The organism is Dissulfurirhabdus thermomarina (genome assembly GCF_012979235.1).
Taxonomy (GTDB): domain Bacteria; phylum Desulfobacterota; class Dissulfuribacteria; order Dissulfuribacterales; family Dissulfurirhabdaceae; genus Dissulfurirhabdus; species Dissulfurirhabdus thermomarina.
The window spans coordinates 1-56,899 of sequence record NZ_JAATWC010000008.1; the positions used below are offsets into that span (position 1 = coordinate 1).

The window sequence follows — 56,899 nt, forward strand, 5'->3', positions numbered from 1 at the left end:
ACAATGGCATTAATATGAAAGTATCGATTTTTACGTTAATAATTGCCTCGATCGCTCTTTTTGTGACTAATTATCGAGTATGTGCTACCCCACAAAGTGGGTTGCCAATTGGTTTTGTTGGAGGTTGCGAAATTGATCTTAACGCAGACGGCAACCTTGATTTAGCCCTCTTGCTTAATACGGCGGAAGGTTATGAGCTTGTTGTTATGATGAGAATGGGAGAAAATATTAAAAGCTATGTAGTGACTAGTGCCAACTCAAAAACATTTCTTACGTGTCACTATGGAAAGGAATTAAAAGCAACAATCGCTGGTAAAGGAAAAAGAGAGCATGGCGAAACTTATCAAGTTAACGGCGCATATCTGATGCTTACCCAGCCGGAATCATCTGCTGCAGCTTATTTTTGGTCAAAAGATAAGTTTAAAGAAGTGTGGATCAGCGATTAGGCGGCAAACAGTACCACACTTTGGCATAATCCGTCGATCCTGAAAATCCTTTATCCAATAGAAATCATTGGCAAAAATACTATTCTTGCAAATTTCAGCCATGAAACCAAGAAAATCACCTCGTTATTGGTAAGAATGAAATATTAATTCCAAAACAAGCAATTGAAGATCTTGCAGATGTTAATTTACCTTGCGGAGTTTTTTTATGCAAAAAGATAATACCGTTATACTCTACTTGAAAGGTGGCGACGCTGCAGGCGCTTATACCGCAGCACTAAAAGTAAATGAAGACAAAGTAAGTTCTAGGACTATTACTTTTAATGACTTATGACTTGTCGATATCGAAGTTTATAATGTTTTTTTCAAAAGGAACCCTCCCATACTTCATTAAGCTGTAACGGCGATCCGGTCGACCTTGAAGTCGCGCCGCAGCATTGCCGCCGCCTGCCGGGCCAAGGCTCGCCCGCGTTGCAGGCGCTGGCGCTGCCGGGCCGCCGCCGCGGCCTGCCGCCGGTCGGCGGTACGGCGATAGGCGGCCAGGGCCTGGGGAGGAGAGGTGATCCGTTCGTTGGGCGCCGGTGATGGGCGGCATGGCGGGCTTTTCTGCTCGCGGCTGTTTTGTCTTTGAGGTGGGCAGAGGTGGTCGGGGAAATCAAGGGGAAAGCAGGGGGCCCCATTCCGCCGGCGCCATGGTCCAGGGAGCGGCGTTGCCCGGCGTGGGCTCGGTGGGAAGGTGAGGTCCATGCCCGGGGTGCGGTCGCGGCCGGCGTGGCGGAACTGCACGAAGAGACGGTGATCGCCGTAGACGCCGGCCGGGGGCCCGCATGGCGCGTCGCCCGGTGGCCCCGGCCCGCGTGGGACGCCGCCGGCGGATTCGTGCTATAAGGGACACAGGGATTATGCCGGGACGAGGAGGCGGCCCATGGAGACGCGGGATGCCATTCGCGCACGCCGGGCGGTGAAGCACTTCGACCCCCGCCACCGCATGACCGACGCGGAGGTCCGGGAGCTGCTGGAGCTGGCGGTGCTTTCGCCCACCGCCTTCAACATCCAGAACTGGCGCTTCGTGGTGGTGAAGGACCCCGAACTCCGGCGGCGGATCCGGGCGGCGGCCTGGGACCAGGCCCAGGTCACGGACGCCTCCCTCTTCATCGTGCTCTGCGCCGACCTCCGGGCCTTCGAGCGGAACCCGGCCCGCTATTGGCGAAACGCACCGCGGGAGGTACAGGACTTCATCCTGCCCGCCCTCGACGCCTACTACCGAGACAAGCCCCAGGTGCAGCGGGACGAGGCCATGCGTTCCTGCGGGATCGCGGCCCAAACCCTCATGCTGGCGGCCAAGGACATGGGCTACGACTCGTGCCCCATGGACGGCTTCGACTTCGAGGCCGTGGGCCGGTTGATTCGCCTGCCGCCGGACCACGTGGTGGCCATGTTCGTCGCCATCGGCAAGGGGATCCGGGAGCCCTGGCCCCGCGGGGGGCAGCTTCCCTTGGAAGAGGTGGTGATCGAGGACCGTTTCTGATGGTGGCGTGGCAAAAGATCGCCAACTGCTGCGTTCTTCGGATGCCCTCGCCATTGCGGCGCACCGTAGGGTACGCCTCATTCCTCGACATCCTGGCGCCTTGCGTTTGGCGGTTTTCGCTTGGCCATCCACCCAGAGGACTTTTTACGGGGCCATCTTGGAGGGCGCCGAGAGAATCGCCGGGCGGCGGCGTGGCCGTACCCGTGCGGTCCGAGGGAGGCATCCTGCCATGACCGTGTTTCCCCCCTTCTTCGCCGGTCTCCCGGAGGCCGACATCCCCCTGGAGGGCGTCCGGGCACGGCTCGTCCGGGGCGAGGGGCGGCAGGTGGTCTTCATGGAGTTCGACCGGGACGTGACCGTGCCGGAGCATGTCCACGGGGCCCAGTGGGGCGTGGTGCTCCGGGGGCGGATGGAGCTCGTCGTCTCGGGGGTGGCGAGGGGCTGCACCCGGGGCGAGACCTACTTCGTTCCGGCCGGAACGCCCCATGCCGCCCGGATCGAGGCCGGGTACGCGGACGTTTCCGTCTTCGACGAGCCCGGCCGCTACGCGCCGCGCCCGCGCCCGGGGGCGCCCGTGGAGGTGTGCGGGATCGACCACGTCGTCCTCACCGTGCGCGACGTGGCGGCCACGTGCGACTTCTACCGCCGCGCCCTGGGCATGCGGGTGGTGGAATTCGACGGGAGGAGGGCGCTCGCCTTCGGCGGCCAGAAGATCAACCTCCACGAGGCCGGCGGCGGGCCCGAGCCCAAGGCCGCCGCTCCCACGCCCGGGAGCGCCGACCTGTGCCTGGTGACATCGACGCCCGTTCCGGAGATCCTCGGGCACCTCGAGCGCGAAGGGATCCCGGTGGTGGAGGGGCCGGTCCGGCGGTCCGGGGCCCTGGGGCCCATGACCTCCGTCTACCTCCGTGACCCCGACGGCAACCTGGTCGAGGTCTCGCGGTACGAGGCGTGACGGCGGGGGGCGGCCGCGGCTGCGGGGCCGCCCGCAAATGCCCGGGAACGGGCGGGGAGGGCGGATGAAATTCCACAAGGACGACATGGAATGGGCCGTATCGGAGGGCCTGATCTCCGGGGAGCAGGCCGAACGGCTGTGGCACGCCCTCGAGGCCCGGGCCGGGGACCGGCCCCGCTTCGACCTCGCCACCGTGGCCGCCTACCTCGGGGCACTCATCGTGATCTCGGCCATGGTGTGGTTTCTCACCGACGCGTGGGAGCGGCTCGGCGGCTGGGGGATCTTCGCCGTGGCGGCGGTCTACGGCGCGGCCTTCGCGGCCGCCGGCCATCATCTCTTCTTCGCCCGGGGGCTCCGGGTGCCGGGCGGGCTCCTCTTCACGGTGGCGGTCTCCATGACGCCGCTGGCGGTCTACGGCCTGGAGCGGGGGCTGGGGGTCTGGCCCCAGGGGGACCCCGGCCCCTACCACGGCTTCCACGTCTGGGCGAAGGGGAGCTGGATCCTCATGGAGGCCGCCACGGCGGGGGTGGCCCTGGCGGTGCTCCGCCGCGTCCGGTTCCCCTTCCTCACGGCCCCGCTGGCCTTCGCCCTCTGGTACATGTCCATGGACCTGGCCCCCCTGCTCCTGGGGCGGGCGGAGCTGACCTGGAACGGGCGCCTGTGGGTCTCACTGTGGTTCGGCCTGGGGATGCTGGCGGCGGCCTTCGTGGTGGACCGGCGCACCCGGGAGGACTACGCCTTCTGGCTGTATCTCTTCGGGCTCCTGGCCTTCTGGGGCGGGCTCTCCCTCATGCGGAGCCACAGCGAACTCGCCAAGCTCTTCTACTGCCTGATCAACCTCGGGCTCCTGGTGCTGTCGGTGGTGCTCGACCGCCGGGCCTTCGCCGTCTTCGGGGCCCTGGGCGTCTTCGGCTACATCGGGCACCTGGCCCACGAGGTCTTCGAGGATTCCCTGCTGTTTCCCTTCGCCCTCAGCCTGGCGGGGATCGCGGTGATCGGGTTCGGCGTCTGGTACCAGCGGCGCCGGGCCGAGATCGAGGCGGCCATCCTACGCCTGGTGCCGGAGGGGATCCGGCGGCGGCTCCCCACGGCGAGGCCGGCCCCCGGGAACCGGCGGCGGCCGGAATGAGGCGGTGCCCCCCGCCGCGTTTTTCTGCTAGAATGGCCTTGTCGCGACCCCGGGCGGGCCTGCCGGGCCGGCCCGGGCAGAGAGGAGGGCATCATGCGCTTTCTCATTTCACCACTTGCAGCCTCGGCCCCCGCCGTCCTGCTGGCCGCCGTCCTGGCCGGCGCGGCGCCCGCGGCCGCCGCCGACATGAACCCCGGGCTCTGGGAGATCACCGCCAGAATGGAGATGGAGGGCATGCCCGTCCCCATGCCGGCCCACACGTATACCCAGTGCATCCGGGAGGAGCGGCCGGTGCCCGGGGGCGGGGACGGGCGCGACGACGCCTGTACCATGAAGGAGATGAAGGTCCGCGGCGACACGGTCACCTGGACCATGGTGTGCCCGGACCAGGGCGATGGCCCTACCCGCACCACGGGCCGGATCACCTACAAGGGCGACCGGTTCGAGGGGAACGTGGAGATGTCGGAGGGGGGCCGGGTCATGATGCGCCAGCGGCTGTCGGGGCGGCGGATCGGCCCCTGCCCCTGAGCCCGCACGCGCGAAAGTCCTTGACGCCCCCGGAAATTCCATATAATGTCGAGCCAGTCGCGGGGTTCGCCCCACGGCCGCGGAAAAGGATGGACGCGAAGTTGCACGGCGGGTTTTTCCCTATCCGGCAGGCTTTACGAACCATCGTCTCCAGCAGTCAAGGCCCACGGGCCTAGTATCATCTATGCACGGATAAGGAGGACTTGCCGTGGCAAAGGGAACAGTGAAGTGGTTCAACGATCGTAAGGGGTACGGGTTCATTTCCCAGGAGAACGGGCCGGACGTGTTCGTTCACTTCAGCGCCATCCTCGGGGAGGGCTTCAAGAGCCTCAGCGAGGGCCAGGCCGTGGAGTTCGAGGTGACCGACGGGCCGAAGGGCCCCCAGGCCTCGAAGGTGCAGCCCCTGTCCTAGGCAAGCCCTGCAGGCGGCAGATCCAAGGCGGGTACCGGAAGGTGCCCGCCTTTTTCGATGGCGCCGTGCGGGCCGGCCGCCTTCAGCGGGCGCGGGGGCGCCGCCTGCCGCGGCCGTCCTTTCGGGCCCGGGGGGCGCCGCCTCGACCCTGCCCGCGTCCCCGCCCGCCTTCCGCGCGACGCGCCCGGGTGGTGCGCTCGGGCCGTTTCGGGGTGACGAGGAGGTCCGCCTCCACCGGGGCCACGGGGATCTTCTCCCCGATGTACTCCTCGATGTCGGGCAGGGAGAAGACGTACTGCTCGCAGGCGAGGCTGATGGCCTCGCCGCTGGCCCCGATGCGGCCGGTTCGCCCGATCCGGTGGACGTAGTCCTCGGCGTCCTGGGGGAGGTCGAAGTTGAAGACGTGGCTCACCTCGGGGATGTGGAGGCCCCGGGCCGCGACGTCGGTGGCCACCATGAGGGGGATCTCGCCGGCACTGAAGCGCTCGAGCAACCGCTGGCGCTTGTTCTGGGGGATGTCCCCGGAGAGGACGGCGGCCTCGTGCCCGTTGGCCCGGAGGTAGGCCCGCACCCGCTCCGCGGCCCGCTTGGTGTTGACGAAGATGAGGGCCCGAGTGGGCCGCGCCCGCCGGAGCAGCCCCAGGAGCAGCGGGATCTTCTCCTCCATGGCCACGTGGTAGAGGACCTGGCGGACCTGGTCCGCCGTCACGTGCTCCGCCTCCACCTTGACCACCTCGGGGCTGGCCAGGTGCTCGTAGGCCAGCTCCGTGACCCGGAGGGAGAGGGTGGCCGAGAACATCATGTTGAGGCGTTGCTCCGGGGGCGGGGTGCGGCGCAGGAGATAGCGGATGTCGGCGATGAAACCGAGGTCGAACATCCGGTCGGCCTCGTCGATCACCACCACCTGGACGTAGTCCAGCCGGTAGACCTTCTGTTTCAGGTAGTCGATGAGACGGCCCGGGGTCCCGATGACGACGTCGGTGCCATTCCTGAGCGTCTCCCGCTGCTGGTCGTAGCCCGTCCCCCCGTAGACCAGGGCCATCCGGAAGTCGGTGTACCGGCCCAGGGCCTCGGCGTCGCGGTGGATCTGGATGGCGAGCTCCCGGGTGGGGGCCAGGATGAGGGCCCGGGGGTGGCGCCCCTTCTCCGGGGGCAGGGGATGGCGGATGAGGTGCTGGAAGGTGGCGAGGAGGAAGGCGGCGGTCTTGCCGGTTCCGGTCTGGGCCTGGCCCGCCACCCCCCGCCCCGCCAGGGCGATGGGCAGGGCCTTGGCCTGGATGGGGGTGCAGTGGGTGAAGCCCGCGTCGTCCAGTGCCCGCAGGAGGATCGGCTCGAGGTCGAGGTCGGTGAAGGGGATGTCGGTGAGGTGCTGGTCCATGGATCTCTGCCGCCGGGGCCGCCGGCCGGGCCACTATACCACACCGGGCCGCCGGGGCGCACCCGGGGGGGCGCGGCGGGTCCTAGAAGTACCACGCCGCGCGCAGCCAGGCGGCCTGGCCCGGGGCGGCGAGGGGCGCCCCGGGCCGCGGCCGCCAGCCCCCGAACTCCGTGCCGCCCGGGCCCACGGCCAGCGTGAGGCCGCCCGTCAAGACGAGGTCTTCCCGCCAGTCGTAGCGGAACCAGCCAAGGAGCAGGCCGCTGCCGTCGCCGAGGTTCCAGATGGCCGAGGGGAGGAGGTGGAAGAGCGGGGTCGCCTCCACGTCGAGCCCGGCGGCGAGGTAGTCGCGGCCCAGGGTGAAGGTCTCGCCCCGCTCCAGGCGCCCCGCCAGGGCGGGGTCTTGGGTGGCGGGCCGGACGTGGACCTGGCCGAGGCCGTCACGGTAGTACTCGGCGAAGCCGTGGACGTTCCGGCCCAGCCAGGTCCAGGAGCGGTCGAGGTTGGTCACCAGGGCGCCGGCGGTGGTGCCGCGGCGGAGCCGGGTCAGGGTGAAGGCCCCGCGCCAGACGGCCCCCCCGAGGGCCACGGCCCAGCCGGCCCCCGCCACGTCTTCCCCGTGGCGGCGGGCGTAGAGGAGGTCGACCCCGGCTCCTGCCAGGAACCCGTGGAACTTCAGGGCCAGGGTGCTCTCCCCTGCCTCGAGGTCGGCGCCGTCCGGGTCGCGGCGCGGGACGATCACGGCCTGGAGGTCGGCGCCGCCGGGAAGGAGCCACTGGGCGTAGGCCATGTCGTCGCCCGCCTTGTACTCCGTGTCCACCGCCGCCGGGGGAAAGGGGTTCACCAGGTCCATGGGGTGGAAGACGAGGCCCTCGCCCCAGGTCACGGCCTGGCGGCCGAGGCGGAGGACGAGGCGCTCGGCGGCGTAGCCCACGTAGAGCCGGTCCAGGCGATGGACCGCCGCCACGTGGTCGTCGCCCGTGAGGCGGCGGGTCAGGTCCACCGCCCGGCGCTCGTCCTCGGGCAGGAGCGCCCCGCCGGGCGGGGCGGACCCGGCCCGCGCCGCGGCCCGGGCGGCGGCGGGGGTGTCGCCCGCCAGCGCCAGCACCTCGTAGTGGACGGCCCACTCCCAGGGGCCGGACCGGGCCTCGGCCAGGAGGCGGAGGTCGCCGGAGAGGTCGGTGGGGTAGCGGTCGCCGAAGGCGGCCGCCAGGTCGTCCGGCCGGTGCCGGGCCTGGGCGGGCTGGAGCTTCAGGTAGCCGCCGATCCGGCCCTCGGCCCCCCGGGCCGCGGGCCCCGGGGCGAGGAGCCAGAGGGCCAGGAGCGCGGCCAGCCGGCGCTTCATTACTCCACCCGCCGGTCCGCCACGATCCGCCCGTCGGTGAGGGTGACCAGCCGGCGCGCGTGCTCCATGACCCGCGGGTCGTGGGTGGCCACCACGAGGGTGACGCCCCGTTCCCGGTTCATCCGCTGGAGGAGGCGCATGAGGGCCTCGGCGGTGGCGGAGTCGAGGTTGGCCGTGGGCTCGTCGGCGAGGACCAGGTCCGGGTTGGTGACGATGGCCCGGGCCACGGCCACCCGCTGCTGCTGGCCGCCGGAGAGCTCGCCGGGGCGCCGGTCCTCGAGGCCGGAAAGGCCCACCTCGGCGAGGATCTCCGCCGCCCGCCGCCGGGCCTCGCGCCGGCCGACGCCCTGGAGCAGCATCACGAACTCCACGTTCTCGACGGCGGAGAGCACCGGGACCAGGTTGTAGGCCTGGAAGACGAAACCGATGTGCCGGAGGCGCATCTCCGCCAGCTCCGCCGGGCCCATGCGGTCGAGGCGGCGGCCCGCCACGGTGACCGTGCCGCCGGTGGGGCGGTCGAGGCCGCCCACGAGGTTGAGGAGCGTGGTCTTGCCGGAGCCCGACGGCCCCGAGAGGCAGAGGAACTCGCCGGGGGCCACGTCGAGGTCCAGGCCGTCGAGGGCGGTCACCTCCACGGCGCCCTGGCGGTAGCGGCGGGTGAGCCCCCGGCACGAGACGGTGGCCGTCATGCCGACGCCCTCGCGATGCTCTCCACCGGCAGCGTCCGGGCGGCCCGCCAGGCGGGGTACAGGGCGGCGGCCATCCCCAGGACGATGACCAGCAGGTTGGCCGCCAGGGCGTCCCCGGCCGTCCACTCGAGGGGGATCACGTGGCCGAGGCCGGCCAGGGCCGCGCCCCGGGCGAAGGCGGAGACGTCGATGCCCTCCCCGGAGGCGGCCACGGTGAGGACGGCGGCGAGGTTGCCGGCGGCGAGCCCCAGGGCCAGGAGGAAGAAGGCCTCCAGGAGCACCTGGGCCACCACCGCGCCGGGCCGCATCCCCAGCGCCCGGAAGAGCCCGAATTCCCGCGTCCGCTCGAAGACCGCCATGAGGAGGGTGTTCACCAGGCCGAAGGCCATGGCGAGGAAGACGATGAGGTACCAGATGACGCTGAAGCGCTGGCTGAAGGCCACCCGGAGCCCCAGGATGGGCTCGAGGACGTTCCAGGGCTGGACGTCGAGGTCCGGGGCGGCGGCCCGGAGCCGGCGGAGCACCGGGGCGATGCGTCCCCGGTCCGTCACCGCCAGGGCGATCTCGGAGATGTCGCCTCCGATGCCGAGCATCCGCTGGGCGGTCTCGATCCCCGTGAAGGCGAAGGCCTTCTCCGTGGCCTCGAGCCGTGCCCCGAAGACCCCCACCACCCGGAAGCCCCGGCTGGCGATGACGTTGGCCGCGTCCTGGCTCATGACCACCACCCGCTTGCCGACCCGGGTCTCGAGGTGCCGGGCCAGCCGCCGGCCGAGCAGGATCCCGGGGTCCCCCGGTCCCTCGAGCCCGCGTCCCCGCACCACGGCGCCGGGGATGAAGGAGAGGCCCCGCTCGGCCGCGGGGTCGATCCCCACCAGCACCACCCCGGCCGACTCGCGCTCGCTGGCCACCACCGCCGGCACCCGCACCCGGGGGGCCCAGGCCCGGACGCCGGGGGCGTCCAGGGCCCGGCGGAGCGCCGGGGAGGGGGGCGGCATGCGGTGGTCCACCACCGGGTCGTCCCGGTAGCCGGGGGCATGGACCTGGACGTGGCCCGTGAGGTTCCGGATGGTCTCCTCCACCACCTGGTCGATGGCGCCGCGCATGAAGGCCGCCGAGACCACCATGGTCCAGCTGCCGGCGGCCACGGCCGCGAGGAGGACCGCCGTCCGCCCGGGCCGGCGCCAGAGGTTGCGCCAGCCGAGGAGCGCGAGGAAGGCGAGACGCCGCGGCCGCATCTTACGCCGCCTTCAGGGCCTCCAGCGGCCGGAGGCGCCGGGCGCGGAGGGCGGGGTAGAGGGCCGAGAGCATGGCGGCGGCGAAGACCGCCGCCGGCCCGGAGCCGAGGGTGAAGGGCGTGAACCGGGGCCGGATGGCGCTGGGCATGTTGAAGTGGGCGGCCAGTTCCTCCATGCCCGGGATGGAGAAGCCGTGGACGTAGAACCAGGCGTTCACCGCCACACCCAGGCACTCGCCCAGGCAGAGGCCGAGCAGCGTGAGCACCAGGGCCTCGAGCAGCACCATGGCGCCGATCCGCCGGGGCCGCATCCCCAGGGCGAGGAGCAGGCCGAACTCCCGGGTCCGCTCCAACACGGACATGAGGAAGGTGTTCATGATGCTGAAGGTGATGACCACCACGAGGGCCGCGTAGAAGAACCAGCTCGAGGCGAAGTCGAGATCGATGAGCTCCTTCATGCCGGGCAGGAGCCGGTCCCAGGTGAGGACCACGAGGTCTTCCCCGGGCGGAAGGGCCGCGCGGACCCGGCGCTCCAGGTTCCCGAGTTCCGCCACGCCCCGTCCCCGGACCACCACGGCGTGTCCCGCCCCGTCCATGCTGAAGACCTCCTGGAAGGTCCCCAGGGGGATCTCCACGAAGCCCCGGTCCACCTCCGCGGAACCGGTCTCGAAGATCCCCGCCACCGGGACCGCCACGGCGGCCACGGACCCGTCCCGGCCGGTGCCGAGCAGCGTCAGCTCGCCGCCCACGTCGAGGTGCAGGTTGCGGGCCAGGCGCCGCCCCACCACCGCCTCCATGGCGTGGTCGCCGGAGAGATAGCGCCCCCGCCGGACGAGGCCCGGGATGTTCGAGACCCCGGGCTCGCGCCGGGGGGCCACGCCCACCACCTGGATGCCGTAGCTTCGGGTGGCGGAGGAGGCCAGGGCGAAGCCGTAGGCCCGGGGCGCGGCCGCCGCCACTCCGGGGACGCGCCCGATGCGGTCGGCCAGCTCCCGCACCCGGGCGACGGCGGTCCGCATCTTGGGGGCGTCGAGGTAGCCCGCCCGCTGGACCTGGAGGTGGCCGTAGAAGATCCGGACGGTGTTGTCGATGGTCATGGCGTAGCTGCCCATCTGGAGGCCGATGTTGAAGACCAGGAGCCCGGCGCCGAAGGCGATGGCGGCCAGGGTGAGCCAGGTGCGGCGCCGGTTGCGCCAGATGTTGCGCCAGGCGAGCCGGACGAGGATCGGCATCAGAACCTCCTCGGGTTCCGCAGGGCCGAGAGGGTGAAGGCCGCCTCGGGGATCCGGGCCCCGTAGGCCACCCGGCGCACCCGGACCTCGGTCCATTCCCCCGGGGCCTCGACCTTTTCCATGCGCTGGCGGGCCGCGGTGGGGCGCCCGCCCATCACCCGGACCTCCAGGGTCCGCATGCGCTTGACGAGCCGGCCGTCCTGGTCGTAGAAGTCGTGGCCGAGGAGGACCTCGTCGTCGCGGATCCGCACCACCTCGCGGCCCCAGACCACGGGGGCCGATTCCAGGGGCACGGATTCCACCACGTAGACCTCGCGGCCGCCGTCCCGTTCCACGCCCAGCAGCCGGTGCCGGTAGCGGTCCACGATCTCGTCGGAGCGGGCCACGTCGTTGTTGGAGAAGTCGGAGCCCATCCAGCTCTGGTGCATCATGCTGGCCGGGATCCGGATCACCCGGTTCACCTTCGGGCTGAAGCTCCACATGGTCCCCTTGACCAGGAGGGTCCCGGTGCCGGCGTCCTTCTTCGGGGCCAGGACCCGGACGAGGGTCCGGTCGCTGCCCAGGGTGAGGACCCGGAGGACCAGGGTCCGCTCCCAGTCGGGCCGGTGGATGGTCATCTCCACCACGGAGTCGGACGAGGTGCCCCGCCAGTAGTCGATGGCGGCCTTGACCAGGGCCCGGGGGTCGGGCCTCCCGGGGGCGGACGCCGCCGCGCCGCCGCGGGGGGCGGCCAGCAGCGCAAGGGCGAGGAGGATCGGGATCGCCCGGCGGCGCCGGGCCGGCTGGTGGGTGTGCACGCCGGTATTACAGCACAGGCGGGCGGTTTTGGCCAGTGGGCCGCGTCAGCGGCGGACCTGCACCCGTTCCACCACCTTGCGGTAGTAGACCTGGTCCACCTCGAGGTTGACGGGCCGGCGGCGGCGGAGGTTGATCCGGGTGACGAGCAGGTTGAGCTTCTGGACCTGCCGGTAGCGTTCCCCCTCGTCTTCCAGGTGGCGGAGGAGCTCGGCGGTGGAACGGAGCTCGCGTTCCTCTTCCAACTCGGGGGGAAGGTAGCCGGCGTTCTTGAGCATCTTGTAGGCGAGGCGGAGATCGGGGGGCACGAAGGTGTCGTCCTCGAAGCGGAGGGGCCGCCCCGCGCCGGGGAGGTCGTCGAGCTCCCCCCGCTCCTGGGCCTCCCGGATCCGCTGCTCGGCGATCATCTCGAGGAAGCGAAGGCTCACGGCGGCCTCCTGGGTCATCCCGGTTGTTCCGCGGCGGCGGATGGGGTAAAAGTGGAAAACTCCAAGGGGCTTATTGCGAAAAAATTATACCCCGCCCGGCCCGCCCGATCCACAGCCATGCTCGCCGAACTCCTCCTCGAGAACTTCGTGCTCATCGACCGGGCCGCCCTGGCCTTTCCGCCCGGGTTCACGGTGCTCACCGGCGAGACCGGCGCGGGCAAATCCCTCATGGTCCGGGCGGTGCAGCTCATCCTCGGCGACCGGGGCGGCGCCGACGTGGTCCGCACCGGCGCCGAGCAGGGAAGCATCCAGGCCGTGCTGGAGCCGGGGGAGGGGGCCCGGGCCTTCCTGGAGGAGCGGGGGATCGAGGCGGGCGAGGACGACGGCCTCATCCTGCGCCGGGTCTTCTCCCGGGGCGGCCGCGGGCGGATCTACGTCAACGGGGTCCTGGTGACGCTCCAGGACCTTCGCGCCCTCACGGGGGGGCTCGTGAGCCTCGCCGGCCAGCACGACTACCAGCACCTGCTCCGGCGCGAGAGCCACGGCCCGTGGCTGGACCGGTTCGGCGGCCTGGAGGACCGGGCGACCCGGGTCCGGGCCCTCCACCGGGAGGCGGCGGCCGTGCGCCGGGCCCTCGAAGAGGCCCGCGCCGGCCGGGCGGCCCGGGAGGAGGCGCTGGAGCGGCTCCGGGCCGAGGCCGGGGAGATCGACGCCCTGGCCCCCCAGCCCGGCGAGGACGAGGCCCTGGAGGCCGAGCGCCGGGTGCTCCGCCACGCCGCCACCCTCCGGGAGATCGGCGAACGCTGCCACGGGGCCCTCTACGCCGAAAAGGGCGCGGTCTGCGAGGTGCTCGCCCGCTGCCGGCAGGACCTCGAGCGCATGGCCGCCCTGGACGAACGGCTGGCCCGCACCCTGGAGGATCTCCAGTCCGCGGCCTTCCAGGCAGAGGAGGCGGCCTTCGCCCTGCGGGACTACCTCCAGGACCTCCCCGCCGACCTCTCCCGGCTGGAAGAGGTGGAGGAGCGGCTCCACCGCCTCGAGCGCCTCAAGCGCACCTACGGCCCGGAGCTGGCCGACGTCCTGGAATACCGGCGCGGGATCGACGCCCGCCTGGCCGACCTCGAGCGGGGGGGCGGCGACGAGGAGCGCCTGGCGGCGGAGCTGGCGCGGTTCGAGGCCGAGCTCCTCGATGCGGCCCGGGAGCTGTCCGAGGCCCGGAAGGCCGCCTCCGGCGACCTGGCCCGGGCGGTCATGGAAGAGCTTTCGGGCCTCAAGCTCGACCGGGCCTGGTTCGAGGTGGGGGTCCAGGCCCCGGCCGAGCCCACGCCCGCCGACGTGGGGCCCGAAGGGCTCGACCGGGTGGAGTTCCTCTTCTGCCCCAACGTGGGGGAGCCCATCCGGCCGCTGGCGGCCATCGCCTCGGGCGGCGAGCTCTCCCGGGTGACCCTGGCCCTTCGGGCGGCCCTGGCCCGAAGAGGCGGCATCGAGACCGTCATCTTCGACGAGATCGACGCGGGCCTCGGCGGCGAGGTGGCGGACCGGGTGGGCCAAAAGCTCAAGGCCCTCTCCGCCGCCGGCCAGGTCATCGCCATCACCCACTTCCCCCAGATCGCCGCCATGGCGGATCACCACCTGGTGGTGGAGAAGTCCGTGGAGGGCGACCGCACCGTCACCCGGGTCCGCCGGGTGGAGGGGGAGGAGCGGGTGGCGGAGATCGCCCGCATGCTCGGCGGCGAGCCGGAGGCGGCCCTGGCCTACGCCCGGGGCCTGGTGGGGAGGCCGGGCTAGGTGGCAACGGGGATCGTCCTCTTCTCCGGGGGCCTCGACAGCATCCTCGCCTGCCGCCTCCTCATGGAGCAGGGGGTGCGGGTGACGGCGCTCCGGTTCATCACCCCCTTCTTCGGCCACGGGATAAAGGGCGGAGAGGCGGCCGAGGCCGAGCGGGTCCGCCGGGCCTACGGGATCGAGCTCCGGGTGGAGGACGTCTCCGTGCCCTACCTCGAGCTGGTCAAGGCCCCGCCCCACGGCTACGGCCGGTACATGAACCCCTGCATCGACTGCAAGATCTTCATGATCCGGGAGGCCCTGGCCCGCCTCGAGCCCCTCGGCGCCGACTTCGTGGCCACCGGCGAGGTGGTGGGCCAAAGGCCCATGTCCCAGCGGCGGGACACCCTGCGCCACATCGAGAAGGCCGCGGGGGCCGAGGGGCGGCTGCTCCGCCCCCTCTGCGCCCGGCGGCTTCCGCCCACCCGCCCCGAGCTGGAGGGGTTGGTGGACCGGGAGCGCCTTCTGGGGATCGCCGGCCGGGGCCGGAAGGAGCAGATGGCCCTGGCGACGCGCTACGGCATCCGCGACTATCCCACCCCCGCCGGGGGGTGCGTGCTGGCGGACCCCATCCTCTCGCGCCGGTTCCGGCGGCTCTTCGACCTCTGGCCGGACTTCGGGGTGGCGGACGCCGTGCGGGCCCAGCTGGGGCGGCAGTTCCTGCTCCCCGGCGGGTCCTGGCTGCTGGTGGGGCGGAACCGGGACGAGAACGCCCGGATCCTCGCCCTGGCGGGGCCCGAGGATCTCACCCTCCGCCTCGCCGACCGCCCGGGGCCCCTGGGGCTGCTGGCGCGGCGGGGCGAGGCGGCCGACGAGGAGCTGGCCGCCCGGATCCTGTGCCGCTACGCCCGGGGCGGCGGCGGCCGGGTCCGTGTCCGGGGGGGCGGCGGGCCGGACCGGGTGGTCGTGGTGGCCGATCCGCTGCCGGGGGCCGAGATCGAGGCCCTCCGGGTCTGATCCGGGGTCAGGCCGCCGCGGCGGGTTGGTGCGGCGGGATGGGGACGTCCAGGGCCTCGGCCACCGCCCGGAGGAGTTCCCCCTCCCGCGGGCGGAGCGTCCCGTCGGCCATGACGCACTCGGCGCAGGCCTCGAGGACCCGGCGGCGGAGGGGCGGCGCGAGGCGGGCCAGGGCCTCGAGGTGGCGGCGCAGGCCGGCCAGCGAGCAGGCCGAGCGGGGGGTCTGGGGGATGTCCGCGCCGGTGAGGCGGGCCAGCCCCCGCCGGTAGGCGGCGGCGGAGGCCTCAGGCCCGCCCCCGGCGTGGGCCAGCAGGGAGAGGAGGGCGGCCGCCTCGCCCAGCACCGGGTCGAGGGTGCCGAGGGCCGCCGGTTCCCGCTCCCATGCCTCCGGCCGGAGGCGGCGTTCCAGCACCACCTGGAGCACGAACTCGAAGAGGGTGAGGCGTCCGTCCTCCCGGACCAGGGCGTCCACGGTCTCCAGGAAGGCCCGCCGGTCGCCCTCCGGCATGCGCCGGAGGGCCGGGAGGGCGAGGTCCAGGAGGGGCAGGCGGGCGGCGGGGCCCAGCTCCCGCACCGCGGGGGCGAGCCGGTGGGCCAGGCGGGCCACCGGGGCGTCTTCCCGGGCCGTGAGGGGCGAGGTCTCCTGTCCTCCCGCTGTTTCCCCCGAGCGCACCAAGGCGTAGACCAGGGCCCGGGCCCCCGGGAAGGTCCGGGCGGCGCGCCGGACGGCCGGGGGGAGCCCCTCACGGAACCGGACGGCGAAGGCGAGGGCCACCGGCGACAGGTCCCCGGCGCGGCCCACCACCGCCTCGGGGGAGGCCGGCCGGCCGCCGGCCTCCCGCCCGTCCTCGGCCGCCGGGCGGACCCGGATCGCCCCCCGCACCCGGCCCGAGGGGTCCAGGGCCCGTACCCGTTCCGGCACCGTGGGGTGGGTGGCCAGGAACCGGGCCCGGGCCGCCTTCAGGGTCTCCCCGAAGCACATGTGGCTCATCTCCTCGGCGTGGAGGTTCCGGAGGCGGCTGCCGGCCTCGGCGGCCTCGATCTTGAGCAGGGCCCCGACGATGCCCGCCGGGTTCCGGGTGAACTGGACGGCGGCGGCGTCGGCCAAGAGCTCCCGCTGCCGGGCGATGGCGGCCTTGATCAGGCGGCCGAAGAAGACCCCCACGGCCCCCGCCAGGTAGAGGGCCAGGGCCGCCAGGATCCAGAACCCGCCGGCGTGGATTCGGATCCGCCGCCTGGAGCGGGTGCTGGTCCCGCCCCGCAGCATGGCCCGGCCCATCTGGCCCATGGCGAGGATGCCGGCGAGCACCGAGACGAGGCGGAGGTTGATCCGCATGTCGCCGTTCAGGATATGGCTGAACTCGTGGGCCACCACGCCCTGGAGCTCGTCCCGGGTGAGGGTGTCCAGGGCGCCCCGCGTCACCACCAGGACCGAGGCCGACGGGGTGAACCCCGCCACGAAGGCGTTGATGCCCGGTTCGCCGTCGAGGACGTAGAGCTCGGGGGCGGGGAGGCCGGCCGCGATGGCCATCTCCTCCACCACGTTGGAGAGGCGGCGTTCCGCCGGGGTGGCGCCGCCGTGTTCCACGCGGCGGGCGCCGACGAGGGCGGCCAGCCCCCGCCCCCCGCTCCGGAGCTGGATGTGGCGGCGCAGGGTCCCGCCGAGGATCACCGCCAGCGTGGCGGCGGTGACGACGAGCCACCAGGGGCGCTCCAGCCAGCCCGCTCCGCCCGCCGGGGGGAGGTCGCCCGACCACCGCGCCGCCAGGAAGACGGCCAGGTTGGCCGCGGCCACGGTGAGGATCACCGCCGCCGCGAACAGGATCACCAGGACCGCCGTCCGCCGGCGGGCCCGGTCCTGGCGCTCGAAGAAGTCCATGACGGGTCCCGGGCCGATCGCCCGTGCCGCTAGTCGAAGGCGACCCGGACGGGCCGGCGCACTTCCCGCTCCTCCACCTCGAAGGGCTGCGCCGGGCGGAAGCCCGCGGAGCCGCCCACCACGTTGTGGGGAAACTGCTCGAGGTAGGTGTTGTAGGTCATGACGGCGTCGTTGAAGGCCTGGCGGGCGAAGGCCACCTTGTTCTCGGTGGAGGACAGTTCCTCCATGAGCTGCCCCATGGTCTGGTTGGCCTTGAGGTCGGGGTAGTTCTCGGCCACGGCGAAGAGTCGGCCCAGGGAGGCGGTGAGGGCCGAGTCGGCGCCCATGAGGGAACGGACGGCCGCCGCGTCCTCGGGGCGGCGCGAGGCCGCCCGGCCCGCCGCAGCCGCCCGGTCCCGGGCCTGGATGACGGCCTCGAGGGTCTCCCGCTCGTGCTTCATATAGGCCTTGGCGGTCTCCACCAGGTTGGGGATGAGGTCGTAGCGGCGCTCGAGCTGCACGTCGATCTGGGCGAAGGCGTTCCGGAACCGGTTCCGAAGGGCCACCAGCCGGTTGTAGACGGCGACGGGGTAGGCCAGTGCGAGGAGCAGGAGCCCGAGGAACACGTAGTCGATCATGGGAAGCATCCTTTCGGCCGTTTCGGCGGGGTCTCTCGTCCACCTTTCGGCACGGCGGCAACGGACCTTGAGGAGGAGGGGGACGAGGGGGCGGGGATGTGCCGGCTGCAGCACCGCCGCCGGGAGGCCGTCAAAAAAAAGCAGCCGGAATCCCGAAAGACGCCGGCTGCCCAGGGGAGGGAGGGGAGATGTCACCCGGAGGCAACCTCCGAGTTTAGAAACAAAATAATTCAATAAAGAATCTTGTCAAGAGGGGCCCCGGCGGCCGGGCGGGGCGGGGGGATGGATCACGCGGAAGAGCCGTCCTCAGAACCGGGCCTCCAGGCCGGCCCCGAACCCGTAATCCGAGTGCCACTCGCCCCTCAGGAACCACGACCGGCTCACCCGGTAGAGAAGGCCGGCCCGGCCCTCCCAGAAGTCGCGGGTGTCGTACTCGGCACCGCCGAAGAGTTCCAGCCGGGGCGTGAGGGGCAGGTGCCTGTCGAGGCTCACCCGGGCGCCCCCGTCGCTGTCCACCCAAGCCCGGGACTCGATGCCGAGGGGCAGGAGGTAGCGGAGGCCGAGGACGCCCCGCGTGTGGTCCGTCACCCGGCCGTCCCCGAGCATGTCCGCCCCGGCGAAGGCGGTGAAGAACCGGTCGAAGTAGCGGTCCCAGGTGAGGATGCCCTCCCATTCCACGGGTCCGACGTCCTGCCAGCCCACTTCCCACTCCGCGGTCACGATGTTGCGCGTGTTGGAGACGGTGACCGCCCCCTCGGTCATGTGGCTCATGACCGAGGCCCGGGCCCAGGCCAGCCAGGCGTCCCGCCGGAGCGCCCCCCGCAGTCCGGCCACCGCCGGGCCCGGCGGAAAACCCTCGTAGTGGACCACCCGCGCCATACCGCTCTTCATGTGGTAGAGCAGGTGGCAGTGGAAGAACCAGTCCCCGGTCTCGTCGGCGAGGAACTCGATGACCGTGGTGGACATGGGCGCCACGTCCACGGTGTGTTTCAGGGGGGCGCGGTCGCCCTGGCCGTTGAGCACCCGGAAGAAATGCCCGTGCAGGTGCATGGGATGGTGCATCATGGTCCGGTTGACCATGACGAAGCGGACGATCTCCCCCCGCCGGATCCGGATGGTGTCCTCCTCCGAGAGGGTCCGGCCGTTGAGGGTCCAGACGTAGCGCTCCATGTCCCCGTCCAGGGTCAAGCGGACGACACGGACGGGGTGCCCGGGCGGGGGCGCCGTCCGCCGGACGGCGCGCAGGCGGGGATAGGGAGGGCCGGGCCGCCGGGGGTCCATGCCGTCCACGGCGAGGGCCGCCGAGGCGGCCACGTCGGCGCCCAGCCACCCGAAGTCCGTGTCGTGGCGCTCGACCAGGGGCGGCACGGCCCCGACCGGCCCTTCCGAGGCCCCGCCGCGGTGCATCCCCGGTTCCTCCGGCATTTTCATGGCCCCGTGCCCGCCGTGGCGATCCATCTCCATGGCGCCCATGCGGCCCATCCCCGCCATCCCGGGCCGGTCGAACCGGCCGGCCGCGACGTCGCGGTCCGGCATGCCCATGGCACCCGCCGGGGTCAGGGCGAAGACGCGGGCCAGGTCCAGACCGCCCATCACCGCGTAGAGGTCGGGCCGGGGCACCGCGGGGGCCGGGTGTCGCGGTCCGGCCCCCAGCCACACCGAGGCCCGCCCCGAGCCGTCGTGGGCCGTGGCCCGCAGTTCGTAGGCCCCGCCGCCGGGCACCCGGACGCGCACGTCGTAGGTCTCCGCCACGGCGATGAGCAGGCGCTGCACCGGGACGGGCTCGACCTCCTGCCCGTCGGCGGCCACCACGGTGAGGGGGCCGCCGGCGAACTCGACGAGGAAGTACGTGGTGGCGGACCCGTTGATGATCCGGAGCCGGATCTCTTCCCCGGGGGCCGCCCGGAGGGTGGATTCGGGCCGGCCGTTGGCGAGGAAGCGGTCGTAGGCGACGTCGGCGATGTCCATGGGCGGCATCCGGAGCAGCTCGCGCCGGAAGAAGTCCCCCAGCCGCCCCGCCTTGGCGGCGCCGAGGAGGCTCTGCGCCGCCCCCTTCCGGAAGGCGTACCATTCGCTGCCGCGCTTGAGGGTCCGGAACACGGAGGCCGGGTCCTCGTCGGTCCAGTCGGACAGGACGATCACGTGGTCCCGCTCCGGCCTGCTCGGGCGAGCGGGCCGGATGACGATCCCCCCGTAGACGCCGCTCTGCTCCTGCAGCTCGGAGTGGGAATGGTACCAGTACGTCCCGCTCTGGCGGATGGGAAACTCGTAGGTGAAGGTGGCCCCGGGGGCGATGGGCGGGAAGCTCACGTACGGCACGCCGTCCATCCCGGGCGGCACGAGGACCCCGTGCCAGTGGATGGACGTCGGGACGTCCATAGCGTTGTGGACGCGGATCCGGGCCCGGTCACCCTCCCGGAAGGCCAGGACGGGCCCCGGGATGGTCCCGTTGACGGTCATGCCGGTGGCCGGGCGGCCGGTGACGTTCACCGGCCCGCGGGCGATGGTGAGCTCGTAGGTGACCAGCGCCGCCCGGGCGGACCCGTTCCAGGGGGCCGGGATCCAGCCGAGGAGGGCGAGGAGGAGGGCGAAGGCGGACGCGCCGCCCCGCGGGCTCATTGCGGTTCGTCCAGGAGACGCCCGCCCTGGGCGATGTTTTCCCGCTCCACCTCGTCGATGAAGACCAGGATGGTGTTGGAGGGCTTCCCGGCCACCCGGGAGATGACCTCGGTCACGCCCCGGCTGATCTCGGCCTTCTGTTCCCGTGAGAGCCTTCCGGCCACGCGGATGTTCACGTAGGGCATGGGGGGGTCCTCCTCTACCTTCAAGGCGCCTTGCCGGCGCCGCGGAGATGCGGCGGCGGGGGGCCGCCGCCGACGGACCGTACCGGTCCATCCCGCCGGGCCGTGCGCCGCCCCGGCCCGCCGGGGCGGGGGATCAGAGGGTGCCGCGCACCCGGACCTCGGCCTGCTTCCGGGCCGCCTCGAGCCAGCCCTGGAAGACGGCCCGGCGTTTCTCCTCGAGGAGCCGGGCCTCGATGTCCTTCCGGGCCGCCTCGAACCCGGAGGGGTCCGCCGCCCGGCGGGCCTTGAAGGCCAGGACATAGGAGGCGCCCCCCGCCGCCACCGGCTCGTCCGGCAACGGGTCCGCCTCGGAGCGGGAGAGGGCCGCCGCCACGACCTCGGCGGGGAGCCGCCCGCCGGCCTCCCGGTCGGAGCGGCGGAAGAACCCGCTCTCGCGCACCTCGAGCCCCTCCTTCCGCGCCGCGGCGGAGAGCCCCGCCTTCCGCGCCTCGGCCAGGAGCCGGGCGGCCTTCTCCCGGCAGACGCCCTCCGCCGCCTCGTCGGTGTAGTCTTCGAGCGCCTTCGCCCGCACCTCCTGGAGCGGCGGGACGCGGGGCGGCTCCTTGTCGAGCACCTCGAGGATCAGCACCCCGTCCGGCACCCGGAGGAGGGAGCTCATCTCGCCCTTGCCCAGGGCGAAGACGTTGCGGAGGACGTCCGGGTCGTCGCCCAACACCGGCGCCGGGGCGCTCCGGGTGAAGAACCCGGTGGTCTCCAGGGAGAGACCGTGTCGCTTGGCGTAGGCGGCGAGGCCGCCGAGCTCGAAGATCTCGTCGTAGGCGGCGTTGGCCCGGGCGGCGAGGGCCGATGCCGCCTTCCGCCGGGCGAGCTTGCGCCGGATCTCGCGGGCGACCTCCTTGAAGGGTTTCACGCGGCCCGGCTCGATCTTCTCCACCTTGACAAGGTGCCAGCCGAAGCGGGTCCGGACCGGCGCGGAGACCTTCCCGGCCTCGAGTTCGAAGGCCGCCTTGTCGAAGGCGGGCACCATGGTGCCCCGGGTGATGAAGCCCAGGTCGCCGCCCTTCTTGGCCGTGGCCGGGTCCTCGGAGTGGCGCCGGGCGAGTCGGGCGAAGTCGGCCCCCTTCTCGATGCGGCGGCGGAGGGCCTCGGCCCGGGCCCGAACCTCCTTCTCCACGGCTTCTCCGGCCCCCGGCGGCACCGTGAGCAGGATGTGGCGCACCCGGCGGCGCTCCGGCACCTCGAACTCCTTCTTGTGCTCCTCGTAGTAGGCCCGGACCTCGTCGTCGGGCACGGTGACCTTTCCCACGGACTTCCGGGAGAAGAGGAGGTAGCGGACCCGCACCCGGGGCTCGGTCCGGTAGCGCTCGCGGTGGTCCCGGTACCAGGCCTCGAGCTCCGCCTCGTCCACCCGCACCTCGTCCCGGCAGTCGGCCGGGGCGAGCCGCACGTAGGCCACGTCGATCTCCTCGTTCTGGAAGCCGTAGTAGGCCCGCGCCTCGTCGCCGCCCACGGTGATGCCCGTGGCGAAGAGGGCGCCGAGTTTCTCGGCGAGGAGCTGCTGCCGGACCTCGGCCTCGTAGTCTTCCGGCGTCATCCGGGCGTTTTGGAGGGCCATCCGGTAGAGGCGCTGGTCGAAGACGCCGCCGCTTCGGAAGGCGGGCACCGAGAGGATGGCCTGCTGGACCTCCGGGTCGCGCACCCGGACGCCGACGGCCTCGGCCGCCTGGCGCATGACGCGCTCGGTGACGAGCCGCTCGAGCACCTGTTCCTTGAGGTGGACCTGCTCTTCGAAGTGCTCCGGCAGGGTGCCGCCGAAGATCTGGCGGTAGCGGTCCCGCGTCCGCTCGAGGGCCAGGTCGAAGTCCTTGTGGAGGATCGGCTCCCCGTTGACCTCGGCCAGGGTCTCCGCGCGCCGCGAGCGCAGCGACCCCACGCCCCACGGGATGAAGACCAGGATGATCAGCCCGAGGATGACCTTGACGATCCAGGAGCCGACGTTTCGGCGGATGAATTCCAGCATGGGTGCCCTCCCCTCCGCTGGACGCCGCAGGCGTCCGTTCGACCCGGAAAGAGCATACCCAACGGCCGCGACCCCCGCAACGGCCGGCCCGCTGCGGCCCGGGGAGGATCGCCGGGGGGCGGGGAGGCGGGGCCCCAAAAAAAGCGCCCCGCTGGAGCGGGGCGCCCCGGGTCGGCCCGTTGCGGCCTCAGCCGCCGATGTCGTCGTTGGTCCGGCAGTGCCGGGCGTCGATGGCGCTCTTCACCTGGAGGTAGCCGGGCCAGCCGTAGAGGGGGATGAAGCCCAGCCAGAACTTCTTGGTGGGGCAATTCTTGAAGCCGCCCCAGCCCTTCAGGTACCACTCGCCGAGGCCGGGGTGGAGGATGGAGAGCCACATGGCCGAGGTGCCGGACTTTCCGCCGGGGCAGTCGTCGGCGGCGAGGGCCGGGGCGGCCGGCCCGGCCAGCAGCGCGGCGCACAGCAGCAGGACCACGGGGAGTCTCTTCATGACCTGACCTCCTTCATGCCGTTACGGGTTCCGTGCAGGTCGGCCGGCGGGAGGCCCGCCGGCCGGGTTCCATTTTGCCCCCCCGGGCCCAAAAATCAAGCCGGTGGGCGGGCCGCGCGACCGTCGGTGTGTGGCCGGCGCGACACCCTCAAAGGTGACCCACGAAGGTCATCCGGAAATGGTAGGCGGCCATGGTGGCCGCCGCGTACCATGCGGCGGTGAGGACCGCGGCGGCCGCGGCGGCGCCCAGGAGCCGCTTGACCCGGTCGTTTCCCCGCACGAGGCCCCGGTTGGCCACCAGGAAGACGGCGAACACCAGCCCCAGGGTGAACCCCAGGCCCTTGGCGAACTCCGGGAAGAAGGCCGTCCGCCAGTTGGTGGCGTCGAGGACCATCCAGGCGGCGGTGAAGAGCACGAAGAGCAGGGCGTCTGTCTTGAGGATACGCACGGGGCTTGGCCTCCTTCGGACCGATCTCCCTCCTCATCGGCCCCGCCCCCGCCCCGCTTGAACGGCCGGGGCGGGGGCGCCCGTTCCGCGAAGGATACGTTTTCCGAATCCAACCAAAGAAGATTTCCATCCTGGGAATCACGCTAAAGGGTCTTGACCCTTCGTCGGATCGGTGCTAGCCAAAAAACGAGGGAAGGGGGTCTTTGTTGGAGGATATACGCTTATTCACCCATTAATCGGCGCTCCGGCAGGGTACCCCCGCATCGGTTTTTCCTTTTCGAGGAGAGGAGGTGCCTCATGAAACGCTGGAAGAAGTGGTGCGCCGTCACGGGATCGGCCCTCGTCGCAGTGGGCATCGGGGCGATTTCCGCCCCGGCCTGGACGCCGGTGCCGGTCAAGGAGGACCCGCTGGTCCGGATGCCGGGGACCCAGCCGCCGCCGGAAAACGCCGCCGACATCGAGGCCCCCACGCGGTGTCTCAACTGCCACGCCGGGTTCGACACCGCCGTGGAGCCGGGGTTCAACTGGAAGGGCTCCATGATGGCCCAGGCCGCCCTGGACTTCCTCTACTGGTCGTGTCTCACGGTGGCGGCCCAGGACTCCATCTGGGCGGTGGGCCGGCCCAACGCCACCGACATCTGCCTCCGGTGCCACATGCCCAAGGGCTGGCTCCAGGGGCGTTCCGATCCCACCAACGGCTCCGCCATGGTGGGGCACGACTTCGACGGGGTCCAGTGCGACTTCTGCCACAGCATGTTCGACCCCTTCGCCTCGGCCACCCACGACGGCAGCCGGGAGGGGGGCGACTGGCTGGGGTACTGGGACGAGACCAACCAGAGCGGGACCCCCTCCCAGCCGGCCGCCGACCTCACGCTGGCCGAGGACCTCAGGCTCTCCCTCGGGATCCTGCTCTTCAACGGGGGGGCCTTCTACCAGGGGTCTCTGCCGCCGCCGGGCTACACCGAGAACGCCGCGGGGCAGTACTTCGTGGACGACACGCGGGACAAGCGGGCCTCCTTCGCCGACGCCAACGCCCGGCACCCCATCCTCTACAGCCGGTACCACAAGTCGCGCTACTTCTGTTCCACCTGCCACGACGTCTCCAACCCGGTGCTGGCGAACCTCGGGGCCGACCCGACCCAGCCGCTGCCCACGGAGACCGCCTCGGCCCACACCTACTTCCACGTGGAGCGGACCTTCTCGGAGTTCATGCTCTCCGACTACGGCCGCCAGGGAGGCGCCCCGGGCATCGGGCCCTACGACCCGGCGGTCTTCGAGACATCGCGGCCCATGAACTACATCGCCGCCTGCCAGGACTGCCACATGCGCGACGGCGTGGGCCGGGCCTGCTCCCAGAACGGCGGCGTGGTGCGCCCCGCCGAGAGCGTGGAACACCCCAAGAGCGGGCAGCCCATCCATGACCTCACCGGCGGCAACGCCTGGGTCTCCTGGGTGCTGGCGAGCGCCGTCTCCGGGTCGCCCAACTACGACGCCTTCAACGCGGCCCTCCTGAACGCCTCCAACACCCCGGACCTCTTGACCATCGATCTCAACGCGGGGGTTGGGGTGGACCCGGCGGCGCTGCTGGCCGGGGCGGACCGGGCCATGCAGCAGCTGCGCCTGGCGGCCGCCGTCCAGGGCGTCTCCTATGACCCCGCCACCGGGGCCCTCTCCTTCCGCATCCAGAACCAGACCGGCCACAAGTTGATCTCCGGCTTCCCGGAGGGGCGGCGGATGTTCGTCAACATCCGCGCCTACCAGGGCGGGAGCCTCGTCTACGAGGTGAACCCCTACGACGCCGCCGCCGGGACGCTCAAGGGCCTCCACTACACCTACGCCGATCCCGACGGAACGCTCCCCGCCCCGGCGCCGCTGGGACCCAACGAGGCCTACGTGGACGCCCTGGTCTACGAGCTGCACCCGTCGAGCAGCCTCACCGGCGAGGCCGAGTCGTTTCACTTCGCCCTGGCCACCGGGCGCTACAAGGACAACCGGATCCCGCCCAAGGGCTTCCGCGTCGCCGAGGCGGCGGCCCGGCTCTGCCTGCCGGTGGACCACGGGCAGGACGCCCCGGGCCTCTACACGGCCGAGGAGTACGCGGGGGGCTACGACCAGGTCTCCCTGTCCATCCCCCCCGGCGCCGACTACGTGGAGATCACCCTCTACTACCAGACCACGAGCCGCGAGTACGTGGAGTTTCTCCGGGACGAGATCAAGGGCACCGCCACCACCCTCTCGAGCCCGACGCCCTCGGGTGAGCCCCAGGCCTACGTGATCCAGACCGATCCCTTCTTCTCGAAGCTGGCCGCCTGGGGTGACACCATCTGGCGGCTCTGGAAGCACAACATGAACGTCACCACCGCCGCCCCCTTCGCCATGGCCGGCGCCGCATGGGGGACGCCCCCCGCCCCGGCCTGCGCCACGCCCGGGGCGCCGGTGGGCCTTACGGCCACGGGCGGCCGCAAGACCGTGGACCTGGCCTGGAGCGCCGGGGACCCGCCGCCCGACGGCGGCTACCGGGTCTACTACGACCAGGCCGGAAAGCTCCAGTTCCTCGCCGCCGTGGACGCGGCCACCACGAGCTACACCGACCGGGGCCTCCAGCGGACCACCGAGTACTGTTATGCGGTGACGGCCTGGAACGACTGCGACGGTGATGGCCTCTACACCGCCGGCGTCGACACGGAGAGCCCGCCGAGCGCCACCGCCTGCGCCACCACGCCGTGACATCGACGCCGCGGCCGCCGGCCCGCCGGCGGAGTCGGGGCGGCCCCGGTGCCCGGGGCCGCCCCTTCTTCTTCACCAGGCGGCGCCGCCGTGCTGCGGCGCGGCGCCGTGGTGAGGCGGGCCGGGGCCGTCGCGGGGTCCCCCGCTACGCCCCGCCGGCCCGCTCGGTCACGGCCCGGAAGAGGGCCCGGGCGGCCTCCTCCGGCCCCCGTTCCTCCCAGCCCTCCAGGCCCAGCCGCGTCCGGAGCTGGCCCAGGAAGACCCCGGCCCGTTCCGCCGCGTGGAAGACGCGCTCCGCGATCTCGTCGTGGAGCCGGCGGTACTCGGGGGGGCCGAAGACGTTGGCGAAGTAGCTGCGGACCAGGCCCCGGTCGGCCGTGGTGCCCTTGGCCATGGCGGCGCCCTCGCGGAAGACCGCCAGGGCCGCCTCGGCGCCCGGAAACGCCTCCAGGACGGGGTGGCCGGCGTCCACCGCCTCGTGGTTGTTGGCGTAGAGGAGGAAGTCCACGGGGTGGCCGTGGAGGACCTCCTCGAGGTCGGTGATGGGGAGCACCACCCTGGCGTTGGTCTTCTGGGGGCTCATGAGGATGGCCCGGTCGATCTGGCCGAAGACGTAGCCCTGCTGGAGGTCGTCGAGCCGGATGAAGGCCCCGGTCTCGGTGCCGTAGCCCAGGAGCCGCCCGTCCGGGGCCACCTCGATGGAGCCCATGTCGTCGGCCACCACGTGCATCTGGCGGATCTCGGCCCGGCCCAGGCGGCGCAGGGCCTCGAGGGTCTCGGACTTTCCGGTGGCGGTGTCGCCGATGACCAGGATGTTGGCGGCGGCGCGGTTCCTGAGCTCCAGCCGGACCATGGCCCCGTGGAAGGGGAGGCGCCCGCGCTTCATCATGGCCACGTTGTGGAGGGTGAGGGCCATCTTCTTGAGGTAGCCGAAGTAGCCGAACCGGTCCCCGGCCGGGATGGCCCCCACCAGGAGGCCGCAGCCGGCGTCGTCGTGGAAGACTGTGCGGTCGTCTCCGAACCGTTCCATGGCGTCCGGCGGCAGGCCGTAGGCCAGGACGGCGTCGGGCCCCCGGGCCACCCGCTCGATGGAGGCGAGGTCGAAGAGGTTCGCCAGCGCCGTGCCGAGTCCCATGAAGCACTGGTGGAAATAGACGAAGACCACCAGCGGCCCCACCTGGGCGGGGTAGCAGAGCCACTCCTCCGGGTCGAGCTGCACGCCCTCGAGGGGGTTTTCGGCCACCCGGCGGAACCGGCCGGAGCGCTTGTTCTCGGGGGGGTCGATGATGAGGGGCGGGTCGATCCAGACCTGGCGGATCACGGGGACGTCGGCCAGCGGACCGTAGCACCCCATGGGCACGGGCCAGGCCCGGGGCACGGCGATGAGGCCCACCTGGCAGCCGGCCGGGACCTGCCGGTAGACCCGGGGCGGGGTGCCGGTGATGTTCTCGCAGAGGTCGCGGTAGACGGCCCGGACGAAGTGGGTGAGCTCCTCCACCGTGTTTTCGAAGGTCCGGTAGGGCCGGAAGACGTCGCCCCCGGGCCCGGTCTCGCTGTGGCTGACGAGGAAGCGGTCGAAGTGCCGCCAGTAGTTGTAGAGGGCCTCCACGAAGAGGTGGAGCCGGCGGCGCTTGGGGACGAGGTCCCTCGCCCGGGGGAAGGCCTCGGCGATCTGGTCCAGCCGGGTGCCGAGGAGGATCCGGAGGAGGTTCACCATCTGCGACTCGGAGGAGTGGCCCTCGCTCGGCGGCGGCAGCACCTCGAGGAGCGGGGAGTCCTCCGCCCGCAGGTGGGCGATGAAGTCGCGGACCACCTGCTCGAAGATGTCGCTGGCCACGAGCTGGCGGGCCGAGGAACAGACGGCGGCCTCGGTGTGGAGGATGACCTGGCGGCCGGTGCGGACGAAGCGGGCGGCGGACATGGGAGGCCTCCTGCGGTCAGCCCCGGCCGTCGTCGCCGGGTCGGCCGGGGGCGCCGGCCCGTTCCAGGGCCTTGCGGAGCGCGGCCCGGTGGACGTGGCCGGCATGGTGGAGGGGGCTCTTGCCGGAGACGGGGTCGAAGGCGGAGGGATCCGCGCAGCAGAGGTACTGGACCTCGCGCCCCACGGCGGCCAGGGCCGCCTCCGGGGCGAGACCCGCCAGGCGCCGGGCCGCCTCCCACGTGGCCCCGCACGAGGCCCCCCGGCGCACGCGGACCTCGGCGATGCGGCCCGCCTCGAGGCGCACCTCGAACTCCGGCAGCCCGAACTGCTCGCCATAGGCCCCGAGGGCCGGCCGGCGGGGGAGCGAGCAGCACGTGAAGGGCGAGTCGGCACCTTCCACGGGCCGGGGGCCCGAGGCCACCACCGGCGTCCCCCGCGCCGCGTAGTGCCGGACCACGAAGTCGGCCAGGTCCGGGTGGCGCAGGAAGCAGAGCACCACGTCGGCCTCGGGGAGCCGGGGCAGGACGGCCTCCGGCTCGTCGATGAACTCCGGCAGGGGACCGGCGACGTCCACGTCGGCCACCACCTCGATGTCCCGCCCGTGGGCCCGTATGCCCGCCACCTTCCGGGCCCCGGAGCCGCCTTCCTGGAAGACGGCGACCCGGCAGGGGCGGGGGCTGTCCGTGGGGGTTCGGGCGGGCATCGTCGTCATCGCCTCGGATCTTCTTGCATCTTCGGCCGTTCCCCGGGGGCGCGCCCCTGGCGCACGCCCGCCGGTGCGGCTAGGCTGTCTGCAGCATAATCCGGCCGGGGGCGGGCTGTCACGCCCCGGGCCCGGGGCGCGGGAGGCGGCATGGGACCTTCATCGTGGCTGCCCGCCGAGGCGGGGCGGCGGCGGGTCATCCTGGGCTGGGCGGCCTACGACTGGGCCAACTCGGCCTACGCCACCACCGTGGCCGCGGCGGTGCTCCCGGTCTACTTCGCGGCGGTGGTGGTGCCGCCGGGGGGCGTGGCGGCGGGCGGCACGCGGCTGGCGGCCGAGACCCTCTGGGGCCTGCTCTCGGCCGGCTCCGCGCTGGTGGTCTTCGCCCTGGCGCCCGTCCTGGGGGCCGTGGCGGACTTCCGGGCCGCCAAGCGGCCCTTCCTCCTCGCCTTCTGTCTTGCCGGCGCGGCCGCCGTCCTGGGTCTCGCCTCCGCCGGGCCGGGGGACACGGCCCGGGTGGCGGCGGCCTTCGTGCTGGCCCAGGTGGGCTTCGTGGGGGCCAACGTCTTCTACGACGCCTTCCTGCCGGTCATCGCGCGGCGGGAGGAACGGGACCGGGTCTCGAGCCTGGGCTACGCCGCGGGCTACCTCGGCGGGGGGCTCCACTTCGGTCTCTCGCTCCTGGTGGTGGCCTTTCACCACCGGCTCGGCCTCGCCGCCCCCGCCGCGGCCCGGCTGGTCATGGCGTCGGCGGCGCTCTGGTGGGCCGGCTTCGCCCTGGCGGCCGCCGGACGGCTCCCGGAGGGCCGGCGGGGCCGGCGGTTGCCTCCCGCCCTCCGGCGGCTTCGCCTGGGCGCGGGCTACGCGGTGCTCGGCCTGCGCCGGGTGGGGCGCACCCTGCGGCGCCTGCGGCGGCTGCCGAACCTCCTCCTCTTCCTCGCCGCCTTCTTCGCCTACAACGACGGCATCCAGACCGTGGTGCGCATGGCCGCCATCTACGGCCGCCAGGAACTCGGCCTGGCGCCGGCGGTGCTCATGGGGGCGCTGCTCGTCGCCCAGGCCACGGCCCTGGCCGGGTCGCTGGCCTTCGGCGCGCTCGCGGGCCGGGTGGGGGCCAAGCTGGCGACGCTGGCGACGCTGGCGGTCTGGGTCGCGGCGGCGGGGCTCGCGGCCGCCGTGGAGGGGGCCGCGGCCTTCGTGGCCCTCGGGGCCCTCTTCGGGGCGGTGCTCGGGGGCAGCCAGGCGCTCAGCCGGTCGCTCTACGCCGGGATGGTGCCGGCCGGGGCCGAGGCGGAGTTCTTCGCCTTCTACGGGGTGACCGCCCGGCTCTCCGCCGTCTGGGGGCCGTTCTTCTTCGCCGTCATCCGGCACGCCACCGGGTCTTCCCGCCTGGGGATCGCCTCGGTCCTCGCGCTCCTGCTGCTCGGCATGGCGCTCCTTTCGCGCGTGGACCCGGCCGCCGCCCGGCGGGAGGCCCGGGGCGCCGCCCCTTGAGCCGGCGGGCGGGGTCGCCGGGGCGGGCGTTTGCGGGTATCCTCGATGCAGGCACCCCGCCCGGGCGGGCGGGGACCCACCGCGGGGGTGACGGCATGCGCATCGGGGACAGGCTGAGGATGGCGGGGTTCGACGGGCTCTCCATGCTGGCCCTCTCCACCTTGGTGATCCTTGCCACCGGGGGGCTCTCGTTCCTCGCCGCCCTGGCCGCCGTGGTCCGGACCGCCGCGACCGCTCCCGCCGACGTGGCGGGCGGCTCGCTCTTCCTGGTCCTCGGGCAGCGGCTCCGGAACGGGCGGGTTACCCCGGACTACGCCCGGCGGCTCCGCCGGGCGGCCGTGCTCCTCGCCCGCCGCCCCGGGGCGCGGGCCCTGGTCCTCGGCGGGCGCCTTCCCGGGGCGGCGATCAGCGAGGCCTCGGCCGGGGCCCGGTTCCTCGAGGCACTCGGCGTGGCCCCCGGGCGCATCCTCCGCGAGGACGGCTCCCGCCACACCCTGGAGAACCTTCAGGCCGCCCGGGGGCTTCTGGCGGGGGCGGGGCCCGGCGAGGCCGTCCTCGTCACCAACCGCTACCACCTGGCCCGGTCCCTGGCCCTGGCCTCGGGCCTCGGGCTGGAGCTGGCGCCCTGCGCCGCCGAGGACCGGTTCCGCCACCGGCCCGGCACATGGCTCCAGTGTCTCAAGGAGGCCTACTACCTCCACTGGTACCGGGTGGGACGGGCCTGGTCCTTGCGCACCGGAAACCGCCGGATGATCCGGCGCATCAGCTGACAGACCCATGCGCCTTGCGGTCCTCTCCGACATCCACGGCAACCTCGAGGCCTTCCGGGCGGTGCTGGCCGACGTGGCGGCCGCCGGCGCCGACCGCGCGGTGTGCCTCGGCGACATCGTGGGCTACGGGGCCGACCCCGAGGCCTGCGTGGCCCTGGTGCGGGAGCGGGGGATCGCCTGCATCCAGGGCAACCACGACCTCGGGGTGGTGAGCCCGGCCCAGGCCCGGCGGTTCAACCCCTCGGCCCGGGTCTCCCTGGAGATCACGAAGCGGCTCCTTTCACCCGGCGCCCGCGACTTCCTGGCCGCGCTGCCCCGGACCCTGGTGGTGGGGGATGCCTGGTGCGTGCACGGCTTTCCGCCGGACTCCGTGGACACCTACCTCTGGCAGGCCACCGGCCGCGAGATCGCCGAGGCCCTCCGGGCACTGCCCGTTCCCCTCTGCTTCGTGGGGCACACCCACGAGCTGGCGCTGGTGCGGGTGGGGCCCGGGGACGTGGTCGTCCAGTCGGGCTTCGGCCCCGGCGGGCTGATCCTCGGACCCGGCGAGCGGGTGCTCGTCAACGCCGGCAGCGTGGGCCAACCCCGCGACGGCGACAGCCGCGCCAAGTACGTGGTGTGGGACGACGCGGCCCGGACCCTCGAGGTCCGGCGCGTCCCCTACGACGTGGCCGCCGCCGCCGAAAAGATCCTGGCCGCGGGTTTCCCGGCCTACAACGCCCAGCGCCTGGGGGCCCCGCGGTGAAGCGCCGCCCGAAACGGATCGGCAAGTACGAGGTCCTCGGCCGTCTCGGGGCGGGCGGCTGGGGGGCGGTCTACCGGGTGCGCATCCCGGTGATCGACCGCCTGGCCGCCCTGAAGCTCCTCTCCCCCCATCCGCTCCTGGTGGATCTTCTCGGGGCCGGCGAGGTGCGCCGCCGCTTCGTGGCTGAGGCCCGGGTCATGGCCCGCCTGCGCCACCCGAACGTGGTGGACGTCTGGGACTACGGGGAGTTCGAAGGAGCCCCCTACTTCGTCATGGAGTTCTACTGCCACAACCTGGGGGACCTCGTGGGCGAGGCCGCGGAGGTGGAGCGGGCCTCGCGGCCGCTCCGCGTGGACAAGGCCGTCCACTACGCCCGGGAGACGCTGCGTGGGCTGGCCGCCCTCCACGAGGCCGGGGTCGTGCACCGGGACGTGAAGCCGGCCAACCTCCTGGTGACCGACGAGGACCGGGTGAAGCTCATCGACTTCGGGCTCTGCCGCCTCCGGGGCGAGAAGGCCGCCACCCCGCCGGGGCTCGTGGTGGGCTCCCCCTACTACACGGCCCCCGAGCAGCGGCGCGACCCGGATGCCGCCGGCGCCCCGGCGGACCTCTTCTCGGTGGGGGTGATGCTCCACCGGATGCTCACCGGGCGGCTCCCGGAGGGGGGCGTCACCCCAGGCCGGCTGAACCCGGACCTCGACGGCGGCTGGGACGCCCTCCTCGGCCGCCTCTTGGCCCCGGACCCAGACGCCCGCCCGCCGGGGGCCGAAGCGGCCCTGGCGGAGCTCGAGGCGGTCTACGAAGCCTGGAGGGCCCGGCGGGAGGCGGCCTGCGCCCTCCCGGCGGACGGGCCGGCCGCCGCCGGGGCCCCGGCCGCGGTGCGCCTCCGCGCCGTGCCCCGGCGGGTGCCTCCGGCCAAGGCGGCCGCCGCCTTCGGCCTGGACGGGCTCCGCCGTCCCCTCCGGTACCACGCGGGGCGGTTCGAGGACCGGGGCGACGGCACCGTGGCGGACCGTGCCGCCGGCCTCCTGTGGGAGCGGGGCGGCTCGCCCCATCCCCTCACCTGGGAGGAGGCGGGCGAACGGGTCCGGCGCCTGGGCGAGGCGGGGCTCGCCGGCCGGCGCGACTGGCGGCTGCCCACCCTGGAGGAGCTCATGTCGCTTCTCACCCCCGTCCCCCGGGGCCGCGGCCACTGCATCGAGCCGGTCTTCGACACCCGGCACCGGTGGCTCTGGAGCGCGGACCGCGCCTCGGCCTCGGCGGCCTGGTACGCCAACGTGGAGGTGGGCTTCGTGGACAACCAGGACACCGGTTGTTACAACTTCTGCCGGGCGGTGGCGTCCCTGGAGGAGGGGCCGTGAAGGTCTTCTGGCTGTGCTTCGTGCCGCTCTTCGTGGCGGTGGACCCGGTGGGCATGGTGCCGGTCTTCCTGGGGCTCACCGAGGGGCTGGACAGGGGGGCGATCCGCCGGACCGCGGTCCAGACCGTGGCCACCGCCGCCGGGGTGGCCCTGGCCTTCCTGTGGGTGGGGACGGCCTTCTTCCGGCTCCTGGGGATCACCGTGGCGGACTTCATGGTGGCCGGGGGGATCCTGCTCTTCGTGTTCTCCCTGCGCGATCTCCTCGCCGAGGGGGCGGCCCGGCGGCGGTCGGACCCGGCCGCGCTGGGCGTGGTCCCGCTGGGGGTCCCCCTGGTGGCGGGCCCCGCGGTGCTCACCACGTCGGTGCTGCTCGTCAACCAGTACGGCTTCGGGCCCACGGCCCTGGCCCTGGGGGTGAACATCCTGCTCCTGGGGGGCGCGCTGTTCTTCGCCGGGGGCATCCTCCGGCTCCTGGGGCGCGCCGGGGCGCGGACCGTCTCGAAGGTCTCGAGCCTGCTCCTCGCCTCCCTGGCGGTGATGATCGTGCGCAAGGGGATCGCCGCCTTCCTGGCCGGCGGGGGCGGACCGTGACGGCCCGGCGGGGCCGGAAGGAGGGCGTCATGACCGTGGGAGATCGGCGTTTCGGCGGCCCCGGGCGCCCGGTGCGCCGGCGGCTTCTCCTGGCGCTCTCGGTGCTGCTCGCCGCCGGGTGCGGCCCCGTGGGACCCACGGTCCTCCAGCAGGGCCGAAACGGCTACAACATCGCCATCCAGCGCTCCAACGACGAGCAGCTCCTCCTGAACCTCGTCCGGCTCCGGTACCGCGACACCCCCTTCTTCCTCGAGGTGAGCAGCGTCTCCTCGCAGTTCACCTTCGAGGGGTCGGCCACCCTCTCCGGCACGGCGAACGAGAAGAATCCCGACGTCCTCGGCCTCGGGACGGGGGTCGGGTTCTCGGAGCGGCCCACGGTCTCCTTCACCCCGCTCCAGGGAGAGAAGTTCGTCCGCATGGTCCTCTCCCCGGTCTCCCTGGACAGCCTGGTGCTGCTGTGCAACTCGGGCTGGAGCGTGGAGCGGGTCTTCCGGACCTGCGTCCAGCGGATGAACGGGCTCCGGAACGCCCCGAGCGCCTCCGGCCCCACCCCGGCGACGCCGCCCGAGTACGCGGGCTTCGTGGAGGCGACCCGGCTGTTGCGCCGGCTCCAGCAACGGGACGCCGTCGCCTTCGCCTTCGAGAAGGAGGCGGGGGCGTTCGTGCCGGTACTGCGGCTGGCACCCGCGGCCGCGGGCGTCGCGGAGGTCCGGCGGCTGACGGCGCTCGTCGGTCCGCCCGGCCCGGGGGGGCGCTACCGCCTCTACGGGAGCGGTGCCGGGACGCCCCGCGCCGGCGACCTGGTGCTCCAGACCCGTTCCCTCCTCGGGATCCTCTTCTTCCTGTCCCAGGCCGTCTCGGTGCCGGAAGCGGACGAGGCGGCCGGCCGGGTCACGGTGACGCGGGGGCCCGGCGGCGAAAAGTTCGACTGGGGCCAGGTGGTGGGGGACATCCTCCGCATCCGGCACAGCGCCTCTCGGCCTGCGGGGGCCGCCGTGGCGATCCGGTACCGCGGCCGCTGGTTCTACCTGGACGACACGGACCTCGACTCTAAGTCCACCTTCTCGCTGCTCGCGCAGCTCGTGGCCCTCCAGTCGGGCCGGGTGGAACGGGTCACCCCGCTGCTCACCCTGCCCGTGGGGCAGTGAGGGGGAGTCGGTCCCGAAGAGTGCCGGCCCGGGGGGGATCACCCGTTTCCGGCCATGCCCGGCAGCACTTGCTGCACCGGGCCTTCCCGGTCGGCCGCCGCTCGGCCGAGCACCCTCCGCAGCACGGCGGCAAGCTCCGCGGTCCGGTAGGGCTTCGGGATCACGGCGGCGAACCCGTGCGCCTCGTGGTCGCCCATGACGGGATCGGTGGAATAGCCGCTTGAGGCCACGGCCCGGACGGCGGGGTCGATCTCCCGGAGCCGCTGCACCGCCTCCTTGCCGCCCATGCCGCCGGGGACCGTGAGGTCCAGGACCACGGCGTCGAAGGGTTTCCCGGCCGCCCGGGCCTCGGCGTAGAGCCGGACGGCCTCCGCCCCGTCCCGGGCCGCGGCCGCCTCGTAGCCCAGGGTGGCCAGCATGTCCAGGGCGCAGGCACGGACCACTTCCTCGTCGTCCATCACCAGGATCCGTCCCCGGCCCTCGGCGGGCGCCTCTTCCCCCGCCTCGGCCTCCACCGGCGCCTCCGCCGCGGGGAGGTAGAGGATGAAGGCGGTGCCCCGGCCCACCTCCGACTCCACCTCGATGAACCCGCCGTGGCGGCGCACGATGGAGTGGGCCGTGGCCAGCCCCAGGCCGGTCCCGTTCTCCTTGGTGGTGAAGTACGGGTCGAAGATGCGCGGGAGATCCCGCGGGGCGATGCCGCAGCCCTGGTCCTCGATGCGGATCCGCACGTACCGGCCCGGGTCCAGGGGCAGGCCGGCGGCGGCCGCCTCCGGCAGGTTCTCGCACCGGATCCGGATGCAGCCGCCCTGGGGCATGACCTGGGCCCCGTTGATCATGATGTTGCCGATCACCTGGCTCATCTGCCCGGGATCCACGTCCACGGGCCAGAGGTCGTCCGGCGCCGCGAGCTGGTAGCGCACGTTGGAGCCCCGGAGGGAGAAGTCGGCGGAATCGCGGATGACGTCCAGTATGGAGGCGGCCCGGCGCACGGGGGCCCCGCCCTTGGCGAAGGTGAGCAACTGCTGGGTGAGGTCCCGGGCCCGGAGGGTCGCCTTCTCCGCCCGCTCGAGGCGGTCGAGGACCTGGCTGTCGGGGTCGGCGCCCATCTTGGCCAGGGAGATGTTGCCGAGGATGGCGGTGAGGAGGTTGTTGAAGTCGTGGGCGATGCCCCCGGCGAGGATCCCGAGCGACTCGAGTTTTTCCGCCCGGAGCAGGCTCTCCCGCATCCGGTCCTTCTCCGTGGTGTCGTGGAGGACCAGGACGGCCCCGGCGGCCCCGGCGCCCAGGAGCGCCCCGTGGACCTCCACCGTCCGCTCCGTCCCGTCCCGTGAGACGACCACGGCCCGCTCGTCGAGCCCCCGCTCCAGGGCGGCATCGAGGGCCTCCCGGCCGTCCCAGAACATGCCGCCGTCCTCCGGCCGCCGCAGCCGGATGACCTCGTGGGCCGGCCGGCCGGCGGCCTCCTCCCGGGACCACCCCGTCAGCCGCTCGGCCACGGGGTTCAGATAGAGCACCCGCCCCGACCCGTCGAGGGCCGCGACGCCGTCCCCGATGCCCCGGAGCGTCACCTCGAGCCGTTCCTTCTCCGCGGCCAGGCGGTCGGCCGCCGCCTTGCGGGCCGCCACGTCGCGGACCATGGCGATGACCCGCCCCTCGCCGGCGTGCTCGAAGTAGGCCAGCCGGATCTCCACGGGGACCCGGCGCCCGTCTCGGCACCGCATGAAGCCCTCCACAGTGTCGCTGCCCCGTCCGTCTCGGAGGGCCTGCCACTGCCGCCGGAGCAGGTCCGGCGGGATGCCCGCCTCGAGGTCGGCCACGGTGAGCCGGAGGAGGTCCTCGCGGCGGTAGCCCGTGCATCGGCAGGCGGCGGGATTCGCCTCGAGGATCCGGCCCTCGAGGTCGTGCACGAAGATCCCGTCGCCGGCGTTCTCCACGAGGTGGCGGAAGCGGCGCTCGCTGTCGAGGAGCGCTCCCCGGGCCCGCTCGAAGTGGGCGAGCAGCATCCCCACCGCCACGGCCAGTCCGCAGAGGGTGGCGAGGAGGAAGCCCCACGGGGCGAACCACTCCACCGGCCGGAGGAAGGGGTAGTCGAGCTTGTGGAGCCCCCAGAGGACCAGGGCTCCGCCCGCCAGCCACCGCCCGGCCCGGTACCGGGAGGGAAGGGCGAGGAGCACCCACCCGGCGCGGATGTAGACGAGCCCCAGGATCAGGAAGACCGGCCCGCTGTACCAGCCGAAGGAGACCGGGGCGAAGGCCGCCCCGGCGGTCCAGAGGAGGCAGAGCAGGAGGAGACCCGTCCAGGTCCGCGGGAGGGGGCGCCCCGCGAAGACCTCGGTGCCCCAGAGCAGGAAGAAGCCGTTGGCCAGGGCCGCCGTCTGGTTGCCGAGCCGGAGCAGCGGGAGGTCCAGGCCGGCCTGGACCGCGACGATCTGGAACAGGGTCCGAAGGGCGAAGAAGGCCCAGGCCAGGGCCCAGATCCCCACGTACCGGTCCCGGTCCTTGTGATAGAAGTACGCGAAGACGAAGGTCAGGAAGACCACCGTGGCGAAGAGCGTGACGACGGAGGGCAGCATGGCGGTCTCAGGCCTCGTCCCGTCGCGGGAGGCGGGCCGGGGCGTCTCCCCCGGACCCGGCGCCCCCTACTCCCCGGGCCGTTTTGTCGTGTAGAATGGTGACCATGGACGGCGTCGGCCCCGCAGCCGGCGGCGCCGGTTTCCACTCTTATCGGCGTGCCCGCCCCGGAGGATTAGGGCGCCGCGCCCAGCGACCCGGAGGCCTCCCATGCAGCCCTTCACCTTTCACAATCCCACCCGCATCCTCTTCGGCCCGGGGCTCTGCGACCAGGCCGGGGCCGAGATCCGCCCCTTCTCGGACCGGGTGCTGCTCGTCACCGGGACGGGCAGCGCCAAGCGGACAGGTGCCTACGACAGGGTCCGCCGGAGCCTCGAGGCGGCCGGCGTCCGCGTCCGGGACCTCGAGGGCGTGGTCTCCAACCCCCGCCTCTCCAAGGTGCGGGAGGGGATCGAGGCGACCCGGGCGGAGGCGCTCACCGCGGTGGTGGCCCTCGGCGGCGGCAGCGTCATGGACACCGCCAAGGCCGTGGCGGCCGGCGCGGTCCTGGACGAGGGCGACGTCTGGGACTGCTTCACCCGGACGCGGGAGATCGCCGGGGCCCTCCCCGTCTTCACCGTCCCGACGCTGGCGGCCTCGGGGTCGGAGATGAACGGCTTCATGGTCATCACCAACGAGGAGACGGGGCACAAGCTCGCGGCGGGCTCCGAGCATCTCTACCCGCGGCTGTCCATCCTGGACCCGGTGCTCACCTGCTCGGTGCCCCCGGACTACACCGCCTACGGCGGCGCCGACGCCGTCTGCCACCTGCTCGAGCCCTACTTCAACGGGTCCGACCCCGACACCCCCCTCCAGGACCGTCTGGCCGAGGCCCTGATCCAGACCCTCCTCGAGGCCACCGAGGCGGCCGTGGCGCGGCCCGGGGACGTGGCCGCCCGGTCCACCCTCATGTGGGGGGCCACCCTGGCCCTGAACGGGCTGACCCGGGCGGGCATCGGGGAGCACTTCTTCGCGGTCCACATGATCGAGCACGCGCTGAGCGCCCTCTTCGACGTCCCCCACGGGGCGGGGCTGGCCGCCCTGCTGCCGGGCTGGATGTCGTGGCGGGCCGCGGAGTCCGCGGACAAGGTGGCCCAGCTCGGCCGGCGCCTCTGGAACCTCTCGGGCGGCACCCGGCGCGAGGAGGCCCGGCAGACCATCGCGGCCCTGCGCGACTGGCTCCGCCGGGTGGGGTGCCCCACGAGCCTTTCGGAACTCGGCATCTCCGCCGGCGACCACGGCCGGATCGCCGAGAACGCCGCCCTCCAGGCGGGCATCTGGGGCGTGGACGCCCTCTACACCCCGGAGGTGGTCGCGGCCGTGCTCGCCCAGTGCCAGGAGGCGGCCTAGCCGGCCGTCCCGGGGCCGTAGTAGTCCAGGTACCAGTCCACGAACCGGGCGATTCCCTCCTCCACGGGGGTGGCGGCCTTGAAGCCCACGTCCCGCTCGAGGTCGGTGGTGTCGGCGAAGGTCTCCGGGACGTCGCCCTTCTGGAGGGGGAGGAGGCGCATCTCGGCCCTTCGACCGAGCCGTTCCTCGATGAGCCCGATGAACCGCATGAGGTCCACCGGCGTGCTGTTGCCGATGTTGTAGATCCGGTAGGGGGCGGCGCTGGTCCCGGGGTCGGGGTCGTCCCCGTTCCAGGAGGGATCCGGGGCCGGGACGCGGTCCAGGACCCGGACCACGCCCTCCACGATGTCGTCGATGTAGGTGAAGTCGCGCCGGCACCGGCCGTGGTTGAAGACGTCGATGGGTTCCCCGGCCAGGATCTTGCGGGTGAAGATGAAGTAGGCCATGTCCGGCCGGCCCCAGGGGCCGTAGACGGTGAAGAACCGGAGGCCGGTGGTCGGCAGCCCGTAGAGGTGGCTGTAGGCGTGGGCCATGAGCTCGCCCGCCTTCTTGGTGGCGGCGTAGAGGCTCACCGGGTGGTCCACGTTGTGGTGCACCGAGAAGGGAAGCCGCGTGTTGGCCCCGTAGACCGAGCTGCTCGAGGCGAAGACCAGGTGCTCCACCCCGTGGCGGCGGCAGCCCTCAAGGACGTTGGCGAAGCCCACGAGGTTGGCGTCCACGTAGGCGTCGGGGTTTTCCAAGGAGTAGCGCACTCCGGGCTGGGCGGCGAGATTCACCACGCGGCGGGGCCGGTGGCGGGCGAAGACCCCGGCCATGGCCCCGCGGTCGGCGATGTCCGCCCGCTCGGCGGTGAACCCGGGCCGGGCCGCGAGGCGGGCCAGCCGCGCCTCCTTGAGGGTCACGTCGTAGTAGTCGTTGAGGTTGTCCACCCCCACCACCTCGTCTCCGCGGTCGAGGAGGGCGTGGGAGAGGGCCGCCCCGATGAAGCCCGCCGCCCCGGTGACGAGGACCTTCACGCCGCCGCCCCCGCCGGCCGGTGGACGCTCCGCCCGCGGCCGATGCCGTAGTAGGCGAAGCCCTTGGCGGCCAAGAGGTCCGGGTCGTAGACGTTTCGGCCGTCGAAGATCACCGGCTCTCCAAGGAGCTCGCGGATCCGGTCGAAGTCGGGGCTCCGGAATTCCTTCCACTCCGTCACCAGCGCCAGCCCGTCCGCCCCCTCCAGGGCCTCGTAGGGCGACGGGACCAGCTCGAGTCCGTCCCGGTCGCCGAAGCGGCGCCGGACGGCCTCCATGGCCTTCGGGTCGTAGGCCCGGACGCGGGCCCCGCGCGCCAGCAGCCCCTCGATCAGCACGCAGCTCGGGGCCTCGCGGATGTCGTCGGTGCCGGGCTTGAAGGAGAGCCCCCAGAGGGCCAGGGTCCGACCCGGGAGCCGGTCGCCGTAGTGGGCCTCCATCTTGCGGAGGAGGACCTCCTTCTGCCGCCGGTTCACGTCTTCCACGGCGGCCAGGAGGCGCGCCTCGTAGCCCGCGGCGGCCGCCATGCGCTCCAAGGCCTTGACGTCCTTGGGGAAGCAGGAGCCGCCGTAGCCGCAACCGGGGTAGATGAAGGCGTAGCCGATCCGCGAGTCGGAGCCGATCCCCACCCGGACCTTCTCGATGTCCGCCCCCAGGCGCTCGGCCAGGTTCGCCATCTCGTTCATGAAGCTGATCTTGGTGGCCAGCATGGCGTTGGCGGCGTACTTGGTCAGTTCCGCGGAGCGGACGTCCATGATCACCATGCGCTCGTGGTTCCGGTTGAAGGGGGCGTAGAGGAGCTTCAGGAGCTCGACGGTTCGGGGGTTGTCGGCGCCCACCACGATCCGCTCGGGTTTCATGAAGTCCTCCACCGCCTCCCCCTCCTTGAGGAACTCCGGGTTGCAGACCACGTCGAATTCCACCTGCACCCCGCGCCGGTGGAGCTCGGCGGCCACCGCCTCCCGGACCCGGTCGGCGGTGCCCACGGGCACCGTGGACTTGTCCACCACCACCCGGTACCCGTCCATGTGGGCCCCGATGGTCCGGGCCACGTCGAGCACGTGGCGCAGATCCGCCGAGCCGTCCTCGTCGGGCGGGGTGCCCACCGCGATCATCTGGAAGAGACCGTGCGCCACCGCCTCGGCGGGGTCGGTGGTGAAGGCGAGGCGGCCCGCGGCGGTGTTCCGGTGGACGAGGTCCTCGAGCCCCGGCTCGAAGATGGGCACCTCGCCCGCGTTGAGCCGCTCGACCCGCGCCGCGTCCACGTCCACGCACAGGACCTCGTTGCCGACCTCGGCGAAGCAGGCCCCCGTGACGAGGCCCACGTAACCGCAGCCGAAGATGGTGACCTTCATGGTGTCCTCCTCGTCGTCCGGCCCCCCTCCACCCGGCGGCGCAGGAGGCAGGCGAGCCCCCAGCCCCAGGCGGCGCCGAGCAGCGCCCCGCCGAGGACGTCCAGGGGATAGTGCTCGCCAAGATAAATCCTGGAGTAGGAAACCGCCAGGGCCAGCGGTAGGAGACCGGGCCACCACCGGGGCCGCCAGCGGGCGAGGTAGGCCCCGGCGGTCCAGATGTTGGCCGCGTGGCACGAGGGCCAGGACAGGCTCGGCCCCGCGTAGGCCCGGATGGTCGGGTTGGTGACGAACCACTTCCAGCCCGAGGCCACCCAGACGCCGTCGAGGTCCACGTAGGGCCGCATCCGGCCCACCAGGGGCTTGATGAGCCGGGCGCAGGCGAGGTCCGCCGCCACCACGGCGGCGACGAGGCCGAGCCACATCACCCGTTCCCGCCGCCCCCCCCGCCAGAGCCGCCAGGCGAGAACAGGAACGAGCACCGGCAGGAAGAGCTTCAGGTCGGACAGGGCCGGCATGAGCCAGTCGAAGACCGGGTTCCGGGCATGGTTCAGGCAGAGGAAGAGGGCCCGGTCCGCCCGGAGAATCGCGTCCAGGGCGGCCGTCACCGGCGGCCTCCCCGCCGGAACCCGCGGCCCAGGTAGAGGGCGAGGCGCCGCGTGCCCGCCGGTCCGAGGACCGCCTCCACCTCCCCCAGGGGCCGGAGCTCGGTGAAGTCCCGTGCCACGATGGGCAGGAGCGGGTCCCCGGGCTCCAGCACCACCAGGGCGTCTCGGCCCGCCGCGGCCTCGAGGAGCTCCGGCCAGAGCTCGTACTGGGACCGCACCCCCTCCCCGGGGACGCTCCAGCGGGCCACGGGAAGCCCCCGGGGCAGGTAGAAGGCGAGCTCGGAGACGACCTGACGCCGCCGGGAGAGGACGACCATCCGCTCCCGGCCCGGGAGGCCGTCCAGAACCCGGCCCACCTCGCGCCCCAGCTCGGCCCACCCCCGGACCCGCACCGTGGGGTCGAGACGTCCCCCGGCCAGGGGTGAACGGACCACCGCCGGGGGCACGGCGTAGAGGAGGAGGCTCATGGCGGCGGCGGTCCAGACCCCGGCCCGGAAGAGGCGGACCCGCCGCCCGGGGGGCGGGGCGGGCCGATCCACGGCCCCCTCGGCCCAGCCGGCCAGGAGCACCAGCGAGCCGAGGTGGAAGGGGGCGGCCCAGTTGGCGTTGACGGGCTGGTGGAGGGAGAGGGCCAGGACCCCGAAGACCGGGACCGTGCTCATGGCCAGCAGGAAGGCCACGGGTCCGTGTGCCCGGCGGGCCCGGGCGAGCCAGGCCCCGCCCACCCAGAGGGCGAGCCCCCAGAGGATGGGGGAGACCACGCCGAGCTGGGAGCCGGCGAAGGCCAAGAAGGTCTTCAGGGAGACCGCCCCCCCCGCGGCGTGGAAGTGGTGGGCGGTGTGGCGGAAGGTGATCCAGCCGTGGCGGGCGTTCCATGCGAGCACCGGGGCGACCATCAGGCCGCTTGCCAGGACCGCCGCATAGGGCCACGGGGAGCGCAGGAGGCGCCGCCGGCCGGGATCCGCCGCGAGGAAGAGCCCCGCCAGCGGCCAGAAGGCCGCCATGGTCTGCTTGGAAAGGAGTCCCGCACCCACGAGGGCCCCGGTGAGGAGCCACCAGCCGGCGTGGCCCCGTCCGCCTTCCGCCGCCCGCCAGAAGGTGAAGAGGGCCAGGGACCAGCAGCAGACCAGGGGGGCGTCGATGGTCATGGCCAGGCAGAGGACGGCGCTTCCGGGCAGGGCCGCGGCGGCCGCCGCGGCCCAGAACCCCGCCCGGGCCGAGAAGAGCCGGCGGCCGAGGAGGTAGACCCCCCAGAGGGTGACGGTGCCGAGGACCGCCGCCGGCAGCCGCACGCCGAGGGCGCTGTGCCCGAAGATATCTACGGCCCCGGCGATGATCCAGGCCACCATGGGCGGCTTGCTGTAGTAGCCCCAGTCGAGCCGGCGCGACCAGTCCCAGTAGTAGGCCTCGTCCGGGGAGAGGTCCAGCCGCAGGAGGGCCAGGATCGCCACCCGGAGGGCGAGGACGCCGAAGAAGAGCACCAGGAAGCGCCGGTGCCACAGGGCCGCGTCCCCGCCGGTCGCCGCCGGTGCCGCCCTCATGCCGCACCCCCCGCCCGGCCTCCGTGGAGGCCGACTCCGTAGGCCAGGCCCCCCAGGAGGCTCGCCGCCACCTGGACCCCGAAGAAGGTGAGCCCCAGGGTGAGGGCCTGGCCGGCGGGCACGCCCTCGATGCCGAGGAAGAAGACGAAGCCGCCCTCCCGGACCCCGATCCCGTTGAAGCTCACGGGGAGCAGGGAGGCCAGGGCGATGAGCGGAAAGACGGCGTAGTAGAAGGCGACGGGGGGCGCCAGCCCCATGCCCCGGCCGAGCACCGCCACGGCCCCCATGCAGAGCCCCTGGAGGAGCAGGGAGAGGCCGAAGGCCGCGCCGACCCGCGCCGGGTGCCGGGCCAGCTCCTCCAGGGCCTGGAGCCGGCCGGCCGAGGCCGGAAAGAGCCGGCGGAGGAGGCCGGGCGCCGCGGCGGCCAGCACGGCGAGACCCGCCGCGGCTGCGGCCGCACCCACCAGGGGCCACCGGAACCGGGCCGCCGCCCCCGGGTCGGCCGCCGTCACCGCCAGCGCCCCCAGGAGGAACATGGCCGCGAAGCCGAGGGCCCGGTCGGCCAGCACCGTGGCGGCGGCCCTGAGCCGCCTCGGCTCCCCGCCGGCCAGCCAGAAGACCTTCCAGACGTCGCCCCCGATGCTCGTGGGCAGGAAGAGGTTGAAGAACATCCCGGCGAAGTAGGCGCCGAGGTAACGCCGCCAGGCCCCGCCGAAGCCCAGGGCCCCGGCCAGGAGGAACCACCGGAGGCTGCTCGCCAGCTGGGATCCCAGGTAGAGGGCGAGGGCCGCGGCCGCGGCCCCCGCGGGGACCGCCCCGAAGGAGGCGGCCAGCTCGCCGGGTTCCACGCGGGAGACGAGCCAGGCCAGGAGCCCGAGGCTCACCCCCAGCCGGGCCGCCAGCCGCCCGGCGCCCCGGCGGCGGGTTTCTGCTCCGTGATGGCCGTGTGACGCGGTCAAGGCGGGACGGCTAGGCGGGCGTCGCCGGCGGGCACGACGCCATCACGCGATGACCTCGCAAGAAGGCCTCTGGGTGGATGGCTAAGCGAAGAACGCCGAAGGCAAGGTGCGATGATGTCGAGGATTGAGGCGTACTTAAGTACGCCGCAATGACGAGAACATCCGAAGCAACGCCGCGGTGGGCGGTTTTTTCCGACGCCGTCATCATTATTCGATGACCCGCCGCACGGTATAGATGCGCCGGCCGGAGGACTCGTAGTAGGTCCGGACCACCAGCTCGGCCAGGAGCCCGATGCCCGCCAGCACGAGGCCGGTGATGACGAGCAGCGCCCCCAGCAGCAGCAGGGGCCGGTGCCCGATGTCCTGGCCCAGCCAGAGTTTCACCCAGGTGAGGTAGCCCTCCACCAGGACCCCGGCCGCGAAGAGGAGACCGCCGCTCAGGCCGAAGAACTGGAGGGGCCGCGTGGCGAACTTCTGGAAGAAGAGCATGAGGAGGAGGTCCAGGAGCACCCGGTAGGTCCGGCCGATCCCGTACTTGCTCGTCCCCATGCGGCGGGGATGGTGGGTGACCTCCACCTCGGCCACCCGGGCGCCGTAGAGGTGGGCGAGCACCGGGATGAAGCGGTGGAGTTCCCCGTAGAGGACGAGGTTCTTCGCCACGTCGCGGGTGTAGGCCTTGAGGGAGCAGCCGTAGTCGTGGAGGCGGACCCCGGTGGACCAGCCGATGAGACGGTTGGCGAGCACCGAGGGGAGGCGCCGGGAGAGGAAGGGGTCCTTCCGGTCGCGGCGCCAGCCGCTGACCATGTCGTAGCCCTCCTCGAGCTTGGCCACCAGCCGGGGGATGTCGGCGGGGTCGTTCTGGAGGTCGCCGTCCATGGAGACCACCACGTCGCCTCGGGCATGGTCGAAGCCGGCGGTCATGGCCGCGCTCTGGCCGAAGTTGCGGCGGAAGACCACCACCCGGAGCTCCGGGAACCGTTCCTTGAGCCCGGCGTAGAGCTCCTGGCTGCCGTCGGTGCTCCCGTCGTCCACGAAGACGATCTCGAAGGACCGGCCCAGGGGCCGGAGGTGCGCCACCAGGCGCTCCGCCAGGGGGGCGAGGTTGGGGGCCTCGTTGTAGACCGGTACCACCACGGAGATCTCGGGGCGGGGTGGGACGGAGGGTTCGGTGTGCATGGAAGGCTCCAGGAGGCGGGGTGAAAACACCCCCGCCGGCCCCGTTTCTATACCCGCGGGGGCGCAGCGGCGCAAGGTCGGGGCCGTCGTGTCGCCGGTGGCCCGAACCGGGCCCTAGACGCCCTGCCTGTCTCCCCAGAGCAGCTTGTGGAGCTGGAGCTGGAAGCGGACCGGCAGGCGGTCCGCAAGGATCCACTCGGCCAGATCGGCCGGTGCCAGCCGGCCCCAGGCCGGGGAGAAGAGGACCTCCACCCCCGGCGGCAGGCGCCAGCCCCCAAGCTCCGCCACGGCCCAGTCGTAGTCCGCCCGGCCGGTCAGCACGAACTTCACCTGGTCGCCGGCCCGGAGCCGGGCGAGGTTCTCCGGGCGCCAGGCGCCGGCCACGCCGCTGCCGGGGGTCTTGCGGTCCACGATGCAGGTGACGCCGGGCGGGACGGGGTCGAGGGGGAGGCTCCCGTTGGTCTCGAGCAGGACCTCGGCCCCCGCCGCGAGGAGCCGCCCGAGCAGTTCCGGGGTCTCGGGCTGGAGGAGGGGCTCGCCGCCTGTCACCTCCACCAGGGGCACGCCGCTTTCGCGCCAGCGCCCCACCAGGCCGCCCGGGGGGATCGTCTCCCCGCCCTCCCAGGCGTAGGCCGTGTCGCAGTAGGTGCACCGGAGGTTGCACCCCGCCATCCGGATGAAGAAACACGGCCGGCCGGCGGCGGTCCCCTCCCCCTGGAGGCTCGTGAAGGTCTCGGCGACGCGGGGCACGGCGGCCCTCAGCCGGCGGCCCCGCCGCTCGAGGGGTCCTCGATGTAGGTGACCCCCGTCTTCGGGGTCTCGCAGACCGTGACCCGGGCGACCCGGACCCCGGGGTGGGCGGCGATCTCCTCGCCGAGGCGCCGGTGGATGTAGGCCGCCAGGTGCTCCGAGGAGGGGTTGCGGTCCTGGAAGGCCGGGTGGTCGTTGATGTTGGTGTGGTCCAGTTCCTCCAGGACGGTGCCGAGGGCGGCCTTGAGGTCGCGGAAGTCGATGCCCACGCCGATCTCGTTCAGGCCCTCGGCGCGGACCACGGCCTCCACCTCCCAGTTATGGCCGTGGAGGTGCTCGCAGTCGCCCGGGTAGTCCCGGAGGTAGTGGGCGGCGGAGAAGTGGGTGCGGCAGAAGATCTCGTACATGGCGTCGCTCCTTCCTCGACGGCGTCGCAAAAATACGCCAACTGCGGCGTTGCTTCGGATGCTCTCGTCGCGGCGGGCTTAAGTGCGCCGCGTTCCTCGATATCCTCGCGCCTTGCATTCGGCGATCTTTGCTCGGCGGTCCACTCGGAGGCCTTTCGGCGGGGCCGTCTTCCTCTCTGGCCTCGTGGCGCACATGATACCCCATCCGGGAGCACCGCGGGATTCGGAAGGGGCTCCGGGCGCCTCGAGGGCCCGTGCGGAGGTGGTCCTCCGGGGCCCGCGCCCGCACGGATGCAGTCCCGGTGCCTCGGCCGGGACGCGGGGCCGCGCTCGCCTGCGGGACGCCGTCACGCCTCGGGGCGTTTCGGCCGGGGGCCGAAGAGGGCGGTCCCCACCCGGACCAGGGTGGCGCCTTCCTCCACGGCCACCTCGAAGTCGTGGGACATGCCCATGGAGAGCTCCCGGAACCCGGGCGGGGCCCCGGCCCGGACGGCCTCGTCCCGGAGCCGGCGGAGACGCCGGAAGTAGGGACGGACCTCTTCCGGGTCCTCCCGCCAGGGCGGCAGGCACATGAGCCCCTCCACCGAGAGGTTCGGCAGGCGGAAGACCGCCTCCAGGAAGGTGGGCAGCTCGTCGGCGGCAACGCCGCCCTTGGTGGGCTCGCCCGCGAGGTCCACCTGCACCAGGACGGCGAGGCGGCGCCCGGCCTCCCCGGCCAGGCGGTCCAGGGTGCGGGCGAGCTTGAGCCCGTCGAGGCTCTCGATGCAGTCGAAGAGCTCCACCGCCGCCCGGGCCTTGTTCCGCTGGAGGCGGCCGATGAAGTGCCAGGTGGTCTCCGGGCGGAGGTCCTGGAGATCGGCCAGCTTGGCCCGGGCCTCCTGGAGGTAGTTCTCCCCGAAGAGCCGCTGCCCCGCCGCCGCGGCCGCGCGGACCCGGTCGGCGGGGACGGTCTTGGTGACCGCCAGCAGCCGGGTGCCGCCGGGGGCGCGGCCCGCCCGGGCCTCGGCCCGGGCGATGCGGCGGCGGATCTCGTCGAGCGCGCGCGCGATCATGCCGGGCCCCGGCCGCCGGCCGCCGGCCCCGGGGAGGCGGGGCGTATGGCCTCCAGTTCCACGAGGGCGGCGGCCAGTTCCTTGAGGGGCAGGCCGATCACGTTGGAAGGGGAGCCCTCGATCCGTTCCACCAGGAAGGCCCCGGCCCCCTGGATGGCATAGCTGCCCGCCTTGTCCAGGGGCTCGCCGCCGGCGGCGTAGGCGGCCAGCGCCTCCTGCCCGGGGTGGGCCAGCCGCACCCGGGTCTCCACGGCAAACTCCCGGACGGCGCCGCCGGCCCCGGCCAGGCAGCAGGCCGTGATCACCACGTGGGTGCGCCCGGCCAGCCGGGTGAGGGTGGCCATGGCGTCGGCGGCGTCCCGGGGCTTTCCCAGCACGCGGTCCCCGAGGACCACGATGGTGTCCGCGCCGATGACCAGGGCGCCGGGGCGGGGCGCCGCCACGTCGAGGGCCTTGGCCCGGGCCAGGCGCAGGGCGTAGGCGTCGGGCCGCTCCCCGGCCATCGGCGGGGGTTCCGGGGCCTGGCTCGGCACCACCTCGAAGTCGAGGCCGAGGGAGGCCAAGAGCTCCCGCCGCCTCGGGGAGGCCGAGGCCAGGATCAGGGGTGTGGCAGCCCGAAAAGGGCCCGGGCGTTGGCGCTGGTGCACGCGGCCACCTCTTCGAAGGTCATGCCCTTCAACTCGCCCACGCGGCGGGCCACGTGGACGACGAAGGCGGGCTCGTTGGGCCGGCCGCGATGGGGCACGGGTGCGAGGTAGGGGGCATCCGTCTCCACCAGCAGCCGGTCCGGGGGGACGGCCCGGACCGCCTCCCGCACCGCCTCGGCCCCGGGGAAGGTGACGATCCCGGTGAAGGAGACGTGGAGGCCCAGCTCCACGAGCCGTTCCGCCGTCTCCGGGGCCCCGGTGAAGCAGTGGACCACGCCCCGGAGGCCCGGGCCCGCCGTCTCCGCGAGGATGGCGCAGAGGGCCTCGTCCGCCGCCCGGGCGTGGAGGATCACGGGGAGCCCCGCCTCCAGGGCCAGGGCCAGCTGGCGGCGCAGGGCCGAGGCCTGAAGCTCCGCCGGCGCCCGGTTCCGGTAGAAATCGAGGCCGATCTCGCCCACGGCCACGACCTTTTCCTCCCGGCAGAGCGCGGCGAGGCGTTCCATGGCGGCCTCGTCGAGCCGGGCGGCGTCGTGGGGGTGGACGCCCACGGCGGCGTAAACGCCGGGGTGGCGGCGGGCGAGGTCCAGGGCCGCCCGGGAGCTGTCCGGGTCGGTGCCCACGGCCACGACCTGGCGGACCCCCGCCCGGGCGGCCCGGTCGAGCACCTCGTCCACCGCCTCCCGAAGGGGCGGCATGTCGAGGTGGGCGTGGGTGTCCACGAGGTCCGCGGCGTCCGTTTCCATGCCGGGTTTTTAACAGAGGGAACGGGGGCGGGCAAGGCGCCGTCGCGCCCCGCCGCCGGCCGGTTTTCTTGACCTTGCAGTGGCCCCGTGATAGGAATAGGTGACTTTTTCCGATGGAGCCGGGAGCCGTAAGGTGGACAGCGATCCTTACCCGAGTTTGACCCACGTCGTCCCGCCAGCGGGGTATCACGAGCCGTGCTTACTATCTTCCGTCCAAACGGCAATGGCATGGAACGGAGCCCGGAGTTCGGGCCCGGCTGCTGGGTCAACCTCGTGGCTCCCACCCCGGAGGAACTGGCCCGGGTGCAGGAGGACCTCGGTATTCTTCCCGAGTTCCTGAGGTATCCCCTCGACGAGGAGGAGACCTCCCGGGTGGAGCGGGAGGAAGACCAGCTCCTCATCATCGTCAAGATCCCCGATCCCCGGCACGAGGACGACTACGTCCGCTACGAGACCATCCCCCTCGGCATCGTCCTCACCGATGACGCCATGGTCACGGTGTGCCTCAAGGAGACCCAGCTCATCGAGGGGCTCACCCAGACGCCGCGCCTGCGGCCGCCCATGCTGTCCAACAAGACCCGGTTCATCTTCCAGGTCTTTCTCCGGATCGCCTACGAGTATCTCCGCCACCTCCGCTTCATCGACCGGCTGACCAACGAGTACGAGGAGCAGCTCCACCGCTCGGTCCGCAACAAGGAGCTCATCAAGCTCCTCAACCTCGAAAAGAGCCTGGTCTACTTCAACACGAGCCTCCGGGCCAACGACCTCGTCATGGCGCGGCTCCAGAGCGGGCGCTACATCACCATCGGCGAGGAGGACGAGGACATCCTCGAGGACGCCCTCACCGAGAACCAGCAGGCCATCGAGATGGCCAAGATCTACAGCGACATCCTCTCCGGCATGATGGACGCCTACGCCTCGGTGATCTCCAACAACCTGAACATCGTGATGAAATTCCTCACCTCGGTGACCATCGTCCTCATGCTGCCGAACCTCGTGGCCAGCATCTACGGCATGAACGTGCAGCTGCCCTTCCAGCATTCCCCCCACGCCTTCGCCATGACCATGGGGTTCTCCTTCGTGCTCTCGGGCATCGTGGTCTACGTCTTCATCAAGAAGAAGATGTTCTGAGGCCGGCGGTGGAAGATCGGACGCCCGTCGCCGAGCCCGGCCGCGACCCGGAACGCGACGCCTGGATCGCCAACTTCTACACCGAGAACCACCTGGCCTACGAGGTCTTCCCGGACGAGGTGGCCTCCCCGGAGCAGCTCCGGTTCATCGTCTACATGGGCGACGAACTCCACTACTACCCCTGCGCCGACGAGGTCTTCGAGGCCATCATCGAGCGCCGCGCCGACGAGCGCCTCCCCCTGGCCTACCTGGAGGTCTGGCAGCGGTTGGAGCCCCTAGTCCGATCCGTGGTGGAGGACGACTACCGCCGCCGGTTCCTCCTGAGCCTCCTCCGGACCAAGTTCCGGCACGAGACGGCCTCCCTGGTGATCCTCCCCGGCCGCCTCGAGAAGCGGCTCCTCCAGATCTTCACCCGCATCAGCGAGATCGACCGTCCCCTGGCCGCCGAGAAGGAGCGGCGCAACCGGCGGGTCCGCCGCCTCCTCGACTCCGAGGCCTTTCGCCGGGCGCTGAACGACCCGGAGGGGCTCGACGCCGGGGCCGGGGAGGGGCTCTCGGACCTCGAGCGGCGGATCCTGCTCCTCCAGGTCCGGCGCCTCTTGGCCCTCGCGGGCCGTCCCGAGATCTGGACCCTGGATACGCCCCCGTCCGAGGCGGATCTTCGCGCCTGGATGGCCGCTCCCCTCGAGGGCGAGGGCTGGGGATGGCTCTGCGCGCGGCTCGACGAGTGGCGGCGGCCGGGGCCGCGCCGCTACCTCCTCTGGATGGGGAGCTCGGCCGGGGAGGTCCTCCTGGACCTCGAGGTCATCCGGCTCCTGATCCGGATGGGGGTGAAGGTCATCCTCGCGGTGAAGCAGGCCTTCTACTACGAGGCGGTGACCCTGGCCGACGTCCTGGAGGATCCCTACCTGGAGGAGGCCCTGCGGGACGCCGAGGTGGTCACCGACCCCCGGATCTCCAAGAAGGCCCTGCTGGAGAAGCTCAAGAGCGACAAGATGCTCTTCGTGATCTCGGACGGCACCCAGGAGCGCTTCAACCCGCTGCTCACCTCCGTCACCTTCGCCCGGGCCTTCAAGGAGGTGGACGCCGTGGTGAACCGGGACGGGGGGGACGCGGCCTGCCTCCTTCGGTCCCGGTTCCGCTTCACCCGGGACATCCTGAACGTCTTCGGCGCCGGCCCCGGGCGGGTCCGGCTCGAGGTCAAGCCCCGCCACCCCGCCGCGGTCCGGTTCTCGGAGGCGGACCTCGCCGCCAAGGCCCAGGCCCTCATCGACCAGCTGGCCGTCCAGAAGCGCCGCGGAAAGAGCATCATGTTCTACAGCGCCATCGTGGGGAGCATCCCCAACCAGCTCGCCACGGCCAAGCGCGTCCTCGGGGTCTTCGTCCGCCATCTCCGGGAGCGGCAGGAAGGGGTGGTGGTCATCAACCCCGCCGAGCACTTCGAGCCCGGCATGGACGGCGACGACCTCATGTACATGTGGGAGATCGTCCAGCGGAGCGGTCTCATCGACATCTGGCGTTTTCAGACGGTGGAGGATATAGAAAAGGCCTTCGAGCTCATGGGCGAGAAGGTGCCCCCGGAGTGGGTGGGCAAGGACGCCACCTACAGCACGGGGTGCACGATCGAGATGCGCATCGCCCTCGAGGTCCAGAAGCACCACCCGGAGATGCAGATCATCGGTCCGCCGTGGGAGAAGTTCCTCCGGCGGACGGAGTACGGGGTGGGCAAGTACTACGACCGGGCCCTGGCCGGGGCCTAGGCGGAGGCGGGGCGTCGCATGGCGGAGAAGGTCCGGACCTTCGAGGACAACCAGCTGGCGCGGGCCCTCTATGGGGAGCAGGGTCGAAATCTCCACGCGCTGGAGGAGGCGCTCGGCGTCGAGTGCCACGTGCGGGGCAACCAGGTCACCCTCGCCGGCGACGCGGCCGGGGTGGAGCTGGCGGACCGGGCCGTGGCCCAGCTCTACGGCCTCCTCCGGGAGGGCTACCCCCTCTTCGAGGGCGACGTGGAGTTCGCCGCACAGATCCTGAGCGCCGATCCCGGGGCCGACCTCCGCGAGATCTTCCTCGACAAGATCTTCATCAGCTCCGGCCGCCGGGTGGTGACGCCCAAGAGCCTCGCCCAGAAGGCCTACGTCGACGCCATCCGCCGCCACGACATCGTCTTCGGCATCGGCCCGGCCGGCACCGGCAAGACCTATCTCGCCATGGCCATGGCCGTGGCGGCCCTGGTGAGGGAGGAGGCGGCCCGGATCGTCCTGGCCCGGCCCGCCGTGGAGGCCGGGGAACGGCTGGGCTTTTTGCCGGGGGATCTCGCGGAGAAGGTCAACCCCTACCTCCGGCCCCTCTACGACGCCCTCTACGACATGCTGCCCCTGGACCGGGCCTCGCGCCTCCTGGACCGGGGGGTGATCGAGGTGGCCCCCCTGGCCTTCATGCGGGGTCGGACCCTGAACGAGGCCTTCGTGATCTTGGACGAGGCCCAGAACACCACCTCGGAGCAGATGAAGATGTTTCTCACCCGCCTCGGCTACGGGTCCAAGGCGGTCATCACGGGGGACGTCACCCAGATCGACCTCCCGGAGAAGCAGGCCTCCGGGCTGGTCGAGGCCGAGGCGATCCTGCGCGGCGTCCCGGGCATCGCCTTCATCCACTTCACCCACCTGGACGTGGTCCGGCACCGGCTGGTGCGGCGGATCATCCAGGCCTACGAAGACCACGAGGCCCGGAGGGGCGGCGGGCGGCCTCCCGGCGAGGGCGCCCCGGTTCCCGGGGCCGGCTGAGGCGTGCCGTGCCCGCGGAGGTGCGCAGCGAGTACCCGGGGGCGGTGCCCCTCCGGTACCTCGAACGGGCCGCCGGCCGGCTGCTCCGGGCGGCGGGGCTGGCCGAGGCGGAGCTGAGCGTCCTCCTTGTGGCAGATGCGGCCATGGCCGAGCTCAACGGCCGGTGGCTGGGGCGGCCGTGGACCACCAACGTCATCTCCTTCGCCCAGGGGGAGGGCGGGGCGCCGGGGGCGGGTCTTCTCGGCGACGTGGTGCTCTGCGTGGACGCCGCCCGGAGAGAGGCGGAGGCGGGCGGCGTCGGCCTCCATCGGCGCCTCCTCGAGCTCCTCGTCCACGGCGTCGTGCATCTCCTGGGCGAGGACCACGAGGCGGGGGCCGCCGAGGCCCGCCGCATGGAGGCCCGGGAGCGGGCCCTCATGGACAGACTCGACAAGGAGGGAATCATGGCGGACCTTTGCATCAACGTGGACCACGTGGCCACGGTCCGGGAGGCGCGGCTCGCCGCCGAGCCCGACCCGGTCCAGGCCGCGGTGCTGGTGGAACTGGCCGGGGCCGACGGCGTGGTGGTGCACCTCAGGGAGGACCGGCGGCACATCAAGGACCGGGACGTCCGCGTGTTGCGGCAGATCCTGAAGACGCGGCTCACCCTGGAGATGGCGGCCACGGACGAGATGATCGCTATCGCCTCGGAGATCCGGCCCGACATCGTGACCCTGGTGCCGGAAAAGCGCCGGGAACTGACCACCGAGGGGGGGCTGGACGTGGCGGCCCACGAGGGGCACATCCGGGAGGCGGTGGCGCGGCTCCACGACGCCGGCGTACCGGTGAGCCTCTTCGTGGACCCGGAGGCCGCCCAGGTGGAGGCGGCCGGGCGCACGGGGGCCGACTGCGTGGAGATCCACACCGGGCGCTACGCCGAGGCCCGCGGGGCCGAGGCCCGCGACCGGGAGTTCGAGGCCGTGGTGGCGGCGGCCCGGGCCGCCCGGGACCTCGGGCTCCGGGTCCACGCCGGCCACGGCCTCGACTACCGGAACACCGCCCGGATGGCCTCGGTGAGCGAGATCGAGGAGTTCAGCATCGGCCACGCCGTGGTGGCCCGGGCCGTGCTCGTGGGCATGGAGCGGGCTGTGCGGGAGATGCTGGCCCTGGTCAAGGGATGCTGATGGCGCCGCCCCGCCCCCGGGCCGTCCCCCGCGGCGCCGGACGCCCGGCGCGGGCCGCCGGAAGGAGGCGGGCGTGATCGTCGGCCTCGGGGTGGACATCGTGGAGATCGACCGGATCGCGCGGGCCGTGGACCGGTGGGGGGAGCGGTTTCTCGGGCGGGTCTTCACGCCGGAGGAGCGGGCCTACTGCCGCCGGTCCCGGCGTCCCGCCGAGAACCTCGCCCTGCGCTTCGCCGCCAAGGAGGCCTGTTCCAAGGCCCTCGGGACGGGGATGCGGGCCGGGGTGGCCTGGCGGCAGATCTCGGTGCGCCACGAGCCCTCCGGCCGGCCCGTCCTCGGGCTCACCGGGGCGGCCCTGGACCGCGCCCGCCGGCTCGGCGCCACCGCCTGGCACGTCAGCCTCTCCCACGAGCGGGCCTTCGGCGTGGCCGTGGTGGTCCTGGAAGGCCGCGCGGCGGTTGACAACGATCCGGGGCGGTTGCTAAATTCGTGAGCCTGAATAGCCATTCATTCACCACGCCTTTTTTGGCCTTTCACCCCGGGCGGTGCGCCTGCCGCCGATGGTCGGGTCGTGCCGGCGGAGGGGCCGAGGTCTGGCATCCAAACCGGAGCAGGAGGGAGGAGCCTTCGACATGAGCCGGAAACCATTCATCTTGTGGTTCGAGGAGATCGGGATCAAGGACGTGCCGCTCGTCGGGGGGAAGAACGCTTCCCTGGGCGAGATGTACCGGCACCTCACCTCCAAGGGGGTCCAGGTCCCGAACGGCTTCGCCATCACGGCCGAGGCCTACATCCACCTCCTGAAGGACGCCGGTATCGAGGGTGCCATCCGAAAGGCCCTGGAGGGGCTCGACACCCACAACATGAAGAACCTCCAGGCCCGCGGCAAGAAGGTCCGGGACATCATCCTGAAGGCCCCCTTCCCCGAGGACCTCGAGAAGGAGATCGTCGCCGCCTACCGCCGGATGGAGAAGATCTACGGCCCGGACGTGGACGTGGCCGTCCGCTCCTCCGCCACCGCCGAGGACCTTCCCGACGCCTCCTTCGCGGGCCAGCAGGAGACCTATCTCAACATCCGCGGGCCCGAGATGCTCCTCGACGCCTGCCACCGGTGCTTCGCCAGCCTCTTCACCGATCGCGCCATCTCCTACCGCCACGACAAGGGCTTCGGCCACTTCGACGTCTACCTCTCCATCGCCGTCCAGAAGATGGTCCGGAGCGACAGCGCCAGCTCCGGCGTCATGTTCACCATGGACACCGAGAGCGGCTTCGACAAGGTGGTCTACATCACCGGCGCATGGGGCCTCGGCGAGAACGTGGTCCAGGGCGCGGTGAACCCGGACGAGTTCTACGTCTTCAAGCCCACCCTCGAGACGGGCCACCGGCCGGTGGTGAGCAAGCGGCTCGGGCTCAAGCAGAAGAAGATGGTCTACACCAAGAACCCGAGGAGGCCGGTCACCAACAAGGTCACCACCCAGGCCGAGCGGAACCGGTTCGTCCTCTCCGACGACGAGCTCATCACCCTGGCCAAGTGGGCCTGCATCATCGAGCGCCACTACGGCAAGGCCATGGACATCGAGTGGGCCAAGGACGGCGACGGGAAGAAGGTCGGCACCGGCGGCCTCTTCATCGTCCAGGCCCGCCCCGAGACGGTTCATTCCCAGCGCGACACCTCCTTCTACGAGACCTACGTCCTCAAGGAGAGCGGGAAGGTGCTGGCCACCGGGAAGGCCGTGGGTAGCAAGATCGGCCAGGGAAGGGCCAACGTCATCAAGAGCGTCAGCGACATCAGCAAGTTCAAGAAGGGCGAGGTCCTGGTCACCGACATGACGGACCCCGACTGGGAGCCCATCATGAAGGTGGCCTCGGCCATCGTCACCAACCGCGGCGGCCGGACCTGCCACGCGGCCATCGTCTCGCGGGAGCTGGGCATCCCCTGCGTGGTGGGCACCGAGAACGGGACCGAGGCCATCCGCCACGGGCAGAAGGTCACCGTCTCGTGCGCCGAGGGGGAAGAGGGCCGGGTCTACGAGGGCCTCCTCAAGTTCGAGGTCCAGCGGTTGGATCTCCGCGAGGTGCCCAAGACCCGGACCAAGATCATGATGAACGTCGGGATCCCGGAGCAGGCCTTCTCCCAGGGGCAGATCCCCAACGACGGGGTGGGCCTGGCCCGGCTGGAGTTCATCATCAACTCCCACATCGGCATCCATCCGCTCGCCCTCCTCGACTTCAAGAACCTCAAGCGCAAGGCCCGCAACGACGCGGCGGTCCGCGAGGTGGTCCAGGCCATCGAGGAACGGACCCTGGCCTACAAGGACAAGTCGGCCTTCTTCGTGGACACCCTCGCCCAGGGGGTCGCCCGGATCGCCGCCGGTTTCTGGCCCAACGACGTGATCGTCCGCCTCTCGGACTTCAAGAGCAACGAGTACGCCAACCTCATCGGCGGCGCCCTCTACGAGCCGGAGGAACACAACCCCATGATCGGCTGGCGTGGGGCCTCCCGGTACTACGCCCCGGCCTTCGAGCCCGCCTTCGCCCTGGAGTGCCAGGCGCTGCGCAAGGTCCGCGACGAGATGGGGCTCACCAACGTGAAGGTCATGATCCCCTTCTGCCGCACGGTGGAGGAGGGGAAGAAGGTCATCGGCGTCATGAAGAAGCACGGCCTCGTCCAGGGTGACAACGGCCTCGAGGTCTACGTGATGTGCGAGATCCCGAGCAACGTCGTCCTGGCCGACCAGTTCGCGGAGGTCTTCGACGGCTTCTCCATCGGCTCCAACGACCTCACCCAGCTCACCCTGGGCCTCGACCGCGACTCGGAACTCGTCGCCCACATCTACGACGAGCGCAACGAGGCGGTCAAGCGCCTCGTGCGCCAGGTCATCGACACGGCCAAGAAGAAGCGGCGCAAGATCGGTATCTGCGGCCAGGCCCCCAGCGACTTCCCCGACTTCGCCGCCTTCCTGGTGGAGTGCGGGATCGACTCCATGAGCCTCACCCCGGACACGGCGGTGAGGACCCGCCTC

General features: G+C 72.3%; 50 protein-coding genes (1 of these 50 cut by a window edge). 22 read left to right on the forward strand and 28 right to left on the reverse strand.

The window, feature by feature from the left end; all coding sequences use genetic code 11:
• From HCU62_RS08995 to HCU62_RS09025, 6 genes are all read left to right on the forward strand, one after another.
• Nucleotides 1-446: hypothetical protein (locus HCU62_RS08995; RefSeq protein WP_169755577.1), on the forward strand; the 446-nt coding region annotated here is incomplete at its 5' end.
• A gap of 922 nt (nt 447-1,368) precedes the next feature.
• On the forward strand, nt 1,369-1,971 hold the full coding sequence (locus tag HCU62_RS09000; RefSeq protein WP_163298748.1) for a nitroreductase family protein: 603 nt from the start codon (nt 1,369-1,371) through the stop codon (nt 1,969-1,971).
• A 229-nt stretch (nt 1,972-2,200) separates the two neighbouring features.
• Complete coding sequence (locus tag HCU62_RS12930) at nt 2,201-2,926, forward strand: VOC family protein (protein ID WP_374001942.1); 726 nt, start codon at nt 2,201-2,203, stop codon at nt 2,924-2,926.
• A gap of 64 nt (nt 2,927-2,990) precedes the next feature.
• Entirely contained in the window at nt 2,991-4,055 is a 1,065-nt protein-coding gene (locus HCU62_RS09015; protein ID WP_163298749.1) for a DUF2157 domain-containing protein, read from the forward strand.
• A gap of 93 nt (nt 4,056-4,148) precedes the next feature.
• Entirely contained in the window at nt 4,149-4,583 is a 435-nt protein-coding gene (locus HCU62_RS09020; protein WP_163298750.1) for a DUF3617 domain-containing protein, read from the forward strand.
• 208 nt (nt 4,584-4,791) lie between these two features.
• Entirely contained in the window at nt 4,792-4,995 is a 204-nt protein-coding gene (locus tag HCU62_RS09025; RefSeq protein ID WP_163298751.1) for a cold-shock protein, read from the forward strand.
• Between the two features lie 82 nt (nt 4,996-5,077).
• Here HCU62_RS09025 and HCU62_RS09030 read toward each other — a convergent pair whose 3' ends face one another.
• From HCU62_RS09030 to HCU62_RS09060, 7 genes are all read right to left on the reverse strand, one after another.
• On the reverse strand, nt 5,078-6,373 hold the full coding sequence (locus tag HCU62_RS09030) for a DEAD/DEAH box helicase (RefSeq protein WP_163298752.1): 1,296 nt from the start codon (nt 6,371-6,373) through the stop codon (nt 5,078-5,080).
• Nucleotides 6,374-6,455: 82 nt separating this feature from the next.
• Entirely contained in the window at nt 6,456-7,715 is a 1,260-nt protein-coding gene (locus HCU62_RS09035) for a hypothetical protein (RefSeq protein WP_163298753.1), read from the reverse strand.
• On the reverse strand, nt 7,715-8,404 hold the full coding sequence (locus HCU62_RS09040) for an ABC transporter ATP-binding protein (protein WP_163298754.1): 690 nt from the start codon (nt 8,402-8,404) through the stop codon (nt 7,715-7,717). Before HCU62_RS09040 ends, HCU62_RS09035 begins: the two co-directional genes overlap by 1 nt.
• On the reverse strand, nt 8,401-9,639 hold the full coding sequence (locus tag HCU62_RS09045; RefSeq protein ID WP_163298755.1) for an ABC transporter permease: 1,239 nt from the start codon (nt 9,637-9,639) through the stop codon (nt 8,401-8,403). Before HCU62_RS09045 ends, HCU62_RS09040 begins: the two co-directional genes overlap by 4 nt.
• Before the next feature lies 1 nt (nt 9,640).
• Complete coding sequence (locus HCU62_RS09050; RefSeq protein WP_163298756.1) at nt 9,641-10,870, reverse strand: ABC transporter permease; 1,230 nt, start codon at nt 10,868-10,870, stop codon at nt 9,641-9,643.
• The gene (locus HCU62_RS09055; RefSeq protein WP_309474803.1) at nt 10,870-11,667 is read right to left on the reverse strand and encodes an outer membrane lipoprotein-sorting protein; all 798 of its coding nucleotides are present in this window, start codon (nt 11,665-11,667) and stop codon (nt 10,870-10,872) included. The genes HCU62_RS09050 and HCU62_RS09055 overlap by 1 nt, the downstream gene beginning before the upstream one ends.
• 45 nt (nt 11,668-11,712) lie before the next feature.
• The gene (locus HCU62_RS09060) at nt 11,713-12,093 is read right to left on the reverse strand and encodes a DnaJ family domain-containing protein (RefSeq protein ID WP_309474804.1); all 381 of its coding nucleotides are present in this window, start codon (nt 12,091-12,093) and stop codon (nt 11,713-11,715) included.
• Between the two features lie 117 nt (nt 12,094-12,210).
• On the opposite strand from HCU62_RS09060, the gene recN reads away from it, so the two are divergent.
• Nucleotides 12,211-13,881: a DNA repair protein RecN gene (gene recN, locus HCU62_RS09065; protein WP_169755578.1), complete on the forward strand. Its 1,671-nt coding sequence runs from the start codon at nt 12,211-12,213 to the stop codon at nt 13,879-13,881.
• Nucleotides 13,882-14,874, forward strand: coding sequence for a thiamine biosynthesis protein (locus HCU62_RS12870; RefSeq protein WP_169755579.1), 993 nt, complete (start codon nt 13,882-13,884; stop codon nt 14,872-14,874). It begins immediately after the preceding gene.
• A gap of 7 nt (nt 14,875-14,881) precedes the next feature.
• Here the strand turns inward: HCU62_RS12870 and HCU62_RS12705 are convergent, their stop codons facing one another.
• The 7 genes from HCU62_RS12705 to HCU62_RS09105 form a co-directional block, all read right to left on the reverse strand.
• Complete coding sequence (locus tag HCU62_RS12705) at nt 14,882-16,753, reverse strand: M48 family metallopeptidase (protein ID WP_169755580.1); 1,872 nt, start codon at nt 16,751-16,753, stop codon at nt 14,882-14,884.
• 29 nt (nt 16,754-16,782) lie between these two features.
• Complete coding sequence (locus HCU62_RS09080; RefSeq protein ID WP_163298577.1) at nt 16,783-17,370, reverse strand: LemA family protein; 588 nt, start codon at nt 17,368-17,370, stop codon at nt 16,783-16,785.
• Nucleotides 17,371-17,676: 306 nt separating this feature from the next.
• Nucleotides 17,677-19,989: a multicopper oxidase domain-containing protein gene (locus HCU62_RS09085; RefSeq protein ID WP_163298576.1), complete on the reverse strand. Its 2,313-nt coding sequence runs from the start codon at nt 19,987-19,989 to the stop codon at nt 17,677-17,679.
• Nucleotides 19,986-20,174: a tautomerase family protein gene (locus HCU62_RS09090; protein ID WP_163298575.1), complete on the reverse strand. Its 189-nt coding sequence runs from the start codon at nt 20,172-20,174 to the stop codon at nt 19,986-19,988. Before HCU62_RS09090 ends, HCU62_RS09085 begins: the two co-directional genes overlap by 4 nt.
• Nucleotides 20,175-20,307: 133 nt before the next feature.
• Nucleotides 20,308-22,194, reverse strand: coding sequence for a SurA N-terminal domain-containing protein (locus HCU62_RS09095; RefSeq protein WP_163298574.1), 1,887 nt, complete (start codon nt 22,192-22,194; stop codon nt 20,308-20,310).
• 187 nt (nt 22,195-22,381) lie between these two features.
• The gene (locus HCU62_RS09100) at nt 22,382-22,681 is read right to left on the reverse strand and encodes a hypothetical protein (RefSeq protein WP_163298573.1); all 300 of its coding nucleotides are present in this window, start codon (nt 22,679-22,681) and stop codon (nt 22,382-22,384) included.
• Nucleotides 22,682-22,829: 148 nt separating this feature from the next.
• The gene (locus HCU62_RS09105; protein WP_163298572.1) at nt 22,830-23,129 is read right to left on the reverse strand and encodes a hypothetical protein; all 300 of its coding nucleotides are present in this window, start codon (nt 23,127-23,129) and stop codon (nt 22,830-22,832) included.
• Between the two features lie 297 nt (nt 23,130-23,426).
• Here HCU62_RS09105 and HCU62_RS09110 point away from each other — a divergent pair, with 297 nt between their 5' ends.
• Nucleotides 23,427-25,856, forward strand: coding sequence for a hypothetical protein (locus tag HCU62_RS09110; protein ID WP_163298571.1), 2,430 nt, complete (start codon nt 23,427-23,429; stop codon nt 25,854-25,856).
• A 145-nt stretch (nt 25,857-26,001) separates the two neighbouring features.
• Here the strand turns inward: HCU62_RS09110 and HCU62_RS09115 are convergent, their stop codons facing one another.
• Both HCU62_RS09115 and dfsP read right to left on the reverse strand, forming a co-directional pair.
• Nucleotides 26,002-27,777, reverse strand: a complete 1,776-nt coding sequence (locus tag HCU62_RS09115; RefSeq protein ID WP_163298570.1) for a hypothetical protein — start codon at nt 27,775-27,777, stop codon at nt 26,002-26,004.
• Between the two features lie 16 nt (nt 27,778-27,793).
• Nucleotides 27,794-28,480, reverse strand: a complete 687-nt coding sequence (gene dfsP / locus HCU62_RS09120; protein WP_163298569.1) for a DUF166 family (seleno)protein DfsP — start codon at nt 28,478-28,480, stop codon at nt 27,794-27,796.
• A 150-nt stretch (nt 28,481-28,630) separates the two neighbouring features.
• Here dfsP and HCU62_RS09125 point away from each other — a divergent pair, with 150 nt between their 5' ends.
• The 6 genes from HCU62_RS09125 (at nt 28,631) to HCU62_RS09150 (ending at nt 34,588) form a co-directional block, all read left to right on the forward strand.
• The gene (locus HCU62_RS09125) at nt 28,631-29,974 is read left to right on the forward strand and encodes an MFS transporter (protein ID WP_169755582.1); all 1,344 of its coding nucleotides are present in this window, start codon (nt 28,631-28,633) and stop codon (nt 29,972-29,974) included.
• A gap of 119 nt (nt 29,975-30,093) precedes the next feature.
• On the forward strand, nt 30,094-30,744 hold the full coding sequence (locus tag HCU62_RS09130) for a YdcF family protein (RefSeq protein WP_246325420.1): 651 nt from the start codon (nt 30,094-30,096) through the stop codon (nt 30,742-30,744).
• Nucleotides 30,745-30,751: 7 nt separating this feature from the next.
• The gene (locus HCU62_RS09135) at nt 30,752-31,489 is read left to right on the forward strand and encodes a metallophosphoesterase family protein (RefSeq protein WP_163298824.1); all 738 of its coding nucleotides are present in this window, start codon (nt 30,752-30,754) and stop codon (nt 31,487-31,489) included.
• Nucleotides 31,486-32,850, forward strand: coding sequence for a protein kinase domain-containing protein (locus HCU62_RS12875; RefSeq protein ID WP_163298823.1), 1,365 nt, complete (start codon nt 31,486-31,488; stop codon nt 32,848-32,850). Before HCU62_RS09135 ends, HCU62_RS12875 begins: the two co-directional genes overlap by 4 nt.
• On the forward strand, nt 32,847-33,440 hold the full coding sequence (locus tag HCU62_RS09145; protein WP_163298822.1) for a MarC family protein: 594 nt from the start codon (nt 32,847-32,849) through the stop codon (nt 33,438-33,440). Before HCU62_RS12875 ends, HCU62_RS09145 begins: the two co-directional genes overlap by 4 nt.
• 29 nt (nt 33,441-33,469) lie before the next feature.
• Nucleotides 33,470-34,588 (forward strand): hypothetical protein, encoded by a 1,119-nt coding sequence (locus tag HCU62_RS09150; protein ID WP_163298821.1) that lies wholly within the window; start codon nt 33,470-33,472, stop codon nt 34,586-34,588.
• Nucleotides 34,589-34,626: 38 nt separating this feature from the next.
• On the opposite strand, the gene HCU62_RS09155 is transcribed toward HCU62_RS09150, so the two are convergent.
• Nucleotides 34,627-37,164: a hybrid sensor histidine kinase/response regulator gene (locus tag HCU62_RS09155; RefSeq protein WP_163298820.1), complete on the reverse strand. Its 2,538-nt coding sequence runs from the start codon at nt 37,162-37,164 to the stop codon at nt 34,627-34,629.
• A gap of 208 nt (nt 37,165-37,372) precedes the next feature.
• On the opposite strand from HCU62_RS09155, the gene HCU62_RS09160 reads away from it, so the two are divergent.
• Nucleotides 37,373-38,551, forward strand: coding sequence for an iron-containing alcohol dehydrogenase (locus HCU62_RS09160; RefSeq protein ID WP_163298819.1), 1,179 nt, complete (start codon nt 37,373-37,375; stop codon nt 38,549-38,551).
• Here HCU62_RS09160 and HCU62_RS09165 read toward each other — a convergent pair.
• The 11 genes from HCU62_RS09165 to HCU62_RS09215 all read right to left on the reverse strand — a co-directional run bounded on the left by HCU62_RS09165 (nt 38,548) and on the right by HCU62_RS09215 (nt 48,799).
• On the reverse strand, nt 38,548-39,567 hold the full coding sequence (locus HCU62_RS09165) for an NAD-dependent epimerase (RefSeq protein WP_163298818.1): 1,020 nt from the start codon (nt 39,565-39,567) through the stop codon (nt 38,548-38,550). The genes HCU62_RS09160 and HCU62_RS09165 overlap by 4 nt on opposite strands.
• Nucleotides 39,564-40,919: a UDP-glucose dehydrogenase family protein gene (locus tag HCU62_RS09170; protein ID WP_163298817.1), complete on the reverse strand. Its 1,356-nt coding sequence runs from the start codon at nt 40,917-40,919 to the stop codon at nt 39,564-39,566. The genes HCU62_RS09165 and HCU62_RS09170 overlap by 4 nt, the downstream gene beginning before the upstream one ends.
• Complete coding sequence (locus HCU62_RS09175) at nt 40,916-41,524, reverse strand: phosphatase PAP2 family protein (RefSeq protein WP_163298816.1); 609 nt, start codon at nt 41,522-41,524, stop codon at nt 40,916-40,918. The genes HCU62_RS09170 and HCU62_RS09175 overlap by 4 nt, the downstream gene beginning before the upstream one ends.
• On the reverse strand, nt 41,521-43,065 hold the full coding sequence (locus HCU62_RS12710; protein ID WP_169755583.1) for an ArnT family glycosyltransferase: 1,545 nt from the start codon (nt 43,063-43,065) through the stop codon (nt 41,521-41,523). Before HCU62_RS12710 ends, HCU62_RS09175 begins: the two co-directional genes overlap by 4 nt.
• Nucleotides 43,062-44,024 carry a lysylphosphatidylglycerol synthase transmembrane domain-containing protein gene (locus HCU62_RS09185; protein ID WP_163298895.1) on the reverse strand — a complete coding sequence of 321 codons (963 nt, stop codon included), beginning with the start codon at nt 44,022-44,024 and terminating at the stop codon, nt 43,062-43,064. Before HCU62_RS09185 ends, HCU62_RS12710 begins: the two co-directional genes overlap by 4 nt.
• Nucleotides 44,025-44,231: 207 nt before the next feature.
• The gene (locus tag HCU62_RS09190) at nt 44,232-45,200 is read right to left on the reverse strand and encodes a glycosyltransferase family 2 protein (protein WP_163298896.1); all 969 of its coding nucleotides are present in this window, start codon (nt 45,198-45,200) and stop codon (nt 44,232-44,234) included.
• A 114-nt stretch (nt 45,201-45,314) separates the two neighbouring features.
• Entirely contained in the window at nt 45,315-45,950 is a 636-nt protein-coding gene (locus HCU62_RS09195; RefSeq protein WP_309474811.1) for a radical SAM protein, read from the reverse strand.
• Nucleotides 45,951-45,958: 8 nt separating this feature from the next.
• Complete coding sequence (gene queD / locus HCU62_RS09200; protein ID WP_163298897.1) at nt 45,959-46,357, reverse strand: 6-carboxytetrahydropterin synthase QueD; 399 nt, start codon at nt 46,355-46,357, stop codon at nt 45,959-45,961.
• A 347-nt stretch (nt 46,358-46,704) separates the two neighbouring features.
• A complete protein-coding gene (locus HCU62_RS09205; RefSeq protein WP_163298898.1) occupies nt 46,705-47,409 on the reverse strand; it encodes a YggS family pyridoxal phosphate-dependent enzyme in 705 nt (234 codons plus the stop codon).
• Nucleotides 47,406-48,056: a Maf family protein gene (locus tag HCU62_RS09210; RefSeq protein ID WP_163298899.1), complete on the reverse strand. Its 651-nt coding sequence runs from the start codon at nt 48,054-48,056 to the stop codon at nt 47,406-47,408. Before HCU62_RS09210 ends, HCU62_RS09205 begins: the two co-directional genes overlap by 4 nt.
• A complete protein-coding gene (locus HCU62_RS09215) occupies nt 48,008-48,799 on the reverse strand; it encodes a TatD family hydrolase (protein ID WP_163298900.1) in 792 nt (263 codons plus the stop codon). The genes HCU62_RS09210 and HCU62_RS09215 overlap by 49 nt, the downstream gene beginning before the upstream one ends.
• Before the next feature lie 228 nt (nt 48,800-49,027).
• Between HCU62_RS09215 and HCU62_RS09220 the strand changes: the two genes are divergently transcribed.
• The 6 genes from HCU62_RS09220 to ppsA form a co-directional block, all read left to right on the forward strand.
• Nucleotides 49,028-49,930: a magnesium transporter CorA family protein gene (locus HCU62_RS09220; protein WP_163298901.1), complete on the forward strand. Its 903-nt coding sequence runs from the start codon at nt 49,028-49,030 to the stop codon at nt 49,928-49,930.
• An 8-nt stretch (nt 49,931-49,938) separates the two neighbouring features.
• Entirely contained in the window at nt 49,939-51,690 is a 1,752-nt protein-coding gene (locus tag HCU62_RS09225; protein ID WP_163298902.1) for a hypothetical protein, read from the forward strand.
• An 18-nt stretch (nt 51,691-51,708) separates the two neighbouring features.
• On the forward strand, nt 51,709-52,713 hold the full coding sequence (locus tag HCU62_RS09230; RefSeq protein ID WP_163298903.1) for a PhoH family protein: 1,005 nt from the start codon (nt 51,709-51,711) through the stop codon (nt 52,711-52,713).
• Nucleotides 52,714-52,721: 8 nt separating this feature from the next.
• Nucleotides 52,722-53,876, forward strand: coding sequence for a pyridoxine 5'-phosphate synthase (locus HCU62_RS09235; protein WP_343066731.1), 1,155 nt, complete (start codon nt 52,722-52,724; stop codon nt 53,874-53,876).
• Nucleotides 53,877-53,949: 73 nt separating this feature from the next.
• Nucleotides 53,950-54,369, forward strand: coding sequence for a holo-ACP synthase (gene acpS / locus HCU62_RS09240; RefSeq protein ID WP_163298365.1), 420 nt, complete (start codon nt 53,950-53,952; stop codon nt 54,367-54,369).
• A gap of 139 nt (nt 54,370-54,508) precedes the next feature.
• Nucleotides 54,509-56,899, forward strand: partial view of a phosphoenolpyruvate synthase gene (gene ppsA / locus HCU62_RS09245; RefSeq protein ID WP_163298364.1) — the 5' portion only. It continues 90 nt past the right edge of the window; only the first 2,391 of its 2,481 coding nucleotides appear in the window; its start codon is at nt 54,509-54,511; the stop codon falls past the right edge of the window.

Bases quoted from the DNA above. Each gene is read 5' to 3' on its own strand.
- HCU62_RS09130 (WP_246325420.1), top strand. From the start codon at position 30,094: ATGGCGGGGTTCGACGGGCTCTCCATGCTGGCCCTCTCCACCTTGGTG.
- HCU62_RS12710 (WP_169755583.1), bottom strand. From the start codon at position 43,065: ATGAGGGCGGCACCGGCGGCGACCGGCGGGGACGCGGCCCTGTGGCAC.
- HCU62_RS09125 (WP_169755582.1), top strand. From the start codon at position 28,631: ATGGGACCTTCATCGTGGCTGCCCGCCGAGGCGGGGCGGCGGCGGGTC.
- HCU62_RS09030 (WP_163298752.1), bottom strand. From the start codon at position 6,373: ATGGACCAGCACCTCACCGACATCCCCTTCACCGACCTCGACCTCGAG.
- HCU62_RS09155 (WP_163298820.1), bottom strand. From the start codon at position 37,164: ATGCTGCCCTCCGTCGTCACGCTCTTCGCCACGGTGGTCTTCCTGACC.
- HCU62_RS09050 (WP_163298756.1), bottom strand. From the start codon at position 10,870: ATGCCGATCCTCGTCCGGCTCGCCTGGCGCAACATCTGGCGCAACCGG.
- recN (WP_169755578.1), top strand. From the start codon at position 12,211: ATGCTCGCCGAACTCCTCCTCGAGAACTTCGTGCTCATCGACCGGGCC.
- HCU62_RS09115 (WP_163298570.1), bottom strand. From the start codon at position 27,777: ATGTCCGCCGCCCGCTTCGTCCGCACCGGCCGCCAGGTCATCCTCCAC.
- HCU62_RS09000 (WP_163298748.1), top strand. From the start codon at position 1,369: ATGGAGACGCGGGATGCCATTCGCGCACGCCGGGCGGTGAAGCACTTC.
- HCU62_RS09020 (WP_163298750.1), top strand. From the start codon at position 4,149: ATGCGCTTTCTCATTTCACCACTTGCAGCCTCGGCCCCCGCCGTCCTG.
- HCU62_RS12930 (WP_374001942.1), top strand. From the start codon at position 2,201: ATGACCGTGTTTCCCCCCTTCTTCGCCGGTCTCCCGGAGGCCGACATC.
- HCU62_RS09215 (WP_163298900.1), bottom strand. From the start codon at position 48,799: ATGGAAACGGACGCCGCGGACCTCGTGGACACCCACGCCCACCTCGAC.
- HCU62_RS12705 (WP_169755580.1), bottom strand. From the start codon at position 16,753: ATGGACTTCTTCGAGCGCCAGGACCGGGCCCGCCGGCGGACGGCGGTC.
- HCU62_RS09135 (WP_163298824.1), top strand. From the start codon at position 30,752: ATGCGCCTTGCGGTCCTCTCCGACATCCACGGCAACCTCGAGGCCTTC.
- HCU62_RS09110 (WP_163298571.1), top strand. From the start codon at position 23,427: ATGAAACGCTGGAAGAAGTGGTGCGCCGTCACGGGATCGGCCCTCGTC.
- HCU62_RS09090 (WP_163298575.1), bottom strand. From the start codon at position 20,174: ATGCCCTACGTGAACATCCGCGTGGCCGGAAGGCTCTCACGGGAACAG.
- queD (WP_163298897.1), bottom strand. From the start codon at position 46,357: ATGTACGAGATCTTCTGCCGCACCCACTTCTCCGCCGCCCACTACCTC.
- HCU62_RS09170 (WP_163298817.1), bottom strand. From the start codon at position 40,919: ATGAAGGTCACCATCTTCGGCTGCGGTTACGTGGGCCTCGTCACGGGG.
- HCU62_RS09045 (WP_163298755.1), bottom strand. From the start codon at position 9,639: ATGCGGCCGCGGCGTCTCGCCTTCCTCGCGCTCCTCGGCTGGCGCAAC.
- HCU62_RS09080 (WP_163298577.1), bottom strand. From the start codon at position 17,370: ATGATCGACTACGTGTTCCTCGGGCTCCTGCTCCTCGCACTGGCCTAC.
- HCU62_RS09205 (WP_163298898.1), bottom strand. From the start codon at position 47,409: ATGATCGCGCGCGCGCTCGACGAGATCCGCCGCCGCATCGCCCGGGCC.
- dfsP (WP_163298569.1), bottom strand. From the start codon at position 28,480: ATGCCCGCCCGAACCCCCACGGACAGCCCCCGCCCCTGCCGGGTCGCC.
- HCU62_RS09095 (WP_163298574.1), bottom strand. From the start codon at position 22,194: ATGCTGGAATTCATCCGCCGAAACGTCGGCTCCTGGATCGTCAAGGTC.
- HCU62_RS09085 (WP_163298576.1), bottom strand. From the start codon at position 19,989: ATGAGCCCGCGGGGCGGCGCGTCCGCCTTCGCCCTCCTCCTCGCCCTC.
- HCU62_RS09150 (WP_163298821.1), top strand. From the start codon at position 33,470: ATGACCGTGGGAGATCGGCGTTTCGGCGGCCCCGGGCGCCCGGTGCGC.
- HCU62_RS09230 (WP_163298903.1), top strand. From the start codon at position 51,709: ATGGCGGAGAAGGTCCGGACCTTCGAGGACAACCAGCTGGCGCGGGCC.
- HCU62_RS09100 (WP_163298573.1), bottom strand. From the start codon at position 22,681: ATGAAGAGACTCCCCGTGGTCCTGCTGCTGTGCGCCGCGCTGCTGGCC.
- HCU62_RS09040 (WP_163298754.1), bottom strand. From the start codon at position 8,404: ATGACGGCCACCGTCTCGTGCCGGGGGCTCACCCGCCGCTACCGCCAG.
- HCU62_RS09220 (WP_163298901.1), top strand. From the start codon at position 49,028: ATGGAACGGAGCCCGGAGTTCGGGCCCGGCTGCTGGGTCAACCTCGTG.
- HCU62_RS09015 (WP_163298749.1), top strand. From the start codon at position 2,991: ATGAAATTCCACAAGGACGACATGGAATGGGCCGTATCGGAGGGCCTG.
- HCU62_RS09190 (WP_163298896.1), bottom strand. From the start codon at position 45,200: ATGCACACCGAACCCTCCGTCCCACCCCGCCCCGAGATCTCCGTGGTG.
- HCU62_RS09035 (WP_163298753.1), bottom strand. From the start codon at position 7,715: ATGAAGCGCCGGCTGGCCGCGCTCCTGGCCCTCTGGCTCCTCGCCCCG.
- HCU62_RS09160 (WP_163298819.1), top strand. From the start codon at position 37,373: ATGCAGCCCTTCACCTTTCACAATCCCACCCGCATCCTCTTCGGCCCG.